We start from the raw sequence: 54,882 nt of genomic DNA, 5'->3' as shown, positions 1-54,882 counted from the left end.
GCCGAGGGCGGCTCGTCTGACGGGGACGGCTCCGACGGCGGCGATTCCTCGGGCGACGGCTCCGGGGACGGCGACGCGTCGGACGGTTCGACGACCGGAGATTCGGACGGGACCGACGGCGGCGACGGGGAGAGCGCCGGCGACACGGGCGCGGAGTCGCCCGGGTTCGGCGCCGTCGCGGCCGCGCTCGCGCTGCTCGCGACCGGCCTGCTCGCGCGGGGCGAGTGACGGGCGAGGAGCGCGCGAGCCGCACCGAGCGCTGACCGACGGGTCCGTCTAGATCCCCTGTCCCATCAGGTGGCTGCGGAGCACGTCGGGCGTCTTCAGCCCGGCGTCGCTGTTGAGCAGCACGACGGTCTCGTCGCCGTCGAAGAAGCCCTCCTCGGCGAGCGCCCACGCGCCGGCGGGGGCCGCGCCGCCCGTGGCGCCCATCTCGACGACCTCGTTCTGCGCCACGGCGACCGCGCTCGCGAGGATGTCGTCGTCGTCGACGCCGACCGCGGTCCCGCCGCTCTCGGTGACCGCCGCGACGGCCGCGGCGCCGCCGGCAGGGTCCGCGATCTCCAGTTCACCGCAGATGGTGTCGGGCGTCCCCCACGGCTCGGGCTCGTCGAGGCCCCGCTCGACGGCGGCCGCGATCGGGGCGCAGCCCGCCGCCTGCGCCGCGACGACCTTCGGCGTCCCGTCGATCGCGCCGATCCGGTCGAGCTCGTCGAACCCCTTGTACACGCCGGTGACGACCTCGCCGGAGCCGGTCGGGACGACGACGACGTCGGGGGCGTCGCCGAGGTCGGCGACGAGCTCGAACGCGACCGTCTTGGCGCCCTCGTGGCGGTAGGGGGTGACGAACTCGCCGAGGTCGGTGTACTCGGTCTCCAGCTGCTCGTCGACCGCCTCGGCGGCGTCCGGGAAGCGCCCGCCGACCACGCGCATCTCGCCGCCGTGGACGTTCGTCATCGACTTGTTCGAGAACGCGCAGCGCGAGGGGACGAACGCGTACGAGCGCAGGTCCGCCCGGCCCGCGTACGCCGCCATCGACTGCCCGGCGTTGCCGGGACTCGCGCAGACGAGCGGCTCCACGTCGGCGCCGTCGGCCGCCCGCCTCGCGACCGCCGTCATCGCGAGCGAGAGCCCGCGGTCGAGGACGGTCCCCGTCGGGTTTCGCCCCTCGTCTTTGACGTACACCGCGTCGACGTCGAGCTCGCCGGCGAGCCGGTCGGTCGCCACGAGCGGCGTGGCGCCCTCGCCCGCGGTGAGCGCGTCCGCGGCCGGGAACGGGAGCAGCGCGTCGAAGCGCCAGTGGCCCCTCGCGGTCGCGGGCGCGGCCCGGGCGTCGCCGCTGCCGCCCCGCGCCGCGGGGTCGAACAGGTCGTCCGGGTCGACCGCGTCGTAGTCGTAGACAGGGTCGAGGCCGCGCGCCCGCTCGTCGTCGTCGATCGCGGCCGCGTCGGCGGTCTCGTGGACGCGTCCCGACGCCCGACTCTCCAGCCCGCGAAACGCCGGCGTGGTCTCGAAGTCAGCCATAGCGAACCTTGCGGCGGCGGCGACTAATCGCTTCGCACTCCGAGACGGGCTGCCGGCAGACTGACACCACGACAACGCGGTGGTGCGTGCCGACGAGCGGCCGTAGGGCACGAGTCGCACGCGCGAGGGACGCGGTGAGTGAGGGGCGACCGCAGGGAGCCCCGACCGAGCCGCGAGGCTGGGGAGGCGTGAGGTGCGGTGCCGTGCGGGGTGGGACTCGAAGGGGCAGCCGGGAGGCGGGCGCAGGCGACGCAAGCACTGGAAGGAGCGAACGAAGTGAGCGACTGAAGCGCGCAGCGAGCGTGCGCCCGCCTCCCGGCTGGGGCTTCGTGGGCGCTCGCGTCGGCCGTCGGGTTATGATCTCCTGAGTCCGACGCCGCGACACGGTCGAATCCGGACCGCTCACCGGCTCCAGAATGTCACCACTGCGAGGAGGGCGGCAGTCGGAAGAGCGCGATCAACCGACTGAGCGCGTACACCGCGGCGTACAGGAACGCAGCCGAGGGCGCCGCGACGAGGAGCGCGAGGTAGGTCCCGAACGTGGCGGCACCGCCGATCGCTCGGAACCGACCCGTCTGACTCACGGCTCGAAGCCGGCCCCACCGGTGCGTCAGAGCCGCCAGCCCGCCGCCGAGAAATGTCCCGGCGACGATGGCGACGAGCGCGAGCGGCCCCGGAGACCGGAGCGAAGCGATAACGGCCGAGGGAGATTCGAATCGTCCCAAGACGACGGTGAGAAACGCAAACGCCAGGAGCGCGGCGCCGACCTGGAAGAGGTCCGCGGCCCGCCCGTCGATGGCACTCCTCGACGGAGCGGCGTCCGGGTCGAACAGCCAGCCCGACAGCCCGAACCCGACCAGCCCGAACAGGGCGACCGGCGCGCCGAGCGCGCCGCTCGCGCCCGGACCGCCGACCGACAGCCAGACGCCGAGCGGGACGAGGGCGAGGGACAGCCACCGACCGACCGCGACGCGGTCCACGCGTGGGACTCGCGCGCCCCCGACAACAAGCGTGCTCACCGCGACGTCCGCGATCCGATCCCGCCGCCGCTTATAAACCCGCGACCCGATACTCGAAGCATGAACGGAGACGCCACGGTCGTCGGCGGCGGACTGGCGGGGCTGGTCGCGGCGAGGCGGCTCGCCGAGGCGGGCGCGGACGTGACGCTGTACGAGCGACGGCCCGGGGTCGGCGGCCGAGTCCGAACCGAGACGGTCGACGGGTTCACGCTCGACTGCGGCTTTCAGGTGCTCTTCTCCAGCTATCCCGGCGTCGACCGCGAACTCGGCGTGGACGGGCTCGACGCCCTCGACTTACGCACCTTCGCGCCCGGCGCGACGATCTGTCGGCCCGGCTCGCGCTCGGTCCTCGGCGACCCGCTCCGCGACCCGCGGTCCGCGGTCCCCTCCCTGTTGAACGACGAGGTCTCGTTCTCCGACAAGCTCCGGACGCTCGCGCTCCGGTACGACCTCGCGAACCGCGACGAGGCCGAGTTCTTCGCCGGCCCGGACGCGCCGATCCGCGAGTACCTCCGCGACTGGGGGTTCGCCGACGACTACGTCGAGAACTTCGTCGAGCCGTTCTACGGCGGGATCACCCTCGACCGCACGCTGTCGACCTCGAAGCACGTCTTCGAGTACACGTTCCGCGCGATGGGCCGCGGGTCGATCGGCGTCCCCGCAGAGGGGATGGCCGCGCTCCCCGCCGCGCTCGCCGACCGCGCCCGCGAGGCGGGCGTCGAGATCCGGACCGGCGAGGACGTGGAGGCGGTCCGGACCGCCGGACAGGGCCGGATCCCGTTCCGGAGCGGTGCGGCCGACGCCGAGGGCGCCACCGTCGAGCTCGCGGACGGATCGACCCGCGAGGCGGACGCGGTCGTCGTCGCGACCTCGCCGCCCGAGGCGCGGCGGCTCACCGACGTCGAGTCGGTCCCGACAGAGGGCGTGCCGAACACGACCGGCTGGTACGCGCTCCCCGCGGGCGAGTCGTTCGAGACGGGGAAACGGATCCTGCTCAACGCCGCGGGCGAGTCGCCGAACGCCGTGGTCCCGATGTCGGAGGTCGCGCCCGAGTACGCCCCGGGCGACCGCGCGCTGGTCGCCGCGACGTTCCTCGGCGAGGAGTCCTTGGAGCGCGACGACCGGGCCCTCCGCGCGGACGTCCGCGACGCGCTGGCGGCGTGGTTCCCGGACCGCGAGTTCGAGGGGGTAGAGACGCTCGACGTCCACCGGATCCGGTTCGCGCAGTTCGCGCAGCCGCCGGGCGTCCACGCCGACCTCCCCGGCGTCGACGACCCCGAGGGGCCGGTGACGCTCGCCGGCGACTACACAGAGTGGTCGTCGATCCAGGGCGCGCTCGAAAGCGGTCGGAAGGCGGCGAGCGCGGCGACCGAGTACCTGTAGGCCGGCGAACCCCGTCGAGAGGTTACGAGCCGTCGCCGGCGTCGTCGCCCGCGCGACGCCCGAGGCCGACGATCGCCGCGAGCACGGCCACGCCGATCGTCCACCGGGTGTTGATCCGGAGTCCGATCCCGAACAGCAGCAGCGCGTTCGCCGCCAACAGGAGGAGGACGGCGTTCAGCCGCCGCCGGAGGGTCGAGTCGTCCATGCCAACTCGTAGGGGGCGAGGCCCCGATAGCGGTGGCGATCGCGGGACCCAGCCGACCGACCGTGCGCCCCTCGTCGAAGCGACCGGGTCGCCGCCGGCGTCACTCCTCGCGCGAGAACGTCCCCTCGCCGTGCTCCTCGACGGCGGCGAGCAGCTCGTCGCGCTGGCGGCGGATCTCGGGCGGGAGCTCGGCGGACGCGTGGTCGAACATGTCGCGCGGGTCGGCCTCGATCGACTCCGCGAAGTCGATGGCGTCGGCGACGACCTCGTCGGCCTCGTCGCGTATCGCCGCGACCCCCTCGTCGCCGATCCGCCCGGTCTCGCGCAGGAACGCCTCCGTGCGGTCGAGCGGGTCGAGCGCACGCCACGGGTCCACGTCGTCGGGGTCGCGGTATGCGCCCGGGTCGTCGGCGGTCGTGTGCGCGCCGAAGCGGTACTCGACGAATTCGATGAGGACGGGGCGCGGCTCGTCCCCGCCGGCGCCGTCCGTCTCGCCTCGCGCGCGCTCGGCGGCCTCCCGCGTGACCGCGTAGCTCGCGAGCGGGTCCATCCCGTCGACGCGGACGCCGTCGAAGCCGTAGGCGGTCGCCTTCGCCGCGAACGTGTCGCTCGCGGTCTGTCGCGACTCGGGGATCGAGATGGCCCAGCCGTTGTTGTGACAGCAGAACAGCGTCGGCGTGTCGAACACGCCCGCGAAGTTCAGCGCCTCGTGGAAGTCGCCCTCGCTGGTCGCGCCGTCGCCGAAGTGGCAGGCGACGACGCGGTCCTCGCCGCGGTGGTCAAACGCCCACGCGGCGCCGACCGCGTGCGGGAGGTGCGCCGCGATGCCGATGTTCAGCGGGAAGACGTTGCCCGCCGCGATCGCTTCCGTCCCGGACTCGTGGCCCATCCAGTAGGGGAGGTACTCGGCGAGGAGGTCGCGGACGACGACCGCGCCGTGCTCGCGGTACTGGTAGCTGATCAGGTCGTCGGCCGCGAGCGCGTGCGTCGAGCCGACCGCCGATCCCTCCTGGCCCGCGCAGGGCGCGTACGTCCCGATGCGGCCCTGACGCTGGAGGCTCACCGCGCGCTCGTCGAAGCGGCGCGTGACCACCAGGTCGCGGTAGATCTCGCGGAACCGCTCGTCCGACAGGTCCGGGACCGACGCGTCGGGGAGTGGACTCCCGTCCGGCCCGAGCACGCGGTAGAGGTCCTCGCCTGCGAGGGGGTCGGTCGCGTCGCCCCCGTCCGACGCGCCGGCGCCGTTCTCGTCCATGCGCGATCGGTGTGGCCCGTGGTCACAAGGAGTTAGCGGTCGCGGCGGCGCATTACCCGCCCGCGTGCCGCCGACGGACGAAGATCACCGGCGGACCGATCAGCGTTCCGGCGAGCGTCGGCAGCGCGAACACGAGGGCGACGATGAGCGGCGTGGGACCGCCGACCGGCTCAGGGCGTGATGACGGCGCGCCCGTCGATCTCCCGGTGTTCGAGCTTCTCGGCGACCGCGTTGATCTCGCCGAGGTCGTACCGGCTGGTGTGGAGGTCGACGTCGCCCTGCTCGACGAGCGCGACGAGCTCCTGGAGCTCGGCGTACCGGCCGACGATGTTGCCGACGAAGGAGAACTCGCCGTTCACCAGCGCCTGCGCCGGCTCGTGGACGTGGCCGCCGTACCCGATGATGTGGTGGTCGCCGCCGGCGGCGGTGATCTCGGGGGCGTAGGCGGTCGTCACGTCCTCGCCGACGAAGTCGAGCACCTGCGCCGCACCGGTTCCGTCCGTGATACCCTCGATTTCGACCGCCACGTCCTCCTCGCTCGGGTTGATCAGGTGGTCGGCGCCGTAGCCGTCCGCGAGGTTCAGCGCCGACTCCTTGAGGTCGACCGCGGTGATCCGGGCCGCGCTCATCGCGTCGAGGCACTGGAGGCCGATGTGGCCGAGCCCGCCGACGCCGATGACGACGGCGTGGTCGCCGGGATTGAGGGCCGCGACGGCCTTCTTCGCGGCGTGGTACGCGGTGATCCCCGCGTCGGCGTGCGGGGCGATGTCGATCGGTTCGACGCCCGACGGCAGCGGGATCACCGAGCGCTCGCTGGTGTGGAGGTACTCGGCGAAGCCGCCGTCGGTCGTGAGCCCGTTGAACGCGTCGTTCTCGCAGTACATCGTCTCGCCGAGCCGGCAGGGCCGACACGTGCCGCAGGTCTGGACCGGGTGGCAGATCACCGGGTCGCCCGGCGAGACGAGGTCGACGTTGTCCCCCGTCTCGACCACGGTGCCGGCGTTCTCGTGTCCGAGGGTCATGGGCAGTTCCTGCGGGACGTACTCGGCCCACATCCCCTCGATGATGTGGTTGTCAGTCTGACACCACCCCGCCCCCTCGACCTCGACGATCACGTCGTCCGGACCGCTCGCAGTCGGGCGGTCGACCTCGTCGATCGTCAGTCCCTCGCTCATGTCGTCCGTGTACTCGTGGAGTCTCGCGGCTTCCATGCGTGAGAAACTCACGCGGAATTCACATAAACGTTCGTCGCAGACCTCGCGGGCGCGGCGGTGCCGCGCGTCGACCCACCCGGCAGGGCGGTCACAACAACCGGTCGAACTCGCCCAGCGGCGGGAACCGAAGCGCGCTCTCTGCGCCGTCGGCGGCGCCGGCGTCGGGGTCGTACACGACCGGCGCGAGCGCGGCCGCGTCGGTGACGAGCGGGGAGTCGAGCCCGGTCCGGACCGCGTCGTTGACCGGAACACCCGCCGCCAAGCGCGTGAACGCGGGCAACACGAGGAGGTCGGCGCCGCGGTAGGTCCCGGCGCCGCTGAGGAAACAGGGGCGCCGGTCGCCCTCGATCTCGATCGTCGGGTGGACGTGGCCGATCACGTAGCGGTCGGCGGGCGCTGACGCGCGCCCGGCCGCGGGCGCCTCGTGGCCGTGCCGGACGACGGTCCGCGGCGCCCCGGCGGCCCCGCTGTCGGAGTCGTCGCCGTTCAGGACTAGCTCCTCGCTGACCGGCCCGTCCCAGGCGTCGGCGAGCGCGGCGTCGTGGTTGCCGGCGACGAGTTCGAGGGGCGCACCGCTCGCCTCGCAGCGGTCGCGGAGCGCGTTCAGGGTCCCGCGGGCCCTGTCTGTCACCCGGTCGAAGGTGTGGACCGCGTCGCCCGCGACGACGACCGTCTCGGGGTCGAACCGGTCGAGGAGCGCGTCGAGGCGGTCGGCGAGGTCCGCTCGCTCGCCCAGCGGGAGCGAGACGGCCGAGGCCTCGCCGCGGCCGACGTGGAGGTCGGCGAGGACGAGCGCGTCGTGGGCGCGGAGGTAGACCGCTCGCTCCGCGAACGCGGCGTCGGCGAACGCGGTCGGGCCCGCGGCGTCGGGGCGGCGGTCGGTCACCGGCCGTACCCGGCCGAGGGCTCGCGGCGCGCGCCGCCGCGGTCCGCCGGCCCGCCGTCGGCGTGGTTGCGGGCGGTCGCGTACGCCTCGCGGACGCGGCGGAACGACTCCTCGTCGCCGCCCTGGTCGGGATGGGTCTCCTTGACGCGCTCGCGGTAGGCGCCCTTCACCGCGTCGAGGTCGGCGTCGCGGTCGAGGCCCAGCTCGTCGAAGGCGTCTCCGACGGGGTCGGGCCGGCCGGCGGTCCCGGTCGCGGGACCGAACCGGTCGCCGCCGAAGCGCCCGGCGTGCCCCGCGCTCGACCCGGCGGACTCGCCGGTCGCCCAGTCGGGCTCGTCGACGTCGAACGGGAGCCGGCGACCGAGCCCGCGGCCCGGCATCTCGTGCTCGCAGAGGACTGTGTAGACGCCCTCGCCCTCCAGCCGGAAGTAGTCGTGCGCGTCGAAGGTGATGGCGACGCCGCGCTCGGGCAGGTAGAAGGGGACCGTCACCTCGTCGATCGCGTGATCCTCGGCGAAGCGCTCGCCCGCCGCCTCCAGGTACGTCCGGATCTCGCGGCGGCGGCGCTCGTCGCCCGCGGCGCCGCGGCGACCCGTCGCCGCGGCCGGGGCCGGCACGAACCGGTCCCCGAGGTAGAACGCGAGCGCGACGAGCGCGGTGGCGACGGCCCCGAGGCCGACCCCCCAGAGGACCCACCGCGGCACCAGCGTCGTGAGATCGGCGAACACACCCGCCGTAGCGGCTCCGCGGTAATCAACCTCCCGCCGGAGCGGGGGCTACGGGACGGGAGCGGTGCGGCGAGAAGAGGCGTTTCGCGGGACCGGCCGACTCAGATCATCCCCTTCGACTCGAGCCCGTCGAGGATGTCGTCGACGAGCTCCTCGGCGGTGTCGTAGGGGAACTCCTGTTCGCTGCCGAGCTTCGCGGCCATCTCCATCGCGGTGAAGCTCACGTCGCCGGCCTCGAACTTCGTCGCCGGGCCGTCCGGCAGCGCGGGGACGAGGTCCATCTGGTTCTGGACGGGGAAGTCGGCGCCGCCGAAGGCCTCTAAGAACTGTTCGCGGAGTTCCGCTTTCACGTCGCTCATACACGTCCAATCCCGCGAGCGCCCGCAAAAGGGTTGCGGAACAACGATAAACATATTTACGGTTGAATACTCTCCCCCGAAGGGCGACGGTCGTGCCGGATCCTGCGGACCTTTGTCGCTGGCGCGGCCACGTGCCGACATGCCACGCGAGTTCGACTTCGACTTCGACCTGCTCCGAGAGCTGACAGAGGCCCGCGGCGTCCCCGGCTACGAGGACGACGTCCGCGAGGTCGTCCGCCGCGAGTTCGCCGAGAGCGTCGACCGCGTCCGGACGGACGCGATGGGCAACGTCGTCGGGACGATCGAGGGCGACTCGGACTACTCGGTCGCCGTCGCCGCCCACATGGACGAGATCGGGTTCATGGTCCGCCACGTCACCGACGAGGGGTTCGTCCAGGTGGACCCGCTCGGCGGGTTCGACGCCCGCGTCCTGCGCGCGCAGCGCGTCACCGTCCACGGCGACGAGGACCTGACGGGCGTCATCGGCTCGGTCCCGCCGCACACGCTCACGGAGGAGCAGAAGGGGAAGGACGACGAAGTGAAGGACGTGTTCATCGACCTCGGGCGCGAGGCCGAGGCGGTGGAGGAAGCGGTGAGCGTCGGCGACCTCGTCACCCTCGACCAGACCACGACGCGGATGGGCGACCGGGTCACGGGGAAGGCGCTCGACGACCGGATCTGTGTGTTCGCGATGCTGGAGGCCGCCCGGCGCATCGAGGACCCCGACGTGACGATCCACTTCGCGGCGACGGTCCAGGAGGAGGTCGGCCTCCGGGGGGCGCGGGCGCTCGGCGTCGACATCGACCCGGACCTCGCGGTCGCCCTGGACGTGACCGTCGCCAACGACGTGCCGCAGGTCGGCGACCCCGCTGACGCCGTCACGGAACTCGGCGAGGGGACGGCGGTGAAGCTGAAGGACTCCTCGGTGATCACCAGCCCGAAGGTCCACGCCCGGCTCACCGAGGTGGCCGAAGGCGAGGGGATCGACCACCAGCACGAGGTGCTGCCCGCGGGCGGCACCGACACCGCGGGGTTCCAGAACACGGCGGGCGCGAAGCCCGTCGGGGCCCTCTCGATCCCGACGCGGTACCTCCACACCGTCACCGAGACCGCGGACGGCGGCGACGTCGAGGCGACGATAGACCTGCTGACGGCTTTCTTAGAGACCGAGACCGGCGAACACGACTACACGCTGTAAGCGCGTCGTGCGCCGCGCCGGCGCGGGTCAGTCGTCGCTCGGGACGGCCGGGCCCGGGTCGCTGGCCGCGCGGTGGGCGCCCCGCGCCTGCCACGCGAAGCCGACCGTCGCGAACGCGATGAACCCGGCCGCGAGGAGGAACCCGGCTTCCGTGCTCGTCCCGTCCATCGTGACGCCGACCAGCACCGGCCCGACGACCTGGCCGACCTTCCACGAGACGGACCGGAGGCTCATCGCGCTGGCGACGGAGTCGTACGCCTCGCCCTCGCTGACGAACAGCGACATGCTGGCCGGGAGGCGTATCGAGTCGGCGATCCCGAGGAGCGAGTAGGCGCCGAACAGCGCGAAGAAGGCCCCGCCGAGCGTCTGCGAGTCGCCGAGGTACGAGACGGTGACGGGCGAGAGGGTCCCCTCGAAGTACGCCGCGAGCGGGATGGTCGCGGTGCCGACGCCGTACAGGAGCGCGCCGACGGCGACGAACAGGTACGTGCGCTCGTAGCGGTCGGTGAGGTCGCCGACGAACCCCTGCGTGAGCGCCTTCGTCAGCTTCCCGCCCGCCATGATCCAGCCGATGGCGAACGCCGAGATGCCGAACGTCGTCCGCGCGTAGATTGGGAGGAAGATGATCACCGCCATCTTCCCGACGCTGAACGTGAACCGGAAGAAGACCAAGGCGCGCAGCATCGGGAGCCCGAGCAGCGACCGGAACGTCTCGATCCCGCCCGCGTCCTCGGGATCCTTCCGCCCGCCGGGGTTGTCGCGCAGGAACGCGAACACCAGGGCGAACGCCGCGAGCGTGACGAGCGTCAAGACGAGGTACGTCTCGGAGAACCCGTAGGCGTACAGGAGGTAGCCGCCGACGAGGTCGCCCGCGAGCGACGAGAAGGAGGCGAACTGGTTGTACGAGCCCAGCCACCGCCCCTGCTCGTCGTCCGGGCTGATCTCGCCGATCACCGTCGCGCCCGTGATCCAGAGGACGCTCGCGCCGAGGCCCTGGACCATCCGCACGAGGACGATGTGGACGGAGCTGTCGACCAGCGCGAAGCCGACGAAGACGGCGACGTTGATCAGGAAGCCCCCGAGCAGCCACCGCTTCGCGTTCCCGGTGTCGACCTTCCGCCCCAGCGGGAGGACGATGACCAGCTGAACGATCGCGAACGCGGTCCCGAACAGCCCCTCGATGAACCCGGTGGTCCCGAAGAGGTCGGCGTACAGCGCGAGGGCGATGAGGATCGTCGAGTACGCCTGACTGCGCGCGAACGCGGTCCCGGCGAGCGCCGCGAACTCGCGGTCCCCGAGCAGCCGTACCGAGTTGCCGAACTTCGCCACGGTCGTCTCCGATCCGAGCCAAGGGGATCCCGAGAAAAAAGCGCCGTCGATCCGGCGGTCCGCGTGGGGTTGTCGGTTCGACGGGACGACGGAGGTCGACCGCATCTGGGCGAACCGCGTTCCCGAATAGAAACAACGACCGATTACTTCTTACCGAAGTGTGTACGATTCCAACTACATTACGCATGCGCCGTCGACAGTACCTGCGGGCGCTCGGCCTCGGCGGTGCCGCCTCGCTGGCCGGCTGTACGACCCGGGCCGAGGAGCGCCCCGCCGACCGCGGCACGGTGACGCTCGCGGCCGCCACGACGGCGTACGACAGCGGGCTGCTCCCCGTCCTGAACCGGGGGTACGCCGACCGGTTCGGGGCGCGGGTGGAGTCGGTCGTGCGCGGGACGGGCGCATCGCTGCGGACCGCCCGGGACGGCGACTGCGACGCCGTGCTCGTCCACGCCCGCCCGCTGGAAGACGAGTTCCTCCGGGGGGGACACGGGATCAACCGACGGCGGGTGATGGTCAACGACTTCCTGGTCGTCGGGCCGCCCGACGACCTCGCGGGCGCCGCGGGAGGCGATCCGGTGGCGGCGTTCGAGGCCGTCGCCGACGCTGGCGCGACGTTCCTCTCGCGCGGCGACCGCTCGGGGACCCACATCCGCGAGCGACGGATCTGGGACGAGGCGGGCGTCGACCCCGGCGGCGAGTGGTACCTCGAAACCGGTCAGGGGATGGGCGACACGCTGATCGCCGCCCGGCAGTCGGGCGCGTACACGCTCGTCGACCGCGGCACCTTCCTCGCCGTGGGCGGCGACGGCGCCCTGGCGCGGCACGTCGACCGCGGCATCGACGACCCGCCGCCGCTCCTCCGGAACGAGTACGCCGTCATCCCGGTCAACCCCGCGCGACACGACGCGACGTACGCGCTCGCCATGTCCTACGTCGGCTACCTCACCGGCCCCGGACAGTCGCGGATCGCGGAGTTCCGGGTCGACGGCGAGCGGGCGTTCCGCCCGCTCGCCCGCTCGGCCGACCCCGAGTTCGACCAGTACGTCCCGAGCGACCGGGACGGGTAGCGCGACGCCCAAGGATTGACGTGTCGCGGCGGAGTACCCAAGCGCGCATGCCTCCCCGCTCGCGTCGCTCCCTCCTCGCGTCGGTCGCGACCGGACTCGCCGGCGGCGTCGCCGGTTGTAACGCCCGTCTCGACGGATTGTCGGCGTCGCCCCCGCCGGTCCGACTCGCCGACCTCGACCCGCTCTACGTCGCCGACGGCGTGTCGCTGCCCGACGGCGCGGAGCCACTCACCGTCGGGGACCCGACGGGCGGCCGGCTCGCCCTGTTTCCGGCGACGGACCCGGACCGAGACGAGGCGCTTGCCGCGTTGCGAGGGGTCACGCCGGTCGCGGTCGTCGGCCGCGACGCGCAGGCGACGCTGGCGGCGCTCTGCGCGGAAGACGGACGAGCGTACGGCCTCGCCGGCGAGAGTTGGGAGCCGACGACGCGCGTCGCTGCCGTAGTCCCGTACGGTGAGGTCCTCGCCACGCATGTCTTCGAGGGCGTCGGCGTGCCGGGCGGTCTCCCGGACGCGCTCGACCGCATCTTGAACCCGCCCCACGCAGCCTGCGAGGTAGATCCGGAGCTTCCGGGGTACCCGAACGGGTTCGACGACCGGGGGCGGGCGCTCGGCACCGCGTACGTCCACGGCCGCAACGAGGCGGGACGCTTCACCCGCCGGGACGCCCTTCGGATCGCGCCCGGCCCGGACCGCACGCGGGTGGTGCTCTCGATGCGGGGAACGATCCGGGACCGCGGGGGCGTCGACGACGGCGGTGACCGCTACGACGCCGACCGGATCCGGCTCGTCGCGTCGTTCGACGACCCGCTCCACGCGACCGCGCCGCCGACGGGCGAGACCGACGGACTGACCGTTCGACGCGAGGAGGACCGGGGCGACGACGCGGTCGACCACGGGTTCGAGTCCACCAGCGACCGCACGCGCCGCGGCTTCACCGCCTGTCAGCGCTCGATTCTGACTCCGGTCGAGACGCCCGACCCGTTCTCGTACGTCGCAAACGCTCGGTTCCGGTGGCGCGACGCGCGACTGGTTCGCGAGGACGACTACTGGCACCACCACACGCCGGGGCAGGCCGTTTGGTACCCCGACGGCGGTCCACGGAGCTAAGCCGGCTCGGCGTCGGCGAAGGCTAATCGTGCCGGAAGCAGCGCGAGCCGGTGAACGCCATCGCCATGTCGCGCTCGTCGGCCGCGGCGATCACGTCCTCGTCGTTGACCGAGCCGCCGGGCTGGATGACGGCCTCGACGCCCGCGTCGGCCGCCTCCTCGATAGCGTCCGGGAACGGGAAGAAGGCGTCCGAGGCCATCACCGCCCCCTCGGCGGACTTGCCCTCGGCGTCCTTCTCGGCCTTCATCGCCGCGAGCGTCACGGCGTCGACGCGGGAGACCTGCCCCATGCCGACGCCGACCGTCTCCGTGCCGGTCGCGAAGAGGATGCCGTTCGACTTCACGTGCTTCAGCGTCTTCCACGCGAACAGCATCGTCTCGACCTGCTCGTCGGTCGGCTCGCGCTCGGTGACGACCTCCAGGTCGTCGGCGGTCGGCGACTGTCGGTCGCGCTCCTGGACGAGGCGCCCGCCGACGATGGGCTTCTCCGTGAACCGCTCGGAGAAGCGCTCGTCGCCCTCGCCGAGGGGCCCCACGTCGAGCACGCGGAGGTTCTTCTTGTCGCGGAGCACGTCGAGCGCGCTGTCGGTGTAGCCGGGCGCGACGACGACCTCCTTGAACGAGTCGGCGACGGCGGTCGCGGTGTCGGCGTCGCACTCGCGGTTCAGCGCGACGATGCCGCCGAACGCCGACTTCGCGTCGGTGCGCAGCGCGCGGTCGTAGGCGTCGGCGAGGTCCGAGCCGACCGCACAGCCCGCGGGGTTCGTGTGCTTGATCACCGCGGCCGCGGGGTCGTCGAACTCCTTGACGAGGTCGAGCGCGGCGTCGGCGTCGTTGTAGTTGTTGTACCCCATCCCCTTCGCGCCGGGGTTCAGCTGGTCGGCCTCGACGACGCTCGCCTCCTCGCAGCCGTCGTCGACGTAGAGGGCGGCGTCCTGGTGCGGGTTCTCGCCGTAGCGCAGCGACGCGGACCGCTCCTCGGAGACGAACCGCCGCTCCGGGAAGTCGCCGCCCACGTCGCCGTCGACCGCGACGCCGACCGGCTCCCCGTCGGCGTCCCGCTCGACGGTCACGCGGTCCTCGGCGAACCAGCGGACCGCCCGCGGGTACGCCGTGAACTCGGCCTCGCGGAGGACGCGCGCCTTCAGCGAGTCGGCGTCGTCGTCCTCGTACACCGGGATCGGCTCCTGAGTGACGACGGGGCCGGCGTCGACCTCCTCGGTGACGACGTGGACCGTACAGCCGGTCGTCCGGACACCGGCGTCGAGGACCTGCTCGTGCGCGTCCGCGCCGGGGAACGACGGGAGCAGCGACGGGTGAACGTTCAGCGTCGTCGGGAGGGCGTCGAGGAACTCGTCGGTGAGCACGCGCATGTAGCCGTCCAGGCAGACGAGGTCCACGTCGTAGTCCGAGAGCCGCTCGACGATCCGGCGCTCGTGTGATGCGCGCGACTCCCCCTCCTCGCGCTCGACGACCTCGGTCGGGATCCGGCGCTCGGTCGCGGCGCCCAACACGGGCGCCTGCTCGCGGTTCGTCAGGACGACCGACAGCTCCGCCCCGCCGGGCGCGGCGTCGGCGATGTGTCTGAGGTTCCGTCCCCGGTTGCTCGCGAGTCCCGCGATCTTCATACGCGAACGTCCGACCGATCGGGTATATCGATTGCGGTCCGCGCCGCGTGTGTGTACACGATCGGGGATCGGAGAGTGGTTTTGGGGCGGTTCGAGGCGGATTCGGATCCACGTCCGTGCGACACCCTATCGACACGCTTTTGCTGGCTCCGGGGGCAGTCGCGGGCATGACCGACGATGCCATCTCGGGGCTGTCACGGTCGGACCCGCTCGCGGCCGTCTCGCCGCTCGACGGCCGCTACGCCGGCCGAACGGCGCCGCTGTCTCCGTACGCGAGCGAGGCCGCGCTGATGCGCGCCCGGACCCGCGTCGAGGTCGAGTACCTGGTCGCGCTGGGCGCGCTCTCGGCGACGCCGATCGGCTTCGACGAGGCGACCGAAGCGGCGCTCCGGGAGCTGTACGAGGGGTTTTCGGCGGAGGACGCGCGCCTGACCAAGGCCCTAGAGACCGAGGGCGCCGAGGGGTACGACGCGACCAACCACGACGTGAAGGCGGTCGAGTACTTCCTCCGCGTCCGGCTGGCCGAGGTCGCGGAGGCCCCCGACGCGCCCCTCGACGACGCCGAGCCGCTGTACCCGTGGATCCACTTCGGGCTCACCAGCGAGGACGTGAACAACCTCGCGCACCGGCTCCTCGTCAAGGACGCGGTGAGCGAGGTGATCGTCCCCGCCGTCCGCGAGGTGCGCGACGCCCTCGCCGAACTGGCCCGCGAGCACCGCGACACCCCGATGCTGGCGCGCACCCACGGCCAGCCCGCGACGCCGACCACCTTCGGCAAGGAGATGGCCGTGTACGCGGCGCGGCTGGGCCGCGCGCTCGGGCGGGTCGTCGTCGCGAACGGCGACCTCTCGGGGAAGCTCGCCGGCGCCTCGGGCACCTTCGCGGCCCACGACGCCGCCTACCCCGACGTCGACTGGCGGGCGTTCTCCGCGTCGTTCGTGCGCGGGCTCGGCTTGGAGCACACCGCGCTCGCGACGCAGGTGAACCCCTGCGACGACCTCGCGGCGCTGTTCGACGCGCTCCGCGGCGTCAACAACGTCCTCCTCGATTTAGACCTCGACGCCTGGCTGTACGTCTCCGACCGCTACCTCGGCCAGGAGGCCGTCGAGGGCGAGACGGGCTCGTCGACGATGCCGCACAAGGTGAACCCGATCGACTTCGAGAACAGCGAGGGGAACCTCTCGAAGGCGAACTCGGACCTCACCTTCCTCGCCGACTACGTGACCGCCTCCCGGCTCCAGCGCGACCTCTCCGACTCCACCGTCAAGCGCAACGTCGGCGCCGCGCTCGCGCACTGCCTGATCGGCTACTCGAAGGCGGCCGACGGGCTCGGGAAGGTCGTCCCGAACGAGGCTGTCATGCGCGAGGAACTGGACGCGACCCCCGAAGTGATCGGCGAGGCAGTCCAGACGATCCTCCGCCGCGAGGGCGACACCGAGGCCTACGAGCGCGTGAAGGCGCTCTCGCGCGGCCGGTCGGTGACGCTCGACGACTTCCGCGAGCTGTTCGACGACCTCGACGTCGACGAGTCGGTCCGCGCGGAGCTGAACGCGCTCACGCCGGCCGGCTACACGGGCGTCGCCGACGCGCTCGCGGACGAACTCGGCGACGGAGAGGACGATGACGACGGGTCCGCTTAGCGACGGCACAAGACGTTTACTCCTCGGCCGAGCAGGAGGGATCGATGCCCTCCGAAACCGACGACACGGAGTACTCCGTCTTCGGCGGCGACGAATCGACGGACGAGAGCGAGCGCGATGACGGCGGGTCGCCCGCCGGCCGCGGCGAGGCGGCGACCGACGACCGGCCGCAGTCACTCGGCGGCGGCGAGGACGGCTGCCCGAAGTGCGGCGGCACCGAGACCGAGACGGACGAGATAGCCACCAGCGGCACGGGACTCACCAAGATGTTCGACGTCCAGAACCGACGGTTCGTGGTCGTCTCCTGCGCGGAGTGCGGCTACTCCGAGCTGTACAAGGGCCAGTCGTCCGGCAACGCGATCGACTTCTTCCTCGGCTGAGCCGGCTCCCCGCGGCGGGCCGACCGCCGTCGAGCGATCGATTTTTGTCGGGCGGCGAACCAGTCGGGATATGGTCTCCCTCCGACCGCTGGCAGCCCTTCCGGTCGTCGGCGTCGTCGCCGACGGCCGCACGTATCGCCGCCTGCTGTACCTGCTGATCGCGGTCCCGCTCTGGGTCGTCTACTCGGGGTTCGTCACGTTCGCGCTCGCGTTCGGGCTCGTCTTCTCTGTCGCCCTCGTCGGGGTCGGCGTCCTGATCGGGGCCGTCGTCGCCTCGCGGATCGCCGCCGGGCTCGAACGGTGGCTGGCGAACCGCCTGCTCGGAACCGACCTGGTCGCGCCGGACGACCTCCAGGCCCCGGCGACCGACGGCTCCGCCGGTGCGGTCGCGACCGTCGGGGCGTACCTGTCGGCGCCGTCGACCTGGCGGGGGCTCGGGTTCGTCTCGCTGAAGTTCTGGGTCACGGTGCTGGCGCTCGCGCCGCTCGCCGTCCTCGCGCGGTCGCTCGCGCTCGTCGGCGCCCCGGTTCGATACCCCTACGCGCCGCAGTTCGGCGAGGTGAACGGCGAGCCGGCGGTGTGGGCGATCGACACGGCCCCGGAGGCCGCCCTCGCGACGGGCGTCGGGGTCGTCGGCCTGCTCGTCGGCCTCCACCTGACGAACCTGATCGCGGGCGGCGCCCGGCTGATGGCCGTCGCGCTGCTCGGGGAGAGCGACGAGTCGGACGGCGGGGACGACGGCGACCGGGTCACGGTCGAGCGCGACGGCGACCGCGAGGTGGCTGACGACCCCGACGGGAGCGACGACCGCGGCGCCGACAGCGACGGCGAGCCGGACGCCGACGGCTTCCAGTTCGACGCCGACCCGGCCGACCCCGACCCGGACCCGGACGACCGCGGCTGACCCGCCCGGAGCGCTTATTCGCCTCCGAGCGTCAGGACGGGTATGGCTCCGACGCTCGTGAGCGCGGCCGTCGGGGCGCTGCTCGCGGCCGCGCTGCTGGGCGGCGCGTTCGACCGGCGGACGGTCGCGGTCGTCGTCGCGGCCGCGCTCGTCCCCTCCCTCGACGCGGCCGCGAGCCTCGTCGTCCCGGGCGCGACGAACGCCCTCCTCCACGCCGTCTGGGCGCCGCTGCTCGTCGGCGCGGCGGTCTACTGGGACGCGTCGCTGCGCCCGGCGTCGGCGCTCCGCGACCGGTTCGGTCGCCACGGCGTGCGGGTCGCGTGGGTCGCGCTCGCGTCGCTCGTCGTCGCCGGCATCGGGTCCGCGCTGTTCGCCGGCGAGGGGGCGGCGCTCCTGTACCCGCTGGAGGACGCGCGATACGTCGTCCGCGGGCGGCTCGTGTTCTCGACGCAGGAGGGGGTCGTCCAGACGTTCCTCGCGCTCGGCGGCGACGGGTCCGGCGTCCTGCCGCTCCGGACCGCCGGCGGCGCGGTCGCGGACCCGGTCGCCTCGTGGGTCAACCCCGACGGGCGCCCCGGCCTCGACCCGGCCGCGGACCGCGAGTTCCGGTTCGTCGACGGCGGGTGGCAGCTGGTCGTCGCCGCCGCGGCGGCCGCGACGCTCGCGGTCCGCTTCCGGCGTGGCGGCGAGGCGACGGACGCCCCGGAGGTGCCCCGCTGAATGCCCTCGACGGTCGTCCACGCCGGGTTCGCGCTGCTGCTCGCGGCCGGGCTGCTCGGCGCGTACTACGACCGGCGGGCGCTCGCGGTCCTGCTGGTCGTCCTCGTCCTCCCGGAGGCGGACAGCTTCCTCGGCGTCGTCATGGAGGGCGCGCACCGCACCGTCGGGCACAACTTCGTCCTCCCCGGCGTCGGCGCACTGGCGCTGTACTACGACACGCGCGTCCGAGAGCGGTCGCTGGTTCGCGAGCGGCTCTCGCCGCGGTGGGTCGCCGTCGCGTGGGTCGCCCTCTTCGTCCACGTCTTCGCGCACGTCGCGATCGACTGGACCCACCTCGACGGGGTCAACGCCCTCTGGCCGCTCCGCGACCGCTTCTTCCAGCTGGACGGCCAGATCCTCTACTCGACGGCCGACGGGGTCGTCCAGACGTTCGTCGACGTGCGGATCGACCCGGAGACGGGGAGCCGGACCGTCGACGCGGGCGCGGGCGGCACCAGCGAGTCGGTCCACGTCGACAACCCGGTCCAGCCGCGCGACCCCGACCTCGACGTCGCGGAGCCGGTCGACCGCCGGTTCCCGGTCGCGAACAGCGGGTGGCGGCTCTACCTGATCGGGCTGGGCCTGTTCGCGCTCGGCGCCCGGCGCCTCCAAGGCGACGGCGTCGGCGACGACCCCTGACGGACGCGCGAAATCCGACCGACGGCGACGCCCCTAACATGGTATGACCGCAGGGTAAACGTGGTCGGCCGCCTATCACGACGTAATGTCACCCCAACCGGACGCGGGGCGGTCGGACGCGGGCGAGCCGCTCGCCGGGGAGTCGATCGCGGTCGTCGGCGCCGGCTTCGGCGGGCTCGCCGCGGCCAGCCACCTCGCCGACGCGGGTGCGGACGTGACGCTCTTCGAGCGGAACGACCACCCCGGCGGGTACGCCGGGCGGATCGAGCGCGACGGGTTCCGGATCGACACCGGGCCCTCGTGGTACCTCATGCCGGAGGTGTTCGACCGCTTCTTCGAGCACTTCGGGCGCTCGACCGACGACTACTACGAACTGATCGAACTCGATCCGCTGTACGAGGTGATCTGGAAGGACGGCGACCGCGCGTCGATGCCCGCCGACCGCGAGGGGCAGAAGGCGCTGTTCGAGTCCTACGAGTCGGGCGCGGGGGAGGTCCTGGACGACTACCTCGCGGACGCGGCGGAGGCGTACGAGCTGGGCATGGACCGGTTCGTCTACCCGAGCCGCTCGCGGCTCCGCGACATGGTCGACGCCGACGTGCTCCGGTCCGGCCGCGCGCTCCCGAAGCTCCGGGGGATGGACGACTACGTCGGCGACTACTTCGACAGCGAGAAGCTCCGCCAGATCGCGGAGTACAAGCTCGTCTTCCTCGGCGGCTCGCCGTACAACACGCCGGCGATCTACACGCTGATGAGCCACGTCGACATGAACCTCGGCGTCTACCACCCGGTCGGGGGGATCGCGAGCGTCGTGGACGCGATGGCCGACCTCGCCGGGGAGCTCGGCGTCTCGATCCGGACGAGCGAGCCGGTGACCGCGATCGAGCCGTCGGTCCCGGCGTCGATCCCGAAGTTCACCGTGGAGTCGGCGCCCCGCGAATCGGGCGCGTCGCCCCGCTCGGCCCGCTTCGACCGCGTCGTGGCGAACGCCGCCCCGCCCCACGTCGAGCGCGAGCTCCTCCCCGCCGGGACCGTCGACCGCGAGTCGTACTGGGAGTCGCGGACGTACGCGCCCTCGGCGTACCTCTCGTACATCGGCGTCGAGGGCGAGGTGGACTTAGACCACCACACGCTCGTGTTCCCGACCGACTGGCGGCCGCACTTCGACGCCATCTTCGACGAGCCGGGGTGGCCGGACGACCCGGCGTACTACGTCCACGTCCCCTCGAAGACGGACCCGGAGGCGGCGCCCGAGGGCCACGAGGCCGTCTTCCTGCTCGTGCCGCTGGCCGCCGGGCTGGAGGACGGCCCGGAGACGCGCGAGCGGTTCCGCGACCTGGTGTTCGACGACCTCGCCGAGCACGCCGGCGTCGACTTCCGCGACCGGATCGTCTTCGAGGAGACGGCCTGCGTCTCCGACTTCCGGCGGCGGTTCAACGCGCCCCGCGGCACCGCGCTGGCGCTGTCGCACACGCTCGGCCAGACCGGCCCGCTCCGGCCGGCGCACCGCGCGCCCGGCGTCGGCGGCCTCTACTACGTCGGCGCGTACACGAACCCCGGCATCGGGATGCCGATGTGCCTCCTCAGCGGCGAACACGTCGCCGAGGCGGTCGTCGAGGACGCGACCGGGAGCGGCGCGTTCCCGTCGGTCGTCCCCACGTCGACGCTGCGGTGAGCGGCGAGGACGAGCGCTCGCTCACTCGACGCCCGCGTCCGACCCCTCGATCGGCCGCGGCTCCTGCGCGGCGACCCAGTGCGTGACGGTTCCCGCGTCGCCGAACAGCGGCCGCAGCGCGACCCGGTTCGCGAACGGGGCGCCGTCCCGGCGGCGGTTGCGGAGCTCGACGGTGACCGCCGACCACGTCGACAGCGCCTCGCGGAAGTCCGCGCGGGCGCCCTCGTCGGCGTCGGGGCCCTGAAACAGTCGTGGGTTCCGGCCGCGGAGCTCGTTGAGCGGGTACCCGGTCCACTCGCGAAACCAGCGGTTGACGTAGACGATCGGGGTGTCGCGGTACGCCGGACCGGTGAGCGTGAGTCCGATCGGCGCGTCGTCGAGCGCCCGGAGTCGGTCGACGAAGCGCGCCTCGCGCTCCGTCCGGTCGTCGGGGTGATCGACCGGCGTCGGGGCCCTCCCGAGCGCGAGTTCGTACTCGTCGAGAAGCGCCGCGAGCGCGGGCCGGAACGAGCCGCGGTCGGCGTCGACCGCCGCGAGCACGTCGCGTCGGAGCGTCACGGATCCGGTTCGCGACCGATCGACAAGGCGGTGTCGTTTCGGCGACGAGCGGCCCGCACGCGGAATCCACGTCGGGGTGCGCCGCGGCGAGGCGAGCCCGTCCGACCGCTCATCTGGTCGCCGGCTGAAACGACGGTTATGTGTCTCCGGTTCGGAGGTCCAGTAACGATGCGTCACGCCAGCGCCGCACTCGTCGCCGCGCCCGCGTCGCTCGGTCACGACGAGCGCGGCGAGGTCTGCTTCGCCGACGGCGGCGGGTCCTGTACGGTCGACGGCGAGTACTACGGGCAACAGGAGGTGCGGTTGGAGGACGTGGCCGGCATAGCCTCCGAGCGGCGAGCTACTCCCGATAGCGCGCTTCGAGCGCCGCGGTCAAGTAGACGTACCGACCTTACTAACACGGATTCAGACAGCGAAGGAGTCCGAACCTGCGCCGAAATGCCTCTCACGTTCGTTCGAGGCAGTATGCGCGGGACCGGATTCGAACCGCGAGGACTCCCTTCGCTCGTCCTCTGGGTTACAAATCCGCTCTTGCTCCTTCGCTCAGTGCGCGGGACCGGATTTGAACCGGCGGACCCCTACGGGATAGCGTCCTAAGCGCTACGCCTTTGGCCTGGCTCGGCAACCCGCGCGCAAACCAGCGTACGCGGAACCGAGTAAAGAACCTGACGAACCGACAGCGGCGATACGATTCGTCAATATCGTGCGGCGGCGCGTGTCCGCGAGCGGCCGGAGCGAAGCGGAGGCCGCGAGGAGCACGCGCGGGGGAGTCGCTGGCGCCGCCGGAGCCAGCGACGAGGCTGGGAAGGCGTGGGGCCGCTGTGCGGTGCTTCGGGAAGCGGTCGCCGCCGAGCGACCAGCAGAATTCACTTCGAACCGGTCACGAATCGCTCCCTACTCGACGTATCAGCAGTACTCGCAGTCGCAGTAGACTTCACACACCGGGTTGTCGCAGTCCGCGCCCCGAGCCGAACAGTGCTCGCGACCGTGCCGAATCAACAACACGTGAAGCGGGTAGATCAGCTCGTCGGGCACCTGCGCGTCCAGTTCCTCGTGGGCGCGCTCGTTCGACGCCGACTCCGAGACGAGCCCGAACCGCTTCGAGACGCGCTCGACGTGGGTGTCGACCGCCATCGTCGGCTTCCCGAAGTGGAAGTTCAACACGACGCTGGCGGTCTTCGGCCCGACGCCTTTGATCTCCGTCAGCCACGCCTTCGCGTCGTCGGTCGCCATCGCGTCGAGGAACGCGAGCGAGTACGCGCCGCCGGTCTCCTCGCGGATCGCGGTCAGCGCGCGCTGGATGCGCGCGGCCTTCTGGTCCGGCAGCCCGGCCACTCGGATCGTCTCGCGCAGCTCCTCGTGGTCGGCGGCCTCGATCGCCGCGAAGTCGTCGTACCGCTCGAACAGCGCCTCGGCGGCCCGTCGCGTGTTCTCGTCGGCGACGTTCTGCGAGAGGATCGTCGTCACCAGTTGCCGGACGCCCTCGCCCGGCTCCGCGGTCGGGTCCGCGCCGTGTTCGGCGACTCGGTCGACCGGGTCGTACAGCTCGACGAGGTCGTCGTGAAGCGCGCGGACCCGCGTCTCGTCCCACGTCTGCGTCGACATACGCGCGCTACGTGCGCGTGCGACTTGAGACCGGCGACCGCGGGGAACTCAACGGCGGCGACCGCGGGCGACTCCGGGGCGTCGACGCGGGCGTTTATATCCCTCCCTCGACTACCTCGCCGCGTGTACCGGGCGAGCGACCGAGTCGACAACGAGGCGTGGATCGAACTGCTCGACGAGGCGTGCGCCTCGCTCGACCTCGACGACGAGACGCGCTCGACCGCGGTCGACCTGTTCCTCTCGCGCGCCCCCGACGACGACCGCGGGAAGCGCGTCGCGGCCGCCGCCAGCCTCTACGCCGCCGGACTGATCCGCGGCGAGGAGCGCTCGCAGTCGGCGGTCGCCGACGCGATGGACGTCTCCCGGCTCTCGGTCCAGAAGCGCTGGAAGCCCATCCTCGAAGACGCCGGCTTCTCGCCTCCGTCGTGGTGAAACAGCGGTGAATTGCGGTTTAGAACCCCCTCGACGCGTTTCCTATCAGAACCTTCGCCGGCGACAGTTTTATTAGCAAACGTAAAGTGTCTTTTACTGTAAAGCGAGTTTTACATGCAGTTCTCGCTCGCTTTACTCCCACCATGAGCGAACACACCGCCTCCGCGACCACTCGGCCCTCCACCAGAAAACGGTACAAGCGCATCGCCTACGGACTGCTCGGCGCCGGTATTCTCGCCCTGTGGATCGGCATCGCGGCCGACCGCTTCGTCCTCGGCGTCGCTCTGTACTGGGCCGGCGGCCTCGGTATGGGGCTGGTCCAGCGGTTCAGCCCGGTCGAACTGTACGACGAGCGCGACAACGCTATCGAGCGCAAAGCCAGCCAGAACACGCTGAACGTCTTCGCGTACCTCTTCGTCCTCGGCGCGCCGGGCGGACTCGCCTTACACGAGAGCGGCGTCGTCACGCTCCCGGGCGAGTTCTACGGCGCGATGCTGACGCTCTTTGGAGTGTACGTCGTGTTCGGCGTGTCTATCTTCTACTACAAGCGGACCGCATGAGAAACGACATCCCCGAGCGGCGCGAGGAGACCGGCGAGAGCCAGGCCGACCTAGCCGCCGCCGTCGACGTCACTCGCCAGACGATCAACGCCATCGAACGCGAGCGCTACGACCCGTCGCTGGAGCTCGCCTTCGAGCTCGCCGACCACTTCGGCTGTCGGATCGAGGACATCTTCGAACCGGCGGAGTGACCGACCGCCGCGGCGCGGCTACTTCGGCGTCGCCACCACGCCGAGGTGGTCCTCGTGGAACCGGTCGAGCCGCCGCGTCTCCAGGACCTCGTACGCGTCCCGAAGGCGGTCGAGCGCGCCCTCGAACACCTCCTCCGGCGCCGCGGTCACGTCCTCGCTGCGCGCCTTGACCGCGAGCAGCAGCCGGCCGTCGTCGGCGAGGAACCGCGCGTTGCGGACGGCCACGTCGGCCTGCCCGCGCGTGGCAACGTCCTGGACGACCGCGTCGACGTCGGCCTCGACCACGTGCGCGTACGTCCCGGGCCGCCGGGCGTCCTTGAGCAGCGGGAAGAGTCGGTCGCGCGGTTCGGCGGCGTCGAGCAGGTCCCGCGCCGGCCGCGGTGCGAACTCGACCGCGTACGTCGGCCCGGCGAAGTCGGCGACGTGGCTGACGGTCGTCCCGCTCGCGGCGCCGAGGTAGAGGACCGTCTCCCCGCCCGCGAGCCCGGTCTCCAGTCCCAACTCCAGCATCCCGCCGAGCTTCGACCGCTCGGGCTCCCACGCGCGCCAGCCGTCCGCCGTCGGCTCGCCGTACACCGGCTCGCCGCGGGTCGCGAGCCGCTCCTCGCCGGCTATCTCGCGGCGCTCGACGCCGTCGGGAAGAGACGGCTCACTCATGGTCGGCCCCTCCGTCGCTCGCCGCACCGTTGCCGTCGCTCTCGGCGCCCTCGTCTGCCCGGGCTCGGATCGTCGCCATGCGCTCTCGGAGGTCCTCGTGAAGCTGCGCCCGTCGCTCGCCGGCGTAGTGGTCGGCCCGCGCCGCGAGCGACAGCTTCCCGGCGAGCGCGCGCGCCGCCGAGCCGCGGTCCGCCGGGCGCGTGCCGCGGACGAACTCGTGCGTGTAGATGATCCCGTGTTTCGGCGAGGGGGCCCGCCCGGAGAGGTGCGCGAACAGCGCGTCCTCGGCGCCGAGCACCTGGACCGTCCCCGACGGCTTCTTCGCGAGCGACTCCAGCCCGCCCGCGAGCGCGATCAGCCGCGCGGCGAGCTCCGGCCCGGCCATCTCGGTGAGGTTCGGCGCGACCGCGGGCGCGATCCGGCCGATCGTCGCCGCGAGTTCGGCCCGCTCGTCGTCCAGGTCGGCGGCGCGCGCCGCGAGCGACACCGCCCGCCGCTCGACCTCGCTCTCCGGCTCGCGGGCCGCGATCGCTCGGGCGCCCTCGACGCCGGACCCCACGTCGTCGAAGAGGCTCCCGGCCCACTCGACGGCGCGTTCGGCGAGCTCGTTGGCCACGCGCTCCGCGTCGTCCATCGCCCGGACCGCGTGGATCAGCTGCGCGTCGTCGGCGCGCTCCCGCTCGCGGACCGCCTCGCGGGCCGCCGCGACGCTCGCCTCGTGGAGCCGGTCGTAATAGTCGTCGGTCGAGTCGGCGAACCCGGACTCGACGGCGAGGGCCGGCCAGTCCCGGGGCCGGTCGGCCTCGCCGTTCGCGAGCCGGTCGCGGGCGGCGTCGGCCGCGTCGCCCGCGTCGGACCGCGAGAACCACCCCGCGTCGGCGTCGGTGTCGGTCATCGGCCGTCGCTACTCGTTCCCGTCGTATAGGCGTTCCCGAACGCCGACGCGCGGCGGCGCGGCGGAGAGCGACTCAGCCGGCGGTCGCCGCGCCGTCTGCGTCGTCGAGCGCCTCGTCCTCGTCGGAGCGGAGCGCGTCGAGGAAGCCGCCCGGGTCCGAGCGCACGTCCGCGATCGTCGCGCCCGCGAGCGCGCCGAGGGCGCCGCCGCTGGAGGCCGCCTGTCTGCTGATCAGTCCGCCGACCGCGGCGCCGGCGGCCGCGCCGACCGCGGCGAACGCCGCCCGAGAGAGTGCGCGTCGAATGCGTGATCCCATGCGCGGAACGTCTACGTCAACTTACAAAAGCCTACGGACGGGGTTCCGCGCGACGCCTCACTGGAGCCGCTTCGTCGTCTCCACGAGGGGGTGGCGCGCGTAGTCGACGACCTCGATGTCGTCGACGACCCGGAGCCCCTCCTTCTCCGCCGTCTTCGCCATTCCGAGGTCGATCGTCGTCCGCGGGACGATCACGTACGCGTCCATCGCCTCGATGCCGCCCTCGCGGGCGGCCATGGCCCGGTGGTGGCCGTCGGCGAGGTAGAGCGTGCCGCCGTTGTCGATGACGACGAGCGGCTCCGCGAGCCCGTGTTCGAGCTCGTACTGTCGGCCCTCTAACTCGTCGGCGTACACGCGCGCCTGCGTCGGCGTCAGGTCGGCGATCGCAACCTCGCGGCGCTCCTCGTCGAGCTCGACGCCGTGGATCTGCGAGAGGGTCCGCATCAGCTTCCCGACCTTGCCGGGCGTGGCGCGCTCGATCTGCGAGCGGACCACGTCGGTGTTCGAGATGATTCCGACGAGGTTGTCGGCATCGTCGACGACGGGGAGCCGCTGGATCCCCGAGCGAAGGATCACCCGCGCGGCGTCGGTCACCTTCATGTCCGGGTGCGCGACGATCAGGTTCTCCGTCATCACCGTGAACACGGGGGCGTCGTCGTCGGCGAGCAGCAGGTCCCCGGCCGAGACGAACCCCTCCACGGTGCGGCCCTGGGTGACCGGGAACCCGTTGTGGCCGTCGCTGTCGGCCATGCGACGCGCGACGGTCGCCACCGTCTCGTCCGGGCTCACCGTCTCCACCTCGCGGGTCATGTACTCCCCGACCGTCGGTTTCCCGCTCATCGTCCGCCGTAGGCGCTCCCGGAATAAAAGAGGGCGGGGCGACGGTCCCCCGGCCGTCGCCGTACGTCCGTCACTCTCCGTCCGGCCGCCACGTCACCGTCTCGTCGGGGTTCCCCGCCGGGCGCTCGACCCGCGTCCCGAGCCGTCCGTCGTCGTCGACGGTGATCGTGACGCGGCGTACGTTGCGCTCGTACAGTCGATATCGCCCCTTCTCGGCGTCGATCGCGACGTGCTCGGTCACTAGGTCCATCTCCTCGAGCGTATCCAAGCGCCGGTACACCGTCGACATCGGGATGTCGCACGCGTCGACGAGTTCGGCGACCGAGGTCGGCTCGTCGAGTTCCGACAGGATCGTCCGGTTCGTCTCCTCGCTCAGTGCGTCCAAGAGCCGCCGGACGGTCCCCGACTCGTCGCGCTTCGAGCCGGCGTCACTCATCGTGACCGACCGGCGGTACGAGTTCGCTTCGCCGGCCGCCCCACCGGCTTCCTGTGCGCCTCGCCATCGGTTCGGCGTGAGAACCAGTCATCGCCGAAGATTGTGTGTACAGGAGCTAATGTGTCCGTTTGTCGTAGGACAACGACCTCTCTCCTCGGCCGGGGGCGGTGACTTGCCGCGCCCCGGTGGCGGCGGCTGACGGCCGCCGAGGACGGGAGCCGGCTAACCGTCGTCCGGTTCGCCGACGTCTATCGGGACGCCGATCATGTTTCCCCACTCGGTCCACGACCCGTCGTAGTGCCGCACGCGTTCGTAGCCGAGCAGTTCCTCGAGCACGAACCACGTCACCGACGATCGCTCCCCGATCCGACAGTAGACGATGATGTCGTCGTCGGGGAAGATCCCCCGGGATTCGTACACGTCCGAAAGCCGCTCGCGAGACTTGAACAGGCCGTCTGGGCGGACGTTCTCGGCCCAGAACACGTTCGTCGCCCCGGGGATGTGGCCGCCCCGCATCGCCCCCTCGTTGCTGCCGGGCGGCTTCGTGATTTCCCCCCGAAACTCCTCGGGTAGTCGCACGTCGACGAACTCCGTGTCGGCGTCGAGCGCTGCCCGCACGTCCGTTCGCGTGGCACGCACCCCCGGTCTGGCCGGCGCTTCGGGGGCGTCGCCGTACGTCACGGCGGGCGGGTCGGCCGGCTCCGTCGTGGTCGGGTAGCCGTGTTCCGTCCAGTACTCGCGGCCGCCGTCCATGATCCGGACATCCGGGTGGCCGTAGTAGGTGAGCTGCCAGTACAGGTGGGCCGCGAACCAGTTCCGGTTGTCGCCGTAAATGACGACGGTCGTCTCCTCGTCGATCCCGTTCGATTCGAGGAAGGCGGTCATCTCTGCCGGGGAGAGGATGTCGTGCGCCGTCGCCGACCGGAGTTCGGTGCGCCAGTCGACGCCGACGGCGCCGGGCGCGTGTCCCTCCCCGTAGAACGAGGCGTTGACGTCGACTTCGAGCAGCCGCAGGTCGGGGTCGGCCGCGGCGAACCGGTCGATCCGGGCGTCGACCCAGTCGGGGCTGACGAGCACGTCCGTCGGGTACCGGCCCTCTAGCGACGCGGCTGCCGGTCTCCGCTGATCGTCGTCGGGTGGGGTTTCTGCGGTCATGACTGTTGGTCGGCGAACCGCTTTGCCAGCTCCGCGGTCGCGCGTCGAAGCCGGTACGACACCGTCGAACGCGGCTCGTCGAGCTCCGCCGCGAGCTCGTCGAGCGTCACGTCTCGCGGCGTCTCGAAGTACCCGCGTTCGACGGCGAGCAGCAGGGTCTCGCGCTGTTCGGCCGCGATATCGGGCCGAGAGAGCAGTTCGCTCTCCCAGTGGTCGACCTCGGTCAGGTGTTCGAACGAGAACGACAGCCCGTCGCCGAGCTTCGCGGACAGCGTGTCGTACAACAGCCCGATATTCGAGTCGTCCTGGACCAGCACGCGCCAACGGACCGTGTCGCCGGACCGCGTCTGCTCGAAGAGGACGCCCCCGTCGACGTACTTCGCCGTGATGAGGGGAACGGACTCGCAGTAGTCCACGTCGGAGACGTACGTGTACGCCACACGCCGCCGCTGCTCTTCGGTCAGCAGGCTCGTCGCACGGGTCGAGCGACACGCCCGACCGCTGATCGACTCGCGGTCGACGGACTCGTCCAAGAGCAGTTCGTCGACGGCGGCGAGGTCGGCCGCTTCGCCGGTCACCGATTCGAGCTTCCACAGCTCCGCGGGGTCGAGACACGAGTAGGTCGCCTTCGACTGGAGGGAGCCGCGGTCGATGAACAGGTCGACGTACTCGTCGGCGCCGGGCTCGTACGTTATTTCGAAGCTGAAGTCGTGCATCTGTCGGTGAACTGGTCCGGTCGTGCGGGCGCGGTTCGCGGCGACGGTCTTGCGGTCGTCGAGGGTCTCACGGCCGGCGGTATCGCGGTCGCCGGTCAGCGAGCGCCCGCGCCTCGGCGGGGAGTTGTCCCTCGACAACGCGTGTGATATGGGCTCGACGTACTTACGTTGTCTCGTATGGCGCAGTCACCCTCGGGTCGCGAGACGCCGACCGCGCTCCGGAACCGTCTCCTGATCCCGGCCCTCGTCGCGCTCGTCGCCGGGATCGGCGGGTTCGGCCTCGGACTGACCCACGACGACACCGTCACTGCGCTGGGCGCACTGCTCTTCCTCCCCAGCGCCGCGCTGCTGTTCGGCATCGTCGCCAAGCGTCACGGCGTCGGACCGCTCAGGCGGTCGAACCGTCGGTCGGACTGACGTCGGACGCGGCGGTCCGATCACGTCGCCTCCCGGACGCGCGCCGCAACGAGCCTGTCGACGTTGAACATGACCACGGCGACTGCGGCGAGGACCGTCGCGAAGTAGACGACGAGCTGCGGCGGGCCGGACGCGGCGCCGCCCGCGACGGCCCCGCCGAACCCGACGACGAGGAGCTCCGCCCACGTGATGAGCACGCGCGAGAGCAGTAGCGTTCCGACAGGCGAGCGACGTGTCGTCGCGGGCGCCTCCGATCCGTCGCTCATTTCAGTACGCCTCCTCGGCCGTGATCGGGCCGCTGAACGCCGAGTACAGGACGACGAAGTACGCGGCGACCAGCGGCAACAGCAGGGCCGCGCCGATCGACATGAGGTTCAGCGGTAACGTCGAGACGACGGCGTCCCCGACCGTCGCCCCGGTCGCCGGGTCGATGCGCGGATACATGAGGACCGCGACCACCGCGATCAGTCCGTACGTCAGTCCCGCGGCCGCCGCGAGCGCGGCGAGGTTCGCCCCGCGCCGAAGGGCGACGCCGTAGCCGACGCCGAGTGCGACGGAGGCGACGACCAGCGCGACCACCGGCGGCGACAGCACCGCGTCGACGCCGGTCGGGAGCCGAGTCGCCAAGACGCCGAGGGTCGCGACGGCCGCGAGGAGGTACGTCGCGACGGCCCCGACGCCGATATCTGTAACCCTCTCGGGCAGCGCGTTTCGCGCTTTCAGCCGGAGGAACGCGGCGCCGGAGACGACGGTCAGCGCCGTGACGGCGACCCCGGTGACGACGCCGATGAGCGTGAGCGACCGGGGGGTTCCGACGAGCCAGTTCCCCGCGAACGCGCCGAGGAGGAACGGCGCGAGGACGCTGCCGGCGACGAACGACCGCCCCCACCACCGCCGCCACCGCGCGTCGTGGCGTTGCTCGTACATCTCCGGCGCCAGTCCCCGAAAGATGAGAGCGCCGAGGATGCCGAACATCAGCAGGTAGTGGCGGCTGAAAAGCCCCGCGTACACCGACGGAAAGGCGGCGAACAGCGCGCCGCCGAACACGACGAGCCACACCTCGTTACCGTCCCAGAACGGCCCGATCGCCGACAGCACCGCCTCGCGTGCCTCGTCGTCGGAGAGCGTCGCGAAGATCGCGCCGGCGCCGAAGTCGAAGCCGTCGAGGAACAGGAACGTCCCGAGCAGGGCGAACACGAGCGAGAACCACAGCTCCGGGAGCGGCAGGCCGAACACCGGCCCCCCCGCGAGCGCGTCGACGGCGCTAGTCATCACCGGGCACCTCCGCGGTCCCCGCGTCGCGCTCCGCGGTGGACCGCAGTTCGCGCGCGCTCGGTGGTCCGTCGCGGATAACCCCCGCGACGACGTACGTGTACAGCGCGAGGATGCCGGTGTAGACCCCGACGAACCCCACGAGCGTGAGCAGCGCCTCCCCGCCGGTAAGACCGGGCGACACCCCCTCGCTCGTCTTCAACACGCCCTGGATCACCCACGGCTGGCGGCCGACCTCCGTGACGACCCACCCGAGTTCGACCGCGACGATGCCGAGCAGGCTGGACGCCATCAGCGCCTTGTGGAGCAGTCCGTCTTCGAACAGTTCGCCGGTGAACCACCGGTAGCCGCCCCAGAACGCCAGCAGGATGAACCAGAAGCCCATCCCGACCATCGCGCGGAACGACCAGAACACGATCGCGACGGGGGGCGCCTCCGTCTCGAACGTGTTCAGCCCGCGTATCTCCGCAGTCGCGTCGCCTCCGCTGGCGAGCCACGACGCCCCGCCCGGAATGCCGAGGCCGAACAGCTCCTTCGCGCGCGGATCCGTGAACTGGCTCAGGTCAGTCGGGATCGCGAAGATATACTCCGGGACGTACGCCTCGGTGTCCCAGACCGCCTCCATGGCAGCGAACTTCTGCGGCTGCGTCTCATAGACGTGCCTCGCGTACAGGTCGCCCTGAAGCACCTGTAGCGGGGCTGTGATTAGTAGCGCGACCAGCGCGATCTTGAGCGTCTTGTGCCAGAATTCGATGTGTTCCGACTTCGTTCCCCAGACGTGGTGTCGATAGACGTAGTACGCGGAGACGCCGGCCATGAACAGCGCGACCGACTCGACGGCGGCGTTTTGCATGTGGACGTACATGTAGCCGAACCGCGGAGTCAGGTACGCCGCGAGCGGGTCGACGAGGTGGACGACCTCCCGCCCGTTCTCGGTCACGAGCTCGTAGCCGCGCGGCATCTGCATCCACGAGTTCGCGATGAGGATCCAGACCGCGGACAGCCACGTGCCGACGCCGACGGCGAGGCTGGACACCAAGTACAACCGGTCGGAGACCCGCTCGCGACCGAACACGAAGATGCCGAGGAACGTCGCCTCCAGCATGAACGCCATCATCCCCTCGACGGCGAGCGGGCCGCCGAACAGCTCGCCCGCTGTCGTCGAGAACGCCGCGAAGTTGGTCCCGAACTCGAACTCCAAGACGATCCCAGTGACCGTCCCGACGACGAACGAGATGGCGAATATCTTCGTCCAGAAGCGACGCAACTGCTCGTACACCGGGTCGCCGCCCCGAACGTCCTTCCAGGTGAAGTATATCAGGAACGGCGCCAGTCCCATGCTCATCACCGGGAAGATGATGTGGACGATCGTCGTCAGGGCGAACTGGAATCGGCTTGCGAGTACTGGGTCGATCATGTCGTAGTGGATGCGGATTGGAGGGTCGCTCCGACGCGCGCCGCGGTCGGCCTCTCCGTGTGACACTGATCGCTCCGCCTCCATAACCCCGGAGTTGGCACAGGACAACCGACCGCGGAGCGGCCGCCGCCGCGCCCTCGGCTGTGACGCGGGGCCCGCCCGCGGGTCCGAAAGTTGTCCTGCGCCAAGCCATCGCTTTGGGTGGCGAGGCGACTGCGCTTAGGCATGAAGACACGGCACGCGGTGCTGGCACTCGTCGCCCTCGTCACGCTGGTGATGACCGTCAGAGCGGTCGTCGCCGGCCTGGACGGCGACTTCGGGACGGTCGGCAGACAGGTCGGGGTCGGCGGGATCGTCTTCGCGTTCGGCGTGGCGCTGTACCGGAGCTGGGAGTCGGTCGGCTGACTCGGCGGCCCGCTCCGCGACGGGGGCGGCAGAGCGTCCGGCGCGGTCGACGGCGGCCCCCGGAGCGCCCGGCCGCCACCCGCGCCGTCTCGCACCGACCCCCGTCAGGACTCGTTCGCGGGCTCGTCGCCGGCGGAACCGTCGTCGGATCGCCGCGCGTCGGCCAGCCGCTCCGCGACCTGTCGCCGGAGGCGCTCGAAGGGCGACGAACACGCGCCGCACTCGGCACACGAGACACCCGCGCAGGAGGCGGGGGCGCCACAGCGCGGACACGAGAGCCCGTTCGCCGGTTCGAACTCGTACCCGCAGCGCGGGCAGATCACGTGATCACCCCCAAGGCGGCCGAGACAGCGCCTCCGACGACGAACGCGGTGACCCAGGAGCCGACCCATACGAGGATCGCGCTCCGCGCGTCGCGCTCTCTGAGGACCATCGCCATCGTGAGGATACACGGGACGAACAGCGTGACGACCACCAGCCCGACGAAGGTCTGTGACGCCGTCAGCTGTAGATCCGTCATCCCGGCGGCGGCGAAGTCGCGGCGGATCAGCCCCAACACGAGCACCTCTCCGAACGACGCGGGAAGGCCCAGAGCCGCAGTCAGCGGCCGGAGCGCACCGACTATCGCGTCGAGCGCGCCGAGGTAATCGAGCGTCGATACCGCCGCCGCGGTGACCCCAAACAGCGGGGCCGCCTCCCGGAGGAACGCGCCGGCCCGGTTCGCCGTCTTCCGGGCGACGTTCGTCGGGCGGGGGACGCGCAGCCGCGGTAGCTGCTCGATCAGCGCGTCCTGTCGACCGGGCAGCGTTCGGTCGAGAACGACGCCGACGGTCCCGAGGACCCCGAGCAGCAGCGTCAGGTAACCGATCCACCAGACGGGCCCGAGTTCGGCGAGCAACCCCGCGACGACGCCGATCTGTGCCGAACAGGGAATCGCGAGCCCCAGAAGCGCCGTCGTGATGAGCCGCTCTCGGCGCGACCCGACCACTCGGGTGGAGACGACCGCCATGGTCACGCACCCCACGCCGACGATCAGCGGGACGACCGCGCGGCCGTTGAGCCCGATCCGGTCGAGTCCCCTGTCCGTCACCACGGCAAGTCGCGGGAGGACGCCGGCGTCTTCGAGCGTTCCGATCACGAGGTAGAACGCGACCACGAGCGGGAGCAGGACGCCGAGCGTGTACCGGACGGTGACCGTCAACAGCCCGAGGCTGTCGTTGACCAGCAGGAACTCGACGGGTCGGGCCCACCCGCTCGCCGGGAGCAGGTCCGCGACGGCCGCCTCGACCGCCGGGGCGTAGTACCGCCCGAATAACACAGTCTCCGCGTAGTCCACGACCCGCTGCGCGACGAGCACCCCCATGACGTAGAACACAGCGAAAAGGAGCGCGAGCGCGATCGGGACCCCCGTCACCGGCCGCATCAACAGGCCTCCGAGCCGTTCCCCGAGACGACGCCGAGAACCCCGTTCGACCGTCTCGACGATGGACCTGACGCGCGTCCGGCGCTCGCGGTACACCGCCTCCCGTTCTCCGACGGCGGCGAGCGGTGCGGCGCCGCCGTCGGCCGCGAGGTCGCGAGCCCCGACGCGGCGAGCCGTCGGTTCGTCGCCCTCGACGAGGAGGGTCTTCTCCGCCCGACTGGCGTCGATCCCGTCGGGGAGCGCGCCGTAGTACGAGGCGACCGGCGTCGACTCCGGGGCGGACGCCTCGGGGAGTCGATCGCGCAGTTCGTCGACGCCCGCGCCCGTGACGGCGACGGTCGGGACGACGGGCACGCCGAGGGACCGCTCCAGCGCGTCGGCGTCGATCTCGAGGCCCTCGGCCTCGACCTCGTCCATCATGTTCAGCGCGACGACGGTCGGGACCCCCATGTCCAACAGCTGTAGTGTCACGAACAGGTCTCGGTCGAGCTGCGTGGCGTCGACGACGTTCACGACCGCGTCGGCACGGAGGACGATCCGCCTCGTGACCCGCTCCTCCTCTGAGAACGACGAGATTCCGTGGACCCCGGGCGTGTCGATCAGGCGGGTCGAGCCGAGGGGCGCCGCGGTCGTCTCGACCGTGGTGCCGGGATAGTTCGAGACCTCGACGTACTCGGGTGTGAGACGCCCGAACAGCACGCTCTTGCCCGTGTTGGGTGCACCGACCAGCGCCGTGGACGTCTCGACGTCGCCCGCCGTGGGCCCGCGGGCCGCGTCCCCGCTCGCCGTCATCGCGGTGCGTCGTCGGGCTCCGCCCGCTCTACGGTGATCTCCCGGGCCAGTGACCGCCCGAGCGCCACCTCCGTCCCGCGACGTCGAACGACGACGGGGCCGTTGCGGATCCGGCGGCGACACTCGACGCGACCGTCTAGGAGGCCGAGCCGCAGCAAACGAGCGCGGCGCTCGCCGTCCGGCACGTCGACCAGTTCGACCCACTCCCCCGATGGAACGTCGGCCAGCGCGACTACCATTTAGGCTTACCTAAAACAACGGGCGTGTTGGGCGGCACTGCTCATTATGTAGTCTTATATAATACCCTCCGCGTCCGCCGCGAGCCGAGTCGACGGGCGGACCGGTCAGGCCGGCTGCGAGTCCAGCTTCTTGTAATCGATGTAGTCCGCCCCGCGGAGCTCTTCGAGTAGGTTGATGGCCGCGCGGGCGCCCTCGCCGACGGAGGTCGCGATCTGCTGGTGGCCGCCGGTGACGTCGCCCGCGGCGTACACCCGGTCGACCGGCGTCGACTGGTCGGGGTCGGTGACGATGTCGTCGCCCTCGACGGGCACGCCGAGCATCTCCGCGAGGTCGGTTCCGCCGGCGGTACCGAGCGCGACGAACAACCCGTCGACCGGTATCTCGTCGCCCTCTCGGGTGACGACGGCTTCGAGGACCTCCTCGCCGGCGAGCCGATCGAGATCGTCGGTGACCACCCGGATCCCGGCGTCGTCGACCCGCTCTCTCAGCTCCTCGTCGGCCTCGAACGCCGACCCGTTGGTGAGGATCCGGACGTCGTCGGTGTAGTCGAGCAGCATGAGCGCCTCGGTCGCGGCGTAGTTGTCGGTGCCGACGACCGCGACGGGGCTGTCGCGGTAGAAGTAGGCGTCGCACTCGACGCAGTAGGAGACGCCGTGGCCCTCGTACGCCTCGACGTCCGCGACGGCCGGCCGCTCGTAGTCCGCGCCCGTCGCGATGATGACCCCGTCGACGACGTACTCGTCGACCGTCGTCTCGACGCGGTACCGGTCGCCGTCAGGCTCGATCCGAACGACCTCCTCCTCGACGATTTCGGCCCCGTACTTCCGCGCGTGTTCCCGTCCCAGGTCGACGAGCTCCGGCCCCGTGACCCCGTCCGGGAACCCGTAGACGTTCTCCATCGTGTCCACGTCCCGGGTCGTCCCGCCCCCGTCGTCGAACACGAGCGTTCGCCTGTCCGCCCGGGCCGTGTAGATGGCGGCGTTCAGTCCGGTCGGTCCGCCGCCGATGATCGCTACCCCTGACATCTGTATTGTTTAGTACGCACTATACTAACTTATGAGTTCCGCACTTGGCGTCGGTCGAGCGGTTCGTTCTCATCCGCGACGCTGACAAAGATGAGTTCTTTCGGGCCTCTGGAGCGAGAATACGCAGTTACTGGCGCACGCTCGTTTCCGCGCGCTTGCGAGGCCTCAGTTGTATCGGGCACATTAGTTATGCGTTAATAGCGAAATACTCTCGCGCGTACGGCGTCGCTCGGCGAGCGATCGAGACCGGACCCGAGGAGACGACGCTCGGGGAACTGCGGGCGACGCCCGCGGTGCGGCAGCTCGACGGAACGAGAACGAAAGCGGTCGGACCGCGAGGCCCGAGTCCGTCTACTGCGGGCTCGGGTTCGAGGGCCCGGAGACGTTGCCGTCCTTCAGCGCGGAGCCCGTGATCGACTTCAGCCGGGAGACGAGGGAGTCCTTCTCGGCCTCGCCCTCCAGCGCGATGTCGAGGACCTCGCTGATGTGCGAGACCGGGATGACCTCGATCATCTCCTCGTACTCGTCTTCGATCATCACGTCCTGCTCGTTGGCCGCGGGGATGATCACTCGGTCGCAGCCGGCCTTCGCGGCCGCCTCGATCTTGTGTGTGACCCCGCCGACGGGGAGCACGTCGCCGCGGACCGACAGCGAGCCGGTCATCGCGAGCGACTGGTCGACGCCGACGTCCTCCAGCGCGGAGATGACGGCGGTCGCGACCGTGATGGACGCGGAGTCGCCGTCGACGCCCTGCTGGCCCGTCTGGATGAACTGGATGTGGATGTCCTTCTCGGAGATGTTCTCGTCGGAGAACTTCTTGATGATCGCCGAGACGTTCTGGACCGACTCCTCGGCCATCTCCTTGAGCTGGCCGGTGGCGATCACCTGCCCGCCGCTCTGGGTCGGGGTCACCTCGGCCATCACCGGGAGCATGATCCCGGAGTCCTCGCCCATCACGGCGAGGCCGTTGACGCGCCCGGTGACGTAGCCGTCGGAGACCTGGAGCTCGTAGTCCTTCCGGCGCTCGATGTAGTCGTCGGCGAGCTGCTGTTCGATGGACCGCGAGCGCCCCTTCGCCTGGAGCACGTGGTCGCGGGTCGTGTAGTCGGCGTCCTCGCCCCGGGCGATGTCGCCCGCGACGCGGACCATCCCGCCGAGGTTCCGCATCTTCAGCGTGAGGTGGCCCTTCCGGCCGGAGCGGCGCTTGGCCTCGAGGATGATCTCCTCGACGGCCTCCGCGGAGAACTCAGGCAGGCGGCCGTCCTTCGCGACCTCCTGGGCGATGAACCGCACGTACTTGCGGCGCATCTCCGGGGTGTCCTCGATGGTGTCCTCCATGTACACCTCGTAGCCGTACCCCTTGATACGGCTGCGCAGCGCCGGGTGCATGTTCTCCATCGCGTCGAGGTTCCCGGCCGCGATCATGACGAAGTCCGTCGGGACGGGCTCGGTCTGGACCATCGCGCCCGAGGAGCGCTCGGACTGGCCCGTGATCGAGAACTCGCCCTCCTGGATCGCCGTCATGAGGTGCTGCTGGCTGCGGATGTCGAGCGTGTTGATCTCGTCGATGAACAGCACGCCCTTGTTCGCCTTGTGGATGGCCCCCGCCTCGACGCGGTCGTGGCTGGGCGTCTCCATCCCGCCGGACTGGAACGGGTCGTGCCGCACGTCGCCGAGCAGCGCACCGGCGTGCGCGCCGGTCGCGTCGCGGAACGGCGCGGTCTTCGTGTCGCCGTTGTTCACCAGCAGGTTCGGGATCATCGCGTCCGACCCGCGGTTGAGGTAGCGGAAGACGAGGTACACCACGCCGGCCGCGATGATGCCGACGAGGATCTGGCCGACGATGATGAGCGCGTAGCCCAGCACGACGGCGATGATGATCCACATCAGCAGCGACCGCATCTGGTTGCGCTTGCGCGCCTCCTCGCGGTGCGCCTCGACGATCTGGTCGCCCTTGCCGGCCGGCACCGTCCGGACCTTCGGCTTGTTGCCGTCGTCGGGGTTGTGATACACCAAAACGTCCTGAAGCTCCTCCTTCGGGAGGAGTTCGGACATCGCCTTCGCGAGCATCGACTTCCCGGTCCCGGGCGAGCCGATCATCATCACGTGGCGGCGCTGCTTCGCCGCCTTGATGATCACGTCGCGGGCGTGCTCCTGCCCGATGACCTGGTCGACGAGCCGGTCGGGGATCTCGATCTCGGCCGTCGTGTCGATCTTGAGCCCGCCGAGGAGGTCGTCCTCGTCCGGGTCGTCCTCGATCTCGGCGCCCTCGACCTCGACGGTGCTACCGAGCTCGTCGATGTCGCCGTCGTCGGCCGGCTCCGCGGCGTCGCCGTTCCGGCCGCCGTCGGGACCCTCCCCGACGACGTCGGTCCCCTCGAACCCGTCGTCGTCGACGACGACCCCGTCGTCCCAGGGGTCCTCGCCGTCGGGGCCCGCGGCCGACTCGCCGTCGGAGTCCGCGGCCTCGTCGACGCCGGGCTCGTTCGCCGGACCGTCGTCGGGCTCGGGGTCGCCGCGCGTGGCGTCCTCGCCGTTCCCCGCCGGACTCGAGTCGTCGACGCCGCCGCGAGGCGGTTCGTCGGGGTCGTCGGCCGTCGGGTCGTTCGTGTCCTTCTCGTTGCTCATAGAATCGGGTAACGCTACCGAAAACGAAGGGGCGGCTACTGATATACTTTCTCCCCCCGGCCGTGTCGCCCCGGGGGCAATAAACCCCGCTTTGAAGCCGTATATCTCCCGATCTGGGGGCTCGACCGTTCCCACGGGGTTTATAAATGACGCCGACGGTACGTAGATTCATGCGGGGGTTCTACATCGGCCGGTATCAGCCGTTCCACGACGGCCACCAGCACATGGTGGAAGAGATCGCGGAGGAGGTCGACGAACTCGTCTTGGGTATCGGCTCCGCCGGCGACTCCCACACCACTCGGAACCCCTTCACCGCCGGCGAGCGCGTGATGATGGTGACGAAGGCGGTCGAGGAACTGGACGCCACCACCTACGTCGTCCCCATCGAGGACCTCGACCGGAACTCCGTGTGGGTGAGCCACGTCCAGAGCATGACACCCCGGTTCGACGTCGCGTACTCGAACAACCCGCTCGTGGTCCGCCTGTTCGAGGAGGCCGGCGTCGAGGTGCGCCAGTCCCCCATGTTCCGGCGCGACGTCCTGGAGGGGACCGAGCTCCGCGAACGCATGATCCGCGGCCGCGACTGGGAAGACCTGGTCCCCGACGCCGTCGTCGACGTGATCCGCGAGGTGGACGGCGTCGACCGCATCCGGCGGATCGCCGAGACCGACTCCAACGGCGACGAGCCCTCGGACCAGTAGCCGGGGAGACGGCGGCTCCGGCTCGCCGGCGTTCGACCGGCCGCGACGTGCGCCCGTCGAGACCGGCGCCCGTTCCTTTTAACCGCCCGCCGCACGCGGTCTCCGGTATGATCACGCTCACCTCGGACTTCGGCTCGCCGTACCCCGCCGCGATGAAGGGAGTGATCCGCCGGCACACGGCCGCGGAACTGATCGACGTGGCCCACGACCTGCCGCGCGGGGACCCGCGCGCCGCGGCCTTCTGGCTCCGGTTCGTCCTCCCGGAGTTCCCGCCGGCGGTCCACTGCGCCGTGGTCGACCCCGGGGTCGGCACCGACCGCGACGCCCTCGTCGTCCGCGCCGGCGCGCACGTCCTCGTGGCCCCGGACAACGGGCTGGCGATGCCGCCGGCCCGGGCGCTGGCGGCCGACGAGTCCGACGTCGAGGCGTGGACGGTCGCGGTCGACGACCCCGCGAGCGAGACGTTCCACGGCCGCGACGTGTTCGCCCCGACCGCGGCGCGGATCCGGGCGGCGCTCGACCAGGCGGCGGACGGCGAGTCGACCGACGCCGACGCGGTCGGGGAGACGCTGGCGGGCATGGACGACCTGTCGCCCGCGAGCGACCCCGCGGACATCCGCTTCCCGGAGCCGACGGTCGAGCGCGACGAGGGAGGCGACGTGACCGCCGTCGACGGCGAGGTGCTCGCGATCGACCGGTTCGGCAACGTGATCACCAACGTCCCCGGCGACCTGGTCCGCGGCCGCGACTGGATCCGCGTCGACGGCGACCTCACGCCGGTCGCGGAGACGTTCGGCGCCGTCGAGCCCGGCGAGCGCCTCGTCACGGTCGGGAGCCACGGCTACGCGGAGTGCGACGTCAACGACGGCCGCGGCGACGGCGCGTTCGACCTCCGGCCGGGGGACTCGGTGCGGTTCGTCCCGGACAGCGTCAGCCTGTGAGCGCCGGGCGACTCGCCCGGCGTCGGCCGGTCGCGGCCGCTACAGTTCGACGCCCGAGGGGATCAGGCTCTCGCTGCGGAGCAGGTTCCCGTCAGGGTCGTACACGAGGAAGGTGTCCTTGTCGTAGGCGACGAGCCGATCGCCGTCCACGTCGATCTCGACGCGGTACCGGGCGTCGCCGTCGTCCGTCGCGTCGCGCGCGGCGTGGATGAACGGGAGGACGTCCGTCGCCGTCTCGTTGAGTTCGAGGATGAAGTCGCCGGTGTACCGGTTGGTGACGCCGACGACGCCCTCCGGGTCGTCCGCCTCGCCCAGCGGCTCGCGGAGCCGGAAGGCGACGTCGATCTGGTCGGCCGTGAGCAGGTCGCCGTCGGCGGCGTCCCCGCTCTCGCCGCCGGAGAGCCGCTCGCGGAGCAGTTCCTCCGGCCCGTGGAAGTCGATCCGCACCAGCGGGGGCGACCGAGAGCCGGCGCCGCCGTCGACGCCCTCGACGGTCAGATCGAAGTAGTCACGCCGCATTTCCTATTGGTTGCTTTGCGGTCCGGCCGTATCAACGTAACGGGCGGCCGGGCGGCCCCGAGCCCCGGCGCCGCCGGAATCCGGAGCCGACCCGGGGCCGCGCCCCCGATGTCGGTCGTGATAATTGTCGGGGGTAGTTTAACTTCCCCCCGACTCTATGGCCCCGTATCCATGGCGAGTGACGCCGGCGGGAGCGACCTCGGCGACCGGATCGAGGACCTCCAGCGGCGCCTCTCGCACGCGTGGGAACTGCTCCAGGGGTCGACGCTCGACGTCCGCCCGTTCCGCCCGGGCGAGGACGGCCCGCTCGCCTCGTTCGTCGTCCCCGAGGACGAGCGCGAGGTCGACCGGTACTGGGTGAACGCCCCCTACGCGTACGTCGTGATCACCTACGACGAGGCGGAGAGCGAACATCGCTACTACGCGGTCGAGCCCGAACTCGACGCCTTCGAGCGCGACCTGCTCGACCGCGTCGTCGACGACATCCGCGACCCGCTCCTCTACCGCGAGGGGACCGGCAAGACCGACGAGGAGACGCTTAAATCCGAGCTGGAGGCGCTCCTTGAGGGGTACGGGGTCGAGGTGGGGATGGACTCCTTCCACGCGCTCGCGTACTACCTCTACCGCGACTTCCGCGGCTACGGGAAGGTCGACCCCCTCCTCAACGACCGCCACATCGAGGACGTCTCCTGTGACGGGTACGACCTCCCCATCTTCGTCTACCACGACGAGTACACGGACGTCGAGACGAACGTCTCGTTCGGCCAGGAGGCGCTCGACAGCTACGTGATCCGGCTCGCCCAGCAGTCGGGGCGCCACGTCTCCGTCGGCGACCCCATCGTCGAGACGACGCTGCCCGACGGGTCGCGGGCGGAGCTCGCGCTCGGCGAGGAGGTGACGCCGCGGGGGTCGGCGTTCACCATCCGCCAGTACGCGGAGGACCCGTTCACGCCCGTCGACCTCGTGGAGTACGGGACCTTCTCGATCGAGCAGATGGCGTACTTCTGGCTCTGTATCGAGCACAACAAGAGCCTCATCTTCGCGGGCGGCACGGCATCCGGGAAGACCACCTCGATGAACGCGGTGTCGATGTTCGTCCCCCCGCGCGCGAAGGTGCTCACCATCGAGGACACCCGAGAGCTCTCCCTGTACCACGACAACTGGCTCTCGGCGGTCACCCGCGAGCGCCGGTACGAGGGGACCGACATCGACATGTACGACCTGCTGCGCTCGGCGCTGCGTCACCGCCCCGAGTACATCGTCGTCGGCGAGGTCCGCGGCGAGGAGGCGATCACGCTGTTCCAGGCGATGAACACCGGCCACACCACGTTCTCGACGATGCACGCCGACTCGATCGAGACGGTGATCAACCGGCTGGAGAACGAGCCGATCAACGTCCCGCGGGCGATGGTCCAGTCGCTCGACATGCTCTCGGTCCAGACGCTCACGCGCTCCGACGACGAGCGCGTGCGCCGCGCGAAGACGATCGGCGAGATCGGCGGCATCGACCAGCGGACGGGCGAGCTGGACTACTCCTCGGCGTTCGAGTGGGTGCCCGACGCCGACACGTTCCGCCGGAACGACTCCTCGCTGTTAGAGGAGATCGCCGACGAGCGCGGCTGGTCGCGCTCGGAGCTGCTGCGCGAGGTCCGGCGGCGCGAGCGCTTCCTCGAACTGCTCTCCGCGCTCGGCATCGACGACTACCGGACGTTCACCGCCCTCGTCAACGAGTACTACGCCGACCCCGACCGCGTGATGGAGCGGCTCGACGATCGCGCCGCCGCGGCCGACGGCGTCGACGCCGACGACCTCGCGGCCGAGGAGGGCCGCGCCGCCGGCGACCCGACGGCGGACCCCGCGGACGGATGATCGCGTACCTCCCCCTGGCCGCCGCGGTCGCGGCCTGTTTCGCGCTCGCGCTCCCGCTCGTCGACGACCGGGCGGACCTGTTCGTCACCCGCGTCGCGCTGACGGCGTTCGGCGACTACGTCGGCGAGAACGAGGCGCGGCGGCGGGCCCAACGCGACCGGATGCGCGCGGCCCACGTCGCCGGCACGACCCACCGCGTCTACGCCTCGCGGACCCTGTTGTACGCCGCCGTCCTCGGGGTCGCCGGCAGCGTGATCGGGGTGTACGCGGCCGCGGGGCTGCTCGCCGCGCTCGACGTCGGCGAGGCGGCGCTCCGCGAGGCGCTCCCGGCCGCGGTCGAGTTCGTCGCCGTCGTCGCGCGCCTCGCCGACCTCGGGCTCGGGCGGCTGTTCGTCCTGCTCGCGGTCGTCTCCGCGACGGTGGGGTCCGGGCTCGCGCTCGGCGCGTACGTCGCCCGGTGGCAGCTGCTCGACCAGCGGGCCGCGGCGCGCGCCGCCGAGATAGACGCCACCCTGCCGCGGACGGTCGCGTTCATGTACGCGCTCTCGCGCTCGGGGATGGCGTTCCCGCGGGTGATGGACACGCTCGCGCAGAACGAGGCGGTGTACGGCGAGGCCGCCACGGAGCTGTCGGTCGCGGTGCGCGACATGAACGCCTTCGGGACCGACGCGCTCACCGCGCTCCAGCGCATCTCGCGGCGGACGCCCAGCGACGACCTGGCGGACTTCTCGGAGAACCTCGCCTCCGTCCTCGGCACCGGGCAGTCGGTGTCGTCGTTCCTCGACGACCAGTACGAGCGCTACCAGGCGGAGGCGGAGGCCAAACAGGAACAGTACCTGGAGCTGCTCTCGACGTTCGCCGAGGCGTACGTGACCGCGCTCGTCGCCGGCCCGCTCTTTTTCATCACCATCCTCGTCGTCATCGGGCTGGTCTTGCAGGACACGCTCCCGCTCCTCCGCGTCGTCGTCTACTTCGGCGTGCCGCTCGCCACCTTCGGCTTCGTCGTCTACGTCGACAGCGTGACGCAGGGCGTCGGCGGCACCGAGACCGTCGCGGCGTCGTCGCTCGACGACCCCGACACCCCGTCGGTCACCGGGGTGCGCCACGCGACGGACGAACCGGGCGACCGCGGCGGCTCCCCGCGGTTCGACGGCGGCGCGGCGGCCGGCCGGGAGGCGAGCGCCCCGGGCGACGGGCCGAGCGCGACCGGCGCGGGCGCCGGCCGCCGGGCCGAGAACCGCGAGCGGCTCCGGGTCTACGACCGACTCCGCTGGGTGCGGCGGCTGGCCGCCTCGCCGGTCGAGACGGTGCTGGACTCGCCGCGGACGGTGCCGCTCGCCGCGGTCCCGGTCGCGGTGGTCGGCCTGCTCGTCTTCGCGTTCCCGGTCACGCTCGGCACCCCCGTGGAGATGGTCGACCAGATCGACGGACCGATCGTCGTCGCGACGGCGCTCGTCCTCGCGGCGTACGCGGTGGCCTACGAGTCCGGCAAGCGCCGGGTCCGGCGCGTCGAGTCCGCGGTGCCGGACTTCCTCGACCGCCTCGCCAGCGTCAACGAGGCGGGGACCGCCGTGGTCGGCAGCGTCCGCCGCGTCGCCGACTCGAACCTGGAGGCGCTGACCGAGGACCTGCGCCGGACCCGCCGCGACATCGACTGGGGGGCGGACGTCTCGACCGCGCTGCGCCGGCTGGAGCGCCGGGTCCGGTCCCCGATGACCTCCCGGGCGGTCGCGCTCGTCACCAACGCGATCCGGGCGAGCGGCGACGTCGGGCCCGTCCTCCGGATCGCGGCCGACGAGTCGCGCGCGACCTGGTCCCTCCGCCGCGAGCGCCGGCAGGTGATGCTCACCTACCTCATCGTCATCTACATCTCCTTCCTCGTGTTCCTCGGCATCATCGCGGCGCTGTCGGTGTCGTTCATCCCCGCCATCGAGGCGGCGGGCGTCCCGGGGACCGGCGGGCTCCCGGACGCCGGGACCGGGGTGCCGAGCGGCCCGGGCGGGATCGCGGACGGGATCGGCGACATCGACGTGGCGGTCTACGAACAGCTGTTCTTCCACGCCGCGTCGATTCAGGCGGTCTGCTCCGGGCTGGTCGCCGGCCAGCTCGGGGAGGGGTCGGTCCGCGACGGCGTGAAACACGTCGTGGTGCTGCTCGCGCTCACGCTCGTCGCGTTCGCCGCGATAGGCGTGGCGTGACGCCGCGGTCCCGGTCGGGCCGGTCGCGCCGACGCGCCGTCGCTCGGGACGGACTCCGCCGCGGCCGCACGAGCTAAACCGGTCGCGGTCGACGGGGGCGTATGGACTCGGATCCGGGGAGCGACGCGGGGTCGACCGGCGACCCGCGGGCGACGTACGACCGCATCGCGGCGCACTTCTCGAAGACGCGGGAGTACGCCTGGCCGGAGGTCGAGTCGTTCCTCGACGGCCGGTCGGGGGCGGTCGCGCTCGACGTCGGCTGCGGGAACGGGCGGCACACGGAGGCGCTCGCGGCGCGCGCCGAGACCGCCGTCGGCGTCGACCTCAGCGGCGGGCTGCTCGACGAGGCGGTTGCCCGCGCCCGAGAGCGGGGGTACGCGGACGCGACCGCGTTCGTCCACGGGGACGCGGCCGCGCTGCCGGTCCGCGACGGCGCGGTCGACCTCGCGGTCTACGTCGCCACGCTCCACCACCTCTCGCCCCGCGACGCCCGCGTCGAGAGCCTGAACGAACTGGCCCGGGTCCTCGCGCCGGACGGGGTCGCGCTCGTCAGCGCGTGGAGCACGGCGCACGACCGCTTCGACCGCGAGGAGGGGTTCGACACGACCGTCGACTGGACGCTGCCGGGCGGCGAGACGGTCCCCCGGTACTATCACATCTACTCGCCGTCCGAGTTCGAGTCCGACCTCGCGGAAAGCGACCTCGAACCGCACCACGTGACGGTTTCGAGCGGGAACTGCTACGCGGAGGCGTCGCCGCCGGACCGCTGATTATCACGAGAGATACCGCAGGGGGTGGATTAAAGAGTCCCTGTCGACCGCCTGATGGTAATGGCTGACACTTTCCTCGAACGGGTCCTGCGTCGGGTCGCGCCCGACGCGGTCGCCCGGAGTTACCTCGCGAAGTTCCTCGTCGCCCTCGTCGTCGTCGTCCTCGCCATCGGGGCCGTCGGGGCCGTCACGTACGCCGAGACGACGGACCAGCTCGAATCGAACGCGCAGGGGGACTACACGGCCGTCGCGGAGCTGAGCGCCACGGAGCTCGACGGCTGGGCGAGCGACCGCCGCTCGGCGGTCACGGAGCTCGCCGACAACCACGCGTTCTCCCAGGACCCCGCCAAGGTCGACAGCTACCTCTCCACGCACCTCTTGCGGACCGCCGAGTCGGTCACCGCCCTCCACTTCGTCGACCGCGACGAGAGCGCCGTCCTCGCCAGCACCGACCGAGAGGCCGGCGAGTCGGTCACCTCGCAGGCGTGGTTCGACGACGACCTCCTGTTCGCGGACGACGTGTTCACGAGCCCCACCTACATGGTCGACGGCGAGCGCCGGATCGCGTACGTCGCGTCGACCCCGCTGCGGGAGTACCTCGTGATGGAGATCTCGCTCGCCCCCGTCACCGAGGACTTCCGTCAGCCCACCGAGAGCGCGTTCACGACCATCGTCCAGCCCGACGGCCGGATCGCGGCGAGCAACGCCGACTACGTCTCCGGGATCCGCTACGACACCGACGTTCGCTCGGCGATGCTCGACGACACGCGGGCCGTCGGGTTCCTCCCGTCGGCCACGTTCAGCTTCGCCGACGGCGGCGAGTACCTCGTCGCGTACGCGCCCTTGGAGACCGAGGAATGGTACGTCGCGGTCCACGTCCCGCTCTCCGAGGCGTACGCCCTCTCGGGGATGATCGGTCGGAACCTGCTCCTCATCGTCGGCGTCGCGATCGTCGGGCTCGGGCTGCTCGGCCTGACGCTCGGCCGCGGCACCGTCGCAGAGCTGAACCAGCTCCGGGCGCGAGCGACGGCGCTGGCCGACGGCGACCTCGACGTCGACTTCCACACGGAGCGGCGCGACGAGTTCGGCGACCTCTCCGCGGCGTTCGCCACCATGCGCGACTCGCTGCGCGACCAGATCCAGTCGGCGGAGACGCAGCGGGAGCGCGCCGAGGCGGCGAAGGCGGAGAGCGAGGCGTTCGCGGAGCGTCTGGAGTCGCGGGCGAGCGACTTCGGCGCGACCATGGCGGCCTGCGCCGACGGCGACCTCACCGCGCGGCTGGAGGCCGACCCCGAGGACCCCGAGGCCCTCCGCGACATCGCCGCGGAGTTCAACGACGCGATGGACGAACTGGAGGCCGCGATCGCGGAGGTCGACGCCTTCGCCGTCGAGGTGGCCGACCGCAGCGAGGCGGTGACCGACGGCACCGACGAGGCCGCGGCCGCCGGCCGGGAGACGAGCGACGCGGTCGACGAGATATCCGCCGGCGCGGAGCGGCAGAGTCGGCGGCTGGCCGAGGTGGCCGGCGAGATGGAGGACATGTCGGCGACCGTCGAGGAGGTCGCGGCCTCCGCCGACGAGGTGGCGACCACCTCCCGGCAGGCCGACGCGCTCACCGAGGAGGGCCGCGAGGCGGCGGCCGACGCGGTCGAGGAACTCCACGGCATCGAGGCGCGCTCGGAGTCGGCCGCGGAGACGATCGAGCGGCTCGAGTCCGAGATGGCGGAGGTCGACGAGATCGTCGAGACGATCTCGGAGATCGCCGACCAGACGAACCTGCTCGCGCTCAACGCCTCGATCGAGGCGGCCCGCGCGGGCGAGGCCGGCTCCGGCTTCGCGGTCGTCGCCGAGGAGGTGAAGTCGCTCGCCGAGGAGACCCAGGAGTCCGCCGCCGAGGTCGAGGCCCTGATCGAGAGCCTCCGCGAGCGCACCGACGAGAGCGTCGACGAGATGGCCGCGATCCGCGACGGGGTCGACGACGGGGTCGACGTCGTCGAGGACGCCGAGGACGCGCTCGAAGAGGTCTCCGAACGGGTGAGCGAGGCCGACGACGGCGTCCAGGAGATCTCCGGGGCGATGGACGCGCAGGCGGAGTCGGTCAACGAGGTGACCGGCGCGGTCGACGAGCTCGCGGGCGTGAGCGAGCAGACCACCGCCGAGGCGACCACGGTCGCGTCCGCCGCCGAGGAGCAGGCGGCCACGCTCGGCGAGGTCTCAGAGCAGGCGCACGACCTCCACGAGCGCGCCCGCGACCTGCGGGAGATGACCGAGGACTTCGAAGTCGACGCCGACGAGGCCGCCGCCGGCGACGCGGCGGCGTCAGCCGACGCCGGGGCCGTGGCGCTCGACGCCGACACCGCGTTCTCGTTCGGCGCCGACGAGGAGGCGTCGGACGCCGCGGCCGCGAGCACGGACGGCGGCACCGACACCGACGCGAGCGGCTCGGAGACAGAGACTGGAGCCGGATCGGAGCAGTCGCTCGACGAGCGCGCGCGTTCAACAGAAGAGTGACCGTCGTCGTCCGCGACGGCGCGTTCCGCCGGTGTCGTCGCGGTCGGCGGTTCCCGCGCGATTCAGTCCGCCATCGACTCGTGGCTGACGCCCCGGTCGTCCGGGAGCGGCGCCACGAGCCGGTACGCCGCGTAGAGGCCGAGCACCGCGATGCCGGCCAGCACGAAGCCGGTGCGGATCTCCGGCGCGATCAGCGGCGTCGCGACCACGTCGCCCGCCTCGTTCTTCATCGGGACCGGGGCGAACGGCTGCCCGGCCAGCGTCTCGACCAGTCCGAGGACCGCGATGCCGAACAGCATCAGTCCCGCGCTCAACGCCCGTGCCGCCTTGTCGATGATGTCTGTCATTTTCGGTCACCTCGTTAACCGAGCAGGTACCGCAGCTTGGGGTTCTGTTTGACGAGCTCCGTGTCCTCGATGATCGCGTCGAGGCCGTAGTACCGACCGGCCGCGAGCACGATCACCGTCATGAACAGCAGCAGGCCCATCAGGTCGCTGTTGACGACGCCGTGGCCGAACCCGGCGTTGCCGACCCAGAACAGGATCATGAAGATGACCCCGCCGAAGGCGGCGAAGCGGGTGAGCGCCCCGGCCATCAGCGCGAGGCCGATGAGCGTCTCGAAGAGGGGCACACCGGGCTCGATGAGCCACGCGAGGTTGTTCCCCATCCAGACCGGGATGCCGCCGAGGACCGTCCCGCTCATCTGTTGCATGTACGCCGGGCCGTAGCTGTACGCGAACCCGTCCGTGATGATCTTCGTCACGCCGGCGTGGAAGAACCACCAGCCGGTGACGACGCGGAGGAACGCGATCCAGTACGTCGCCCAGGGTCCCTCCAGCGCGAACTCGACCTCGCCGACCAGCGGATTGCTCGATTGGTATGACATCGGTGTCACCTCACGGGTGTACGTTGGGTGGCTACCCACATAGGTGCCGAACAGATTTCTAAGCCGCTGAAAAGCGTTCTAACGCGCTGGGAGGGGTCCACAGTATCAGGGGCCTTTAAGTACTACTGCCAGTCACGGTCGCGGCTCGTCCCGTCAGAACACGGAACGCTTATGAAAGCCGTTCCGCCTACGTGTAGGTGCGTCATCGACCGACGCGAGCGCCGGTGGTCTAGTGGTAGGACCTGAGCCTTCCAAGCTCATGGCCCGGGTTCAAATCCCGGCCGGCGCACTCACTTCGTTCGTGCGCCGCCCGTACTCCCACTCGCTCGCTTCGCTCGCTCGCGGGAGTCCCGGCCGGCGCAGTTCTCGGACACAACGAACCGGAAACGACTGCGACGAGTGAGTCCGTGCGTCAGGATGCGCAGAGGGATTTGAATCAGAGAGCGAGCGGAGCGAGCGACCGTGGTTCAAATCCCGGCCGGCGCACTCACTTCGTTCGTGCGCCGCCCGTACTCCCACTCGCTCGCGGGAGTCCCGGCCGGCGCATCTCTCGAACGTAGTGAGAGAAACTGCCGCGGGATTTGAACCGTATCAGTCGCGCGCAGCGAGCGAGCACGTCTGGTTCCGGTTCAAATCCCGACTGGCGTACGAAGGAGTGAGTGCGCGCCCCGACCTCTCGCTCGCAATCGGGGTGCTCGCGTCCCTCGCACCTCGCACCGCCCGCGAGAGCCCCGGCCGGCGCAGCTCTCGGACAAACCGAGAGACGCCTCCGTGGGAATTGGATCCCATCGGCCGCGCGCAGTGCGCTCTGCGAGAGGTCCGGAGTCTCTCTCGACGAGTTCCGCTGAAAAGTCGGCGGCGATCAGTCGTCGGTGGCCGGCGCCTCGGCCCCCTCGGCCTCGGCGGACTCGCGCGGCCCGCCCGCGTGCCCCTCGTGGGCGACGGCGGTCGCCATGAGGTGGGGCGGGATGGCGGGCACCTCGTCCTCGCCGACGGGGCCGTCGCGCGCGATCTCCTCGGTCGAGCGCGGGAACTCCCGGATCTCCTTGTGGATCGCGAGGCCGGCCTTCGCCCCCTGGCCCATCGCGACCGGCACCTGGTTGTGGCCCGGCGTGATGTCGCCGACCGCGAACACGCCGTCCTCGCTGGTGCGGCCGTGGTCGTCGACGGCGATGGTGCCGTCGTCGTTGAGGTCGCAGCCCAGCCCCTCGGCGAGGACGGTGTTGTAGTCGGAGCCGTACATCGCGAAGCCGCCGCGGTACTCGCGGCGCGTGCCGTCCGCGAACTCCAGCGCCTCCAGCCAGCCGGTGTCGGGGTCGTTCTCGACGCCCTCAACCTCCTCGGTGACGACGTCGACGGGGTGCGCCTCCAGCTGCGCGGCGGTCTCCTCGCTCCACGTCGGCTCCTCGCCGCGGGTCAGCACGTCCACGTCGTCGGTGACGTTGAGCATGATCATCGCGACGTGGGCGGCGGCCTCGCCGTGGCCCATCACGTACACCGGTTCGTCGGCGAACATGTAGGCGTCGCAGTGGAGGCAGTAGTGGAGCCCCTTGCCCGTCCGCGGGAGCGGCGGGTCCGGGCGCTCGTCGGAGAACCCGGTCGCGAGGACGACGCGGTCCGCCACCAGTTCGGCGTCGTTCGTCTCCAGTCGGAACCGGTCGTCGTCGGTGCGCTCGACCTCGGTGACGAAGCCGCGCTCGAAGGTGCCGCCGTACGACTCCACCTGCTCGCGCCCGGTGGCGAGGAACTCGTTGCCGGAGACGTCCTCGGTGACGCCGATCACGTTGTGCGTGTCGGCCATCATCGCCGCGCGGCCGCCGCCGCGGTCGATCAGCACCGTCTCGTGGCCCAGTCGGGCCCCGTACAGCGCCGTCGTCAGCCCGGCCGGCCCGCCGCCGACCACCGCGATCTCGTACTCGTCGTCGGACGAACTCATTACCGCTCGTAGGCGACCCACCGGGTTAAATACCGTCTTGTTGTGCGCGTCCCGCGGCCAACCCCGTTCGCTCCGCGCCGGAAGGTGGATCGACGCCCGACTGCGACGGCTTCCGCCCCCCGTCCGGAGGTTTATTGGTGCGTACCGCGTTCGCTCGGTCAGTGGTCACTCGTCTCGCCCTCGCCGTGTGCCTCCTCCTCGTCGGGATCGCCGCCGACGTGGGCACGACCTACGTCGCGCTCTCGGGCAGCGAGTACGTCGAGGGGTCGCCCGTCGGCCGCCTGTTCATCTCCCGGTTCGGCCTCCTCGGCGGGATGCTCCTCACGAAGGCCGTCGGCATGGCCGTCATCGGGCTCCCGGTCGCGGTCGCCGGCGGCACGCGACGGTTCGTCGCCACCCTGATGTGCGGCGGCGTCGGCGCGCTCTCGCTGGCCGTCGCCGCGCGGAACCTGCTGTTCGTCGCGGGCCTGTGGCCGTGAGGGACCCGGCCGTGGCTCGGCCGTAACGCGTCTGCCTCGGACCCCGCGACGCGAGCGGATCGGCGGCCTCGGCCGCCGCGACCCCAGCGGTTTTGCGTCGCCGGCGACACCGATCCGTATGCCACGCGAATCCGCTCCGGCCCGCTCTCCGCCGGAGACGCGCCGCGAGGTCGTCACGGAGACGCTCCACGGCGTCGACGTCGACGACCCGTACCGATGGCTCGAAGGCGACGGCGAGGCGGTCGACGAGTGGGTCGACGCCCAGAACGCCCACGTCGACGAGGCGCTCGACGACGCGCTCCGGGACCGGCTCCGCCCCCGGTTCGAGGACCTCGTCGAGGTGGCCGACTACGGCTCGGTATCAGTCCGCGAGGGGCGCTACTTCGCGACGGCCCGCGAGCCCGGGGCCGACCACGCCCGCCTCGTCGTCCGCGACGTGCCCGACGGCGACGGCCGCGTCCTCGTCGACCCGAACGCCTGGGCCGCGAACCGCGACGCGGAGCGCCCGCCGCGGTCGATGGCCTGGTACGTCCCGTCGCACGACGGCGAGCGCGTCGCGGTCGGCGTCACCGAGGGCGGCGACGAGAACTACGACGTGCGGGTGCTGTCGGTGCCCGACCCGACTGAATCGCCGGAGTCCGAGGGTTCGGGAGGCTACGGCCCGGGCGTCGAGGAGGTCGCGGTCCTCCCCGAGCGCGGCCGTGTCAACGCGGGGAGCCTCGCGTGGACCGCCGACGGCGAGGGGTTCGTCTACGTCGCGACCGGCGGCGCGGCCGACGGCGCGCAGATGGACAAGGAGATCCGCCGGTTCCGGCTCGCGGACGGTCCCGAGGCGGAGGAACTCCTGCTCGAACACGACGACCAGCACGTCTGGCCGCGGGTCACGGTCGACCCCGACTCGGGGCTGCTCGCGGTCGCCTTCTCCGAGATGGTGGGGGGAACCGAGTGGTACGTCCACGTCGACGGCGACCTGCGCCCCGTCCTGACCGACACCGACGCCGAGACGTCGGTCCAGTTCCACGACGGGACGGCGTTCGTCTCGACCGACCACGGCGCGCCCCGGCGGCGGGTGCTCGCCTGCTCGGTCGACCGCTTCCGCGAGGGCGACCTCTCCTTCGAGGAGTGCCGCGAGCTGCTCCCCGGCGGCGAGGGGATCATCCAGTCGGTGGCGCCGACCCCGGAGCGCCTCCTCGTCCACCGCCAGCGCGACGCCCACTCGCGGCTCTCCGTCCACGACCGCGACGGGACGCACCTGCGCGACGTGTCGCTGCCGTCGTACTGCTCCGTCACGTGGGTCTCCGGGAACCGCGACGCGCCCGAGGCGTTCTTCGGGCTCACCGGCTTCGACCGGCCGCCGGCGGTCCGGGCGCTCGACCTCGACGGCGGGGCGGACGCGAAAGACGAACTGGCGTCGACGGAGGTCGACTCCGTCGACCTCCCCGTCCCTGACGACCTCGTCGTCGAACAGCGGTTCGTCGACTCGACGGACGGCGCCGAGGTGCCGGTGTTCGTCTGCTACCGCGAGGACGCCGCCGTCGACGGCCCGCGCCCGACGCTGCTGTACGGCTACGGCGGCTTCCGGAACAGTATCACCCCGTCGTTCGGCCGGTTCCGGCTGCCGTTCCTCGCGGACGGCGGCGCGTTTGCGGCGGTGTGCGCCCGCGGCGGGTACGAGTACGGCGAGCCGTGGCACGAGGCCGGGATGCTCGCGGAGAAACAGCACACCTTCGACGACTTCGTCGCGGCCGGGGAGGCGCTCTGCGCGTCCGGGCTGACCGACACTGACCACCTGGCGGTCGCCGGCGGGTCGAACGGCGGGCTCTCGGTGGGCGCGGTCGTCACCCAGCGCCCGGACCTGTGGGCGGCCGCCCAGTGCGCGGTCCCGCTGCTCGACATGCTGCGGTTCCACCGCTTCCTGCTCGGGGAGTCGTGGACGACGGAGTACGGCCACCCGGAGGACCCGGAGGCGTTCGAGTACCTCCGCGCGTACTCGCCGTACCACAACGTCGACGCCGACGAGTCGTATCCGCCCGTCTACTTCACCACGGCCGCGAGCGACACGCGCGTCCACCCCTCGCACGCGCGGAAGATGACCGCGCGGCTCCAGAACGAGGCCGCGGGCGGGCCCTTCCTCCTCCGGACGAAGTCGGCGACCGGGCACGGCGTGGGGAAGCCGACCTCAATGGTGGTCGACGAGCAGACCGACTCGTGGGCGTTCCTGTACGAGCGGTTGGGCGTGGAGATCAGCGACCGCGACGACGACGCCTGATCTACTCGCCCTCGTAGAGGCGCTCCGCCGTCGTCTCGGGAAGGTCGGCCTCGCGCACCGCCTCCGCGACGCGGTCAACGTCGTACTCCACGCGATACGTCTCGACCGCGTCGGTTCCGTCGGCCGTCGTGTCGAGGACGGCGTAGCCCGCCCGCGGGTCGCCGTCGCGCGGCTGGCCGACGCTGCCCGGATTGCACACGAAGCCGCCGGCCACGTCGCGGCACCCCTGAACGTGGGTGTGGCCGAGGACGATCCCGTCGTACTCGCCCATGTGCCGGTCGAGGTTCGGGAACTCCTCCGGGTAGACGTAGGCGTCCTCGCGCTCGGCGGCGGGGTGCGAGTGGACGAGCAGGTACCGGTCGCCGGCGAACGTCTCCGTCCGCGGGAGGGCGTCGATCCACTCGCGCTGGTCGGCCGACAGCGACGCCTTCGCGTGCTCGAGGCCGGCCTCGGCCATCCGGTTGGCGCTGTACCGGTGCGGGCTCTCGACGGTGCGGTCGTGGTTCCCCCGGACCGTCGCGGCCGCGACCTCGCGCACGCGCTCGACGCACTCGGCCGGCCACGGGTTGTAGCCGACCACGTCGCCCGCGCAGTAGATCCGGTCGACGGCGGGCATGTCGTCGAGGACCGTCTCCAGCGCCGGGAGGTTCGCGTGAACGTCCGAGATGAGGCCGACCTTCATCGGAGATGGGTTCGGCCGGCGAGAGGGAATAGGTTGTGGCGCGACGCGAGGACTTGTACTGGGATCCCGGCGCGTGCCTGCGAGTGGCCGCCGAAGGCGGCCGCGAGGAGCACGCGCGAGGGAGTCGGCCGACCGCAGGGAGGCCGACGAGGCTGGGGAGGCGTGAGGTGCGGTCGCGGTGCGGGGTGGGACTCGAAGGGGCAGTCGCGAGGGCGAAGCACGGCGACGTAAGCACTGA

56 protein-coding genes and 2 tRNA genes (1 of these 58 only partly in view) are annotated in these 54,882 nt (G+C 71.5%); 25 read left to right on the top strand and 33 right to left on the bottom strand.

From position 1 onward, the window contains the following. Positions 1-228 carry the end of a PGF-CTERM-anchored ABC transporter substrate-binding protein gene (locus AMR74_RS12245; RefSeq protein ID WP_053772377.1) on the top strand. Its footprint begins 1,002 nt before the window's first position, so 228 of the gene's 1,230 nt are visible here — the last part of the coding sequence; its start codon lies off the left edge, out of view; its stop codon occupies positions 226-228. Positions 229-276: 48 nt separating this feature from the next. On the opposite strand, the gene AMR74_RS12240 is transcribed toward AMR74_RS12245, so the two are convergent. Both AMR74_RS12240 and AMR74_RS12235 read right to left on the bottom strand, forming a co-directional pair. Further along, a complete protein-coding gene (locus AMR74_RS12240; protein ID WP_053772335.1) occupies positions 277-1,524 on the bottom strand; it encodes a pyridoxal-phosphate dependent enzyme in 1,248 nt (415 codons plus the stop codon). A 419-nt stretch (positions 1,525-1,943) separates the two neighbouring features. Then, on the bottom strand, positions 1,944-2,504 hold the full coding sequence (locus tag AMR74_RS12235; RefSeq protein ID WP_053772334.1) for a hypothetical protein: 561 nt from the start codon (positions 2,502-2,504) through the stop codon (positions 1,944-1,946). A gap of 99 nt (positions 2,505-2,603) precedes the next feature. Between AMR74_RS12235 and AMR74_RS12230 the strand changes: the two genes are divergently transcribed. Next, a complete protein-coding gene (locus AMR74_RS12230; RefSeq protein WP_053772333.1) occupies positions 2,604-3,926 on the top strand; it encodes an NAD(P)/FAD-dependent oxidoreductase in 1,323 nt (440 codons plus the stop codon). Between the two features lie 22 nt (positions 3,927-3,948). On the opposite strand, the gene AMR74_RS12225 is transcribed toward AMR74_RS12230, so the two are convergent. The 6 genes from AMR74_RS12225 to AMR74_RS12200 form a co-directional block, all read right to left on the bottom strand. Beyond that, positions 3,949-4,131 (bottom strand): hypothetical protein, encoded by a 183-nt coding sequence (locus tag AMR74_RS12225; RefSeq protein WP_053772332.1) that lies wholly within the window; start codon positions 4,129-4,131, stop codon positions 3,949-3,951. 100 nt (positions 4,132-4,231) lie between these two features. Then, the gene (locus tag AMR74_RS12220) at positions 4,232-5,386 is read right to left on the bottom strand and encodes a thiamine pyrophosphate-dependent dehydrogenase E1 component subunit alpha (protein ID WP_053772331.1); all 1,155 of its coding nucleotides are present in this window, start codon (positions 5,384-5,386) and stop codon (positions 4,232-4,234) included. A 170-nt stretch (positions 5,387-5,556) separates the two neighbouring features. Beyond that, positions 5,557-6,597 carry an NAD(P)-dependent alcohol dehydrogenase gene (locus AMR74_RS12215; protein WP_053772330.1) on the bottom strand — a complete coding sequence of 347 codons (1,041 nt, stop codon included), beginning with the start codon at positions 6,595-6,597 and terminating at the stop codon, positions 5,557-5,559. A 91-nt stretch (positions 6,598-6,688) separates the two neighbouring features. Continuing rightward, positions 6,689-7,486, bottom strand: a complete 798-nt coding sequence (locus tag AMR74_RS12210; protein ID WP_053772329.1) for a metallophosphoesterase — start codon at positions 7,484-7,486, stop codon at positions 6,689-6,691. Continuing rightward, positions 7,483-8,214 carry a J domain-containing protein gene (locus AMR74_RS12205; protein ID WP_053772328.1) on the bottom strand — a complete coding sequence of 244 codons (732 nt, stop codon included), beginning with the start codon at positions 8,212-8,214 and terminating at the stop codon, positions 7,483-7,485. Before AMR74_RS12205 ends, AMR74_RS12210 begins: the two co-directional genes overlap by 4 nt. A 101-nt stretch (positions 8,215-8,315) precedes the next feature. Continuing rightward, on the bottom strand, positions 8,316-8,573 hold the full coding sequence (locus tag AMR74_RS12200; RefSeq protein WP_053772327.1) for an MTH865 family protein: 258 nt from the start codon (positions 8,571-8,573) through the stop codon (positions 8,316-8,318). Positions 8,574-8,712: 139 nt separating this feature from the next. Between AMR74_RS12200 and AMR74_RS12195 the strand changes: the two genes are divergently transcribed. Next, positions 8,713-9,771 (top strand): M42 family metallopeptidase, encoded by a 1,059-nt coding sequence (locus tag AMR74_RS12195; RefSeq protein ID WP_053772326.1) that lies wholly within the window; start codon positions 8,713-8,715, stop codon positions 9,769-9,771. 27 nt (positions 9,772-9,798) lie between these two features. On the opposite strand, the gene AMR74_RS12190 is transcribed toward AMR74_RS12195, so the two are convergent. Beyond that, positions 9,799-11,100, bottom strand: coding sequence for an MFS transporter (locus AMR74_RS12190; RefSeq protein ID WP_053772376.1), 1,302 nt, complete (start codon positions 11,098-11,100; stop codon positions 9,799-9,801). A gap of 185 nt (positions 11,101-11,285) precedes the next feature. Here AMR74_RS12190 and AMR74_RS12185 point away from each other — a divergent pair, with 185 nt between their 5' ends. Both AMR74_RS12185 and AMR74_RS12180 read left to right on the top strand, forming a co-directional pair. Next, positions 11,286-12,170: a substrate-binding domain-containing protein gene (locus AMR74_RS12185; RefSeq protein ID WP_053772325.1), complete on the top strand. Its 885-nt coding sequence runs from the start codon at positions 11,286-11,288 to the stop codon at positions 12,168-12,170. Positions 12,171-12,217: 47 nt separating this feature from the next. Continuing rightward, a complete protein-coding gene (locus tag AMR74_RS12180) occupies positions 12,218-13,279 on the top strand; it encodes a hypothetical protein (protein WP_053772324.1) in 1,062 nt (353 codons plus the stop codon). Between the two features lie 22 nt (positions 13,280-13,301). Here the strand turns inward: AMR74_RS12180 and purN are convergent, their stop codons facing one another. After that, a complete protein-coding gene (gene purN / locus AMR74_RS12175) occupies positions 13,302-14,906 on the bottom strand; it encodes a phosphoribosylglycinamide formyltransferase (protein WP_053772323.1) in 1,605 nt (534 codons plus the stop codon). Positions 14,907-15,073: 167 nt separating this feature from the next. On the opposite strand from purN, the gene purB reads away from it, so the two are divergent. From purB to AMR74_RS12145, 6 genes are all read left to right on the top strand, one after another. Next, on the top strand, positions 15,074-16,546 hold the full coding sequence (gene purB / locus AMR74_RS12170; RefSeq protein WP_053772322.1) for an adenylosuccinate lyase: 1,473 nt from the start codon (positions 15,074-15,076) through the stop codon (positions 16,544-16,546). A gap of 44 nt (positions 16,547-16,590) precedes the next feature. Then, entirely contained in the window at positions 16,591-16,926 is a 336-nt protein-coding gene (locus AMR74_RS12165; RefSeq protein ID WP_053772321.1) for a zinc ribbon domain-containing protein, read from the top strand. Between the two features lie 70 nt (positions 16,927-16,996). Then, entirely contained in the window at positions 16,997-17,830 is an 834-nt protein-coding gene (locus AMR74_RS12160) for a sensor domain-containing protein (RefSeq protein ID WP_053772320.1), read from the top strand. A 42-nt stretch (positions 17,831-17,872) separates the two neighbouring features. Next, entirely contained in the window at positions 17,873-18,550 is a 678-nt protein-coding gene (locus tag AMR74_RS12155; RefSeq protein ID WP_053772319.1) for a hypothetical protein, read from the top strand. After that, positions 18,551-19,228, top strand: coding sequence for a metal-dependent hydrolase (locus AMR74_RS12150; RefSeq protein ID WP_053772318.1), 678 nt, complete (start codon positions 18,551-18,553; stop codon positions 19,226-19,228). It begins immediately after the preceding gene. A gap of 85 nt (positions 19,229-19,313) precedes the next feature. Then, positions 19,314-20,903 (top strand): phytoene desaturase family protein, encoded by a 1,590-nt coding sequence (locus AMR74_RS12145; protein WP_053772317.1) that lies wholly within the window; start codon positions 19,314-19,316, stop codon positions 20,901-20,903. Between the two features lie 21 nt (positions 20,904-20,924). Here AMR74_RS12145 and AMR74_RS12140 read toward each other — a convergent pair whose 3' ends face one another. The 3 genes from AMR74_RS12140 to AMR74_RS12130 form a co-directional block, all read right to left on the bottom strand. Next, the gene (locus tag AMR74_RS12140) at positions 20,925-21,461 is read right to left on the bottom strand and encodes a PAS domain-containing protein (protein WP_053772316.1); all 537 of its coding nucleotides are present in this window, start codon (positions 21,459-21,461) and stop codon (positions 20,925-20,927) included. Between the two features lie 547 nt (positions 21,462-22,008). Beyond that, positions 22,009-22,093, bottom strand: a tRNA-Leu gene (locus tag AMR74_RS12135). 274 nt (positions 22,094-22,367) lie between these two features. Further along, the gene (locus AMR74_RS12130; protein ID WP_053772315.1) at positions 22,368-23,066 is read right to left on the bottom strand and encodes an endonuclease III domain-containing protein; all 699 of its coding nucleotides are present in this window, start codon (positions 23,064-23,066) and stop codon (positions 22,368-22,370) included. Positions 23,067-23,189: 123 nt separating this feature from the next. On the opposite strand from AMR74_RS12130, the gene AMR74_RS12125 reads away from it, so the two are divergent. The 3 genes from AMR74_RS12125 to AMR74_RS12115 all read left to right on the top strand — a co-directional run bounded on the left by AMR74_RS12125 (position 23,190) and on the right by AMR74_RS12115 (position 24,249). After that, entirely contained in the window at positions 23,190-23,498 is a 309-nt protein-coding gene (locus AMR74_RS12125) for a hypothetical protein (protein ID WP_053772314.1), read from the top strand. A 143-nt stretch (positions 23,499-23,641) separates the two neighbouring features. After that, positions 23,642-24,058, top strand: coding sequence for a DUF2178 domain-containing protein (locus AMR74_RS12120; RefSeq protein ID WP_053772313.1), 417 nt, complete (start codon positions 23,642-23,644; stop codon positions 24,056-24,058). After that, positions 24,055-24,249, top strand: a complete 195-nt coding sequence (locus AMR74_RS12115) for a helix-turn-helix transcriptional regulator (RefSeq protein ID WP_053772312.1) — start codon at positions 24,055-24,057, stop codon at positions 24,247-24,249. Before AMR74_RS12120 ends, AMR74_RS12115 begins: the two co-directional genes overlap by 4 nt. Before the next feature lie 18 nt (positions 24,250-24,267). Here AMR74_RS12115 and AMR74_RS12110 read toward each other — a convergent pair whose 3' ends face one another. From AMR74_RS12110 to AMR74_RS12080, 7 genes are all read right to left on the bottom strand, one after another. After that, complete coding sequence (locus AMR74_RS12110) at positions 24,268-24,906, bottom strand: fibrillarin-like rRNA/tRNA 2'-O-methyltransferase (RefSeq protein ID WP_053772311.1); 639 nt, start codon at positions 24,904-24,906, stop codon at positions 24,268-24,270. Then, positions 24,899-25,801: an NOP5/NOP56 family protein gene (locus AMR74_RS12105; RefSeq protein WP_053772310.1), complete on the bottom strand. Its 903-nt coding sequence runs from the start codon at positions 25,799-25,801 to the stop codon at positions 24,899-24,901. Before AMR74_RS12105 ends, AMR74_RS12110 begins: the two co-directional genes overlap by 8 nt. A 73-nt stretch (positions 25,802-25,874) precedes the next feature. After that, complete coding sequence (locus AMR74_RS12100; protein WP_053772309.1) at positions 25,875-26,117, bottom strand: hypothetical protein; 243 nt, start codon at positions 26,115-26,117, stop codon at positions 25,875-25,877. Between the two features lie 57 nt (positions 26,118-26,174). After that, entirely contained in the window at positions 26,175-26,957 is a 783-nt protein-coding gene (locus tag AMR74_RS12095) for a CBS domain-containing protein (protein ID WP_053772308.1), read from the bottom strand. 70 nt (positions 26,958-27,027) lie between these two features. Then, a complete protein-coding gene (locus AMR74_RS12090) occupies positions 27,028-27,393 on the bottom strand; it encodes a winged helix-turn-helix domain-containing protein (RefSeq protein ID WP_053772307.1) in 366 nt (121 codons plus the stop codon). Between the two features lie 222 nt (positions 27,394-27,615). After that, the gene (locus tag AMR74_RS12085) at positions 27,616-28,548 is read right to left on the bottom strand and encodes a sulfurtransferase (protein ID WP_053772306.1); all 933 of its coding nucleotides are present in this window, start codon (positions 28,546-28,548) and stop codon (positions 27,616-27,618) included. Next, entirely contained in the window at positions 28,545-29,264 is a 720-nt protein-coding gene (locus tag AMR74_RS12080; protein ID WP_053772375.1) for a helix-turn-helix domain-containing protein, read from the bottom strand. The genes AMR74_RS12085 and AMR74_RS12080 overlap by 4 nt, the downstream gene beginning before the upstream one ends. 177 nt (positions 29,265-29,441) lie before the next feature. On the opposite strand from AMR74_RS12080, the gene AMR74_RS12075 reads away from it, so the two are divergent. Continuing rightward, positions 29,442-29,681 (top strand): hypothetical protein, encoded by a 240-nt coding sequence (locus tag AMR74_RS12075; RefSeq protein WP_053772305.1) that lies wholly within the window; start codon positions 29,442-29,444, stop codon positions 29,679-29,681. Positions 29,682-29,701: 20 nt separating this feature from the next. On the opposite strand, the gene AMR74_RS12070 is transcribed toward AMR74_RS12075, so the two are convergent. From AMR74_RS12070 to AMR74_RS12060, 3 genes are read right to left on the bottom strand one after another with little or no spacing between them, the layout of a single operon-like run. Beyond that, on the bottom strand, positions 29,702-29,947 hold the full coding sequence (locus tag AMR74_RS12070) for a hypothetical protein (RefSeq protein WP_053772304.1): 246 nt from the start codon (positions 29,945-29,947) through the stop codon (positions 29,702-29,704). A 1-nt stretch (position 29,948) separates the two neighbouring features. Further along, entirely contained in the window at positions 29,949-30,953 is a 1,005-nt protein-coding gene (gene cydB, locus AMR74_RS12065; RefSeq protein ID WP_053772303.1) for a cytochrome d ubiquinol oxidase subunit II, read from the bottom strand. Further along, positions 30,946-32,370: a cytochrome ubiquinol oxidase subunit I gene (locus AMR74_RS12060; RefSeq protein ID WP_053772374.1), complete on the bottom strand. Its 1,425-nt coding sequence runs from the start codon at positions 32,368-32,370 to the stop codon at positions 30,946-30,948. The genes cydB and AMR74_RS12060 overlap by 8 nt, the downstream gene beginning before the upstream one ends. A gap of 225 nt (positions 32,371-32,595) precedes the next feature. Here AMR74_RS12060 and AMR74_RS12055 point away from each other — a divergent pair, with 225 nt between their 5' ends. After that, positions 32,596-32,775, top strand: a complete 180-nt coding sequence (locus AMR74_RS12055; protein WP_053772302.1) for a hypothetical protein — start codon at positions 32,596-32,598, stop codon at positions 32,773-32,775. A gap of 104 nt (positions 32,776-32,879) precedes the next feature. On the opposite strand, the gene AMR74_RS12050 is transcribed toward AMR74_RS12055, so the two are convergent. The 5 genes from AMR74_RS12050 to lonB all read right to left on the bottom strand — a co-directional run bounded on the left by AMR74_RS12050 (position 32,880) and on the right by lonB (position 38,883). Beyond that, on the bottom strand, positions 32,880-33,098 hold the full coding sequence (locus AMR74_RS12050) for a hypothetical protein (RefSeq protein ID WP_053772301.1): 219 nt from the start codon (positions 33,096-33,098) through the stop codon (positions 32,880-32,882). Continuing rightward, positions 33,095-34,990, bottom strand: coding sequence for a ferrous iron transport protein B (feoB, locus tag AMR74_RS12045; protein WP_053772300.1), 1,896 nt, complete (start codon positions 34,988-34,990; stop codon positions 33,095-33,097). Before feoB ends, AMR74_RS12050 begins: the two co-directional genes overlap by 4 nt. Further along, on the bottom strand, positions 34,987-35,229 hold the full coding sequence (locus tag AMR74_RS12040) for a FeoA domain-containing protein (RefSeq protein ID WP_053772299.1): 243 nt from the start codon (positions 35,227-35,229) through the stop codon (positions 34,987-34,989). Before AMR74_RS12040 ends, feoB begins: the two co-directional genes overlap by 4 nt. A 105-nt stretch (positions 35,230-35,334) precedes the next feature. Further along, positions 35,335-36,255 (bottom strand): NAD(P)/FAD-dependent oxidoreductase, encoded by a 921-nt coding sequence (locus tag AMR74_RS12035; RefSeq protein ID WP_053772298.1) that lies wholly within the window; start codon positions 36,253-36,255, stop codon positions 35,335-35,337. 351 nt (positions 36,256-36,606) lie between these two features. Further along, positions 36,607-38,883 (bottom strand): ATP-dependent protease LonB, encoded by a 2,277-nt coding sequence (gene lonB / locus AMR74_RS12030; protein WP_053772297.1) that lies wholly within the window; start codon positions 38,881-38,883, stop codon positions 36,607-36,609. Positions 38,884-39,053: 170 nt separating this feature from the next. Here lonB and AMR74_RS12025 point away from each other — a divergent pair, with 170 nt between their 5' ends. Further along, on the top strand, positions 39,054-39,584 hold the full coding sequence (locus AMR74_RS12025) for a nicotinamide-nucleotide adenylyltransferase (protein ID WP_053772296.1): 531 nt from the start codon (positions 39,054-39,056) through the stop codon (positions 39,582-39,584). Positions 39,585-39,691: 107 nt separating this feature from the next. Next, positions 39,692-40,525 (top strand): SAM hydrolase/SAM-dependent halogenase family protein, encoded by an 834-nt coding sequence (locus tag AMR74_RS12020; protein ID WP_053772295.1) that lies wholly within the window; start codon positions 39,692-39,694, stop codon positions 40,523-40,525. Positions 40,526-40,564: 39 nt separating this feature from the next. Here AMR74_RS12020 and AMR74_RS12015 read toward each other — a convergent pair whose 3' ends face one another. Further along, the gene (locus AMR74_RS12015) at positions 40,565-41,044 is read right to left on the bottom strand and encodes a DUF5793 family protein (protein WP_053772294.1); all 480 of its coding nucleotides are present in this window, start codon (positions 41,042-41,044) and stop codon (positions 40,565-40,567) included. A 171-nt stretch (positions 41,045-41,215) separates the two neighbouring features. On the opposite strand from AMR74_RS12015, the gene AMR74_RS12010 reads away from it, so the two are divergent. The 4 genes from AMR74_RS12010 (at position 41,216) to AMR74_RS11995 (ending at position 48,392) form a co-directional block, all read left to right on the top strand. Continuing rightward, a complete protein-coding gene (locus AMR74_RS12010; RefSeq protein WP_053772293.1) occupies positions 41,216-42,913 on the top strand; it encodes a type II/IV secretion system ATPase subunit in 1,698 nt (565 codons plus the stop codon). Further along, complete coding sequence (locus tag AMR74_RS12005; protein WP_053772292.1) at positions 42,910-45,111, top strand: type II secretion system F family protein; 2,202 nt, start codon at positions 42,910-42,912, stop codon at positions 45,109-45,111. The genes AMR74_RS12010 and AMR74_RS12005 overlap by 4 nt, the downstream gene beginning before the upstream one ends. Before the next feature lie 101 nt (positions 45,112-45,212). Further along, positions 45,213-45,881 (top strand): class I SAM-dependent methyltransferase, encoded by a 669-nt coding sequence (locus AMR74_RS12000; RefSeq protein ID WP_053772291.1) that lies wholly within the window; start codon positions 45,213-45,215, stop codon positions 45,879-45,881. A 60-nt stretch (positions 45,882-45,941) separates the two neighbouring features. Continuing rightward, positions 45,942-48,392: a methyl-accepting chemotaxis protein gene (locus tag AMR74_RS11995; RefSeq protein ID WP_053772290.1), complete on the top strand. Its 2,451-nt coding sequence runs from the start codon at positions 45,942-45,944 to the stop codon at positions 48,390-48,392. 62 nt (positions 48,393-48,454) lie between these two features. On the opposite strand, the gene AMR74_RS11990 is transcribed toward AMR74_RS11995, so the two are convergent. Then, positions 48,455-48,739, bottom strand: coding sequence for a hypothetical protein (locus tag AMR74_RS11990; RefSeq protein WP_053772289.1), 285 nt, complete (start codon positions 48,737-48,739; stop codon positions 48,455-48,457). A 14-nt stretch (positions 48,740-48,753) separates the two neighbouring features. After that, a complete protein-coding gene (locus AMR74_RS11985; protein WP_053772373.1) occupies positions 48,754-49,278 on the bottom strand; it encodes a DoxX family protein in 525 nt (174 codons plus the stop codon). A 218-nt stretch (positions 49,279-49,496) separates the two neighbouring features. Between AMR74_RS11985 and AMR74_RS11980 the strand changes: the two genes are divergently transcribed. Further along, positions 49,497-49,567 (top strand) — tRNA-Gly (locus AMR74_RS11980). A gap of 573 nt (positions 49,568-50,140) precedes the next feature. Here AMR74_RS11980 and AMR74_RS11975 read toward each other — a convergent pair. Continuing rightward, the gene (locus AMR74_RS11975; protein WP_053772288.1) at positions 50,141-51,214 is read right to left on the bottom strand and encodes an NAD(P)/FAD-dependent oxidoreductase; all 1,074 of its coding nucleotides are present in this window, start codon (positions 51,212-51,214) and stop codon (positions 50,141-50,143) included. Positions 51,215-51,375: 161 nt separating this feature from the next. On the opposite strand from AMR74_RS11975, the gene AMR74_RS11970 reads away from it, so the two are divergent. Then, positions 51,376-51,693: a hypothetical protein gene (locus tag AMR74_RS11970; RefSeq protein WP_053772287.1), complete on the top strand. Its 318-nt coding sequence runs from the start codon at positions 51,376-51,378 to the stop codon at positions 51,691-51,693. Positions 51,694-51,811: 118 nt separating this feature from the next. After that, positions 51,812-53,962 (top strand): prolyl oligopeptidase family serine peptidase, encoded by a 2,151-nt coding sequence (locus AMR74_RS11965; RefSeq protein ID WP_053772286.1) that lies wholly within the window; start codon positions 51,812-51,814, stop codon positions 53,960-53,962. A gap of 1 nt (position 53,963) precedes the next feature. Here the strand turns inward: AMR74_RS11965 and AMR74_RS11960 are convergent, their stop codons facing one another. Beyond that, the gene (locus AMR74_RS11960) at positions 53,964-54,644 is read right to left on the bottom strand and encodes a metallophosphoesterase family protein (protein WP_053772285.1); all 681 of its coding nucleotides are present in this window, start codon (positions 54,642-54,644) and stop codon (positions 53,964-53,966) included. Between the last annotated feature and the right edge of the window lie 238 nt (positions 54,645-54,882).

This window comes from Halorubrum tropicale, assembly GCF_001280455.1.
Lineage (GTDB): Archaea > Halobacteriota > Halobacteria > Halobacteriales > Haloferacaceae > Halorubrum > Halorubrum tropicale.
This window is presented reverse-complemented; position numbering and strand designations above follow the sequence as displayed.

Bases quoted from the DNA above. Each gene is read 5' to 3' on its own strand.
- AMR74_RS11985 (WP_053772373.1), bottom strand. From the start codon at position 49,278: ATGTCATACCAATCGAGCAATCCGCTGGTCGGCGAGGTCGAGTTCGCG.
- AMR74_RS11995 (WP_053772290.1), top strand. From the start codon at position 45,942: ATGGCTGACACTTTCCTCGAACGGGTCCTGCGTCGGGTCGCGCCCGAC.
- cydB (WP_053772303.1), bottom strand. From the start codon at position 30,953: ATGACTAGCGCCGTCGACGCGCTCGCGGGGGGGCCGGTGTTCGGCCTG.
- AMR74_RS12225 (WP_053772332.1), bottom strand. From the start codon at position 4,131: ATGGACGACTCGACCCTCCGGCGGCGGCTGAACGCCGTCCTCCTCCTG.
- AMR74_RS12155 (WP_053772319.1), top strand. From the start codon at position 17,873: ATGGCTCCGACGCTCGTGAGCGCGGCCGTCGGGGCGCTGCTCGCGGCC.
- AMR74_RS12110 (WP_053772311.1), bottom strand. From the start codon at position 24,906: ATGAGTGAGCCGTCTCTTCCCGACGGCGTCGAGCGCCGCGAGATAGCC.
- lonB (WP_053772297.1), bottom strand. From the start codon at position 38,883: ATGAGCAACGAGAAGGACACGAACGACCCGACGGCCGACGACCCCGAC.
- AMR74_RS12165 (WP_053772321.1), top strand. From the start codon at position 16,591: ATGCCCTCCGAAACCGACGACACGGAGTACTCCGTCTTCGGCGGCGAC.
- AMR74_RS12180 (WP_053772324.1), top strand. From the start codon at position 12,218: ATGCCTCCCCGCTCGCGTCGCTCCCTCCTCGCGTCGGTCGCGACCGGA.
- AMR74_RS12040 (WP_053772299.1), bottom strand. From the start codon at position 35,229: ATGGTAGTCGCGCTGGCCGACGTTCCATCGGGGGAGTGGGTCGAACTG.
- AMR74_RS11975 (WP_053772288.1), bottom strand. From the start codon at position 51,214: ATGAGTTCGTCCGACGACGAGTACGAGATCGCGGTGGTCGGCGGCGGG.
- AMR74_RS12215 (WP_053772330.1), bottom strand. From the start codon at position 6,597: ATGGAAGCCGCGAGACTCCACGAGTACACGGACGACATGAGCGAGGGA.
- AMR74_RS12120 (WP_053772313.1), top strand. From the start codon at position 23,642: ATGAGCGAACACACCGCCTCCGCGACCACTCGGCCCTCCACCAGAAAA.
- AMR74_RS12095 (WP_053772308.1), bottom strand. From the start codon at position 26,957: ATGAGCGGGAAACCGACGGTCGGGGAGTACATGACCCGCGAGGTGGAG.
- AMR74_RS12085 (WP_053772306.1), bottom strand. From the start codon at position 28,548: ATGACCGCAGAAACCCCACCCGACGACGATCAGCGGAGACCGGCAGCC.
- AMR74_RS12000 (WP_053772291.1), top strand. From the start codon at position 45,213: ATGGACTCGGATCCGGGGAGCGACGCGGGGTCGACCGGCGACCCGCGG.
- AMR74_RS12090 (WP_053772307.1), bottom strand. From the start codon at position 27,393: ATGAGTGACGCCGGCTCGAAGCGCGACGAGTCGGGGACCGTCCGGCGG.
- AMR74_RS12035 (WP_053772298.1), bottom strand. From the start codon at position 36,255: ATGTCAGGGGTAGCGATCATCGGCGGCGGACCGACCGGACTGAACGCC.
- AMR74_RS12150 (WP_053772318.1), top strand. From the start codon at position 18,551: ATGCCCTCGACGGTCGTCCACGCCGGGTTCGCGCTGCTGCTCGCGGCC.
- AMR74_RS12020 (WP_053772295.1), top strand. From the start codon at position 39,692: ATGATCACGCTCACCTCGGACTTCGGCTCGCCGTACCCCGCCGCGATG.
- AMR74_RS12145 (WP_053772317.1), top strand. From the start codon at position 19,314: ATGTCACCCCAACCGGACGCGGGGCGGTCGGACGCGGGCGAGCCGCTC.
- AMR74_RS12160 (WP_053772320.1), top strand. From the start codon at position 16,997: ATGGTCTCCCTCCGACCGCTGGCAGCCCTTCCGGTCGTCGGCGTCGTC.
- AMR74_RS12200 (WP_053772327.1), bottom strand. From the start codon at position 8,573: ATGAGCGACGTGAAAGCGGAACTCCGCGAACAGTTCTTAGAGGCCTTC.
- AMR74_RS12075 (WP_053772305.1), top strand. From the start codon at position 29,442: ATGGCGCAGTCACCCTCGGGTCGCGAGACGCCGACCGCGCTCCGGAAC.
- feoB (WP_053772300.1), bottom strand. From the start codon at position 34,990: ATGACGGCGAGCGGGGACGCGGCCCGCGGGCCCACGGCGGGCGACGTC.
- AMR74_RS12220 (WP_053772331.1), bottom strand. From the start codon at position 5,386: ATGGACGAGAACGGCGCCGGCGCGTCGGACGGGGGCGACGCGACCGAC.
- AMR74_RS12015 (WP_053772294.1), bottom strand. From the start codon at position 41,044: ATGCGGCGTGACTACTTCGATCTGACCGTCGAGGGCGTCGACGGCGGC.
- AMR74_RS12055 (WP_053772302.1), top strand. From the start codon at position 32,596: ATGAAGACACGGCACGCGGTGCTGGCACTCGTCGCCCTCGTCACGCTG.
- AMR74_RS12115 (WP_053772312.1), top strand. From the start codon at position 24,055: ATGAGAAACGACATCCCCGAGCGGCGCGAGGAGACCGGCGAGAGCCAG.
- AMR74_RS12025 (WP_053772296.1), top strand. From the start codon at position 39,054: ATGCGGGGGTTCTACATCGGCCGGTATCAGCCGTTCCACGACGGCCAC.
- AMR74_RS11960 (WP_053772285.1), bottom strand. From the start codon at position 54,644: ATGAAGGTCGGCCTCATCTCGGACGTTCACGCGAACCTCCCGGCGCTG.
- AMR74_RS12130 (WP_053772315.1), bottom strand. From the start codon at position 23,066: ATGTCGACGCAGACGTGGGACGAGACGCGGGTCCGCGCGCTTCACGAC.
- AMR74_RS12080 (WP_053772375.1), bottom strand. From the start codon at position 29,264: ATGCACGACTTCAGCTTCGAAATAACGTACGAGCCCGGCGCCGACGAG.
- AMR74_RS12060 (WP_053772374.1), bottom strand. From the start codon at position 32,370: ATGATCGACCCAGTACTCGCAAGCCGATTCCAGTTCGCCCTGACGACG.
- AMR74_RS12230 (WP_053772333.1), top strand. From the start codon at position 2,604: ATGAACGGAGACGCCACGGTCGTCGGCGGCGGACTGGCGGGGCTGGTC.
- purN (WP_053772323.1), bottom strand. From the start codon at position 14,906: ATGAAGATCGCGGGACTCGCGAGCAACCGGGGACGGAACCTCAGACAC.
- AMR74_RS12070 (WP_053772304.1), bottom strand. From the start codon at position 29,947: ATGAGCGACGGATCGGAGGCGCCCGCGACGACACGTCGCTCGCCTGTC.
- AMR74_RS12195 (WP_053772326.1), top strand. From the start codon at position 8,713: ATGCCACGCGAGTTCGACTTCGACTTCGACCTGCTCCGAGAGCTGACA.
- AMR74_RS11965 (WP_053772286.1), top strand. From the start codon at position 51,812: ATGCCACGCGAATCCGCTCCGGCCCGCTCTCCGCCGGAGACGCGCCGC.
- AMR74_RS12105 (WP_053772310.1), bottom strand. From the start codon at position 25,801: ATGACCGACACCGACGCCGACGCGGGGTGGTTCTCGCGGTCCGACGCG.
- purB (WP_053772322.1), top strand. From the start codon at position 15,074: ATGACCGACGATGCCATCTCGGGGCTGTCACGGTCGGACCCGCTCGCG.
- AMR74_RS12240 (WP_053772335.1), bottom strand. From the start codon at position 1,524: ATGGCTGACTTCGAGACCACGCCGGCGTTTCGCGGGCTGGAGAGTCGG.
- AMR74_RS11990 (WP_053772289.1), bottom strand. From the start codon at position 48,739: ATGACAGACATCATCGACAAGGCGGCACGGGCGTTGAGCGCGGGACTG.
- AMR74_RS12010 (WP_053772293.1), top strand. From the start codon at position 41,216: ATGGCGAGTGACGCCGGCGGGAGCGACCTCGGCGACCGGATCGAGGAC.
- AMR74_RS12100 (WP_053772309.1), bottom strand. From the start codon at position 26,117: ATGGGATCACGCATTCGACGCGCACTCTCTCGGGCGGCGTTCGCCGCG.
- AMR74_RS12005 (WP_053772292.1), top strand. From the start codon at position 42,910: ATGATCGCGTACCTCCCCCTGGCCGCCGCGGTCGCGGCCTGTTTCGCG.
- AMR74_RS12185 (WP_053772325.1), top strand. From the start codon at position 11,286: ATGCGCCGTCGACAGTACCTGCGGGCGCTCGGCCTCGGCGGTGCCGCC.